Annotated in this window: 48 protein-coding genes and 2 tRNA genes (1 of these 50 only partly in view); 26 read left to right on the plus strand and 24 right to left on the minus strand. The window is 71.1% G+C overall.

The window, feature by feature from the left end:
* Nucleotides 1-65: 65 nt before the first annotated feature.
* From clpX to ACFWBB_RS01890, 5 genes are all read right to left on the minus strand, one after another.
* Complete coding sequence (gene clpX, locus ACFWBB_RS01870; protein WP_356249114.1) at nucleotides 66-1355, minus strand: ATP-dependent Clp protease ATP-binding subunit ClpX; 1290 nt, start codon at nucleotides 1353-1355, stop codon at nucleotides 66-68.
* A gap of 181 nt (nucleotides 1356-1536) precedes the next feature.
* Nucleotides 1537-2217, minus strand: a complete 681-nt coding sequence (locus ACFWBB_RS01875) for an ATP-dependent Clp protease proteolytic subunit (RefSeq protein ID WP_328481863.1) — start codon at nucleotides 2215-2217, stop codon at nucleotides 1537-1539.
* A 323-nt stretch (nucleotides 2218-2540) separates the two neighbouring features.
* Nucleotides 2541-3146 carry an ATP-dependent Clp protease proteolytic subunit gene (locus tag ACFWBB_RS01880; protein WP_385266029.1) on the minus strand — a complete coding sequence of 202 codons (606 nt, stop codon included), beginning with the start codon at nucleotides 3144-3146 and terminating at the stop codon, nucleotides 2541-2543.
* A 583-nt stretch (nucleotides 3147-3729) separates the two neighbouring features.
* Complete coding sequence (gene tig / locus ACFWBB_RS01885; RefSeq protein ID WP_385265582.1) at nucleotides 3730-5115, minus strand: trigger factor; 1386 nt, start codon at nucleotides 5113-5115, stop codon at nucleotides 3730-3732.
* Between the two features lie 403 nt (nucleotides 5116-5518).
* Nucleotides 5519-5595, minus strand: a tRNA-Pro gene (locus ACFWBB_RS01890).
* Between the two features lie 165 nt (nucleotides 5596-5760).
* On the opposite strand from ACFWBB_RS01890, the gene ACFWBB_RS01895 reads away from it, so the two are divergent.
* Nucleotides 5761-5831: transfer RNA gene (locus tag ACFWBB_RS01895), tRNA-Gly, on the plus strand.
* A gap of 92 nt (nucleotides 5832-5923) precedes the next feature.
* Here the strand turns inward: ACFWBB_RS01895 and ACFWBB_RS01900 are convergent.
* Nucleotides 5924-6118: a hypothetical protein gene (locus ACFWBB_RS01900; RefSeq protein WP_030779494.1), complete on the minus strand. Its 195-nt coding sequence runs from the start codon at nucleotides 6116-6118 to the stop codon at nucleotides 5924-5926.
* A 414-nt stretch (nucleotides 6119-6532) separates the two neighbouring features.
* Between ACFWBB_RS01900 and ACFWBB_RS01905 the strand changes: the two genes are divergently transcribed.
* On the plus strand, nucleotides 6533-7789 hold the full coding sequence (locus tag ACFWBB_RS01905; protein WP_385265585.1) for an acyltransferase family protein: 1257 nt from the start codon (nucleotides 6533-6535) through the stop codon (nucleotides 7787-7789).
* Here ACFWBB_RS01905 and ACFWBB_RS01910 read toward each other — a convergent pair.
* Both ACFWBB_RS01910 and ACFWBB_RS01915 read right to left on the minus strand, forming a co-directional pair.
* Nucleotides 7786-8250, minus strand: a complete 465-nt coding sequence (locus tag ACFWBB_RS01910) for an HD domain-containing protein (protein ID WP_385265588.1) — start codon at nucleotides 8248-8250, stop codon at nucleotides 7786-7788. The genes ACFWBB_RS01905 and ACFWBB_RS01910 overlap by 4 nt on opposite strands.
* A gap of 32 nt (nucleotides 8251-8282) precedes the next feature.
* A complete protein-coding gene (locus tag ACFWBB_RS01915) occupies nucleotides 8283-9467 on the minus strand; it encodes a PP2C family protein-serine/threonine phosphatase (RefSeq protein WP_385265590.1) in 1185 nt (394 codons plus the stop codon).
* A gap of 235 nt (nucleotides 9468-9702) precedes the next feature.
* Here ACFWBB_RS01915 and ACFWBB_RS01920 point away from each other — a divergent pair, with 235 nt between their 5' ends.
* A complete protein-coding gene (locus tag ACFWBB_RS01920; RefSeq protein ID WP_385266031.1) occupies nucleotides 9703-10938 on the plus strand; it encodes a GNAT family N-acetyltransferase in 1236 nt (411 codons plus the stop codon).
* Nucleotides 10939-11118: 180 nt separating this feature from the next.
* Here ACFWBB_RS01920 and ACFWBB_RS01925 read toward each other — a convergent pair whose 3' ends face one another.
* Both ACFWBB_RS01925 and ACFWBB_RS01930 read right to left on the minus strand, forming a co-directional pair.
* Complete coding sequence (locus ACFWBB_RS01925; protein WP_385265593.1) at nucleotides 11119-11925, minus strand: Fpg/Nei family DNA glycosylase; 807 nt, start codon at nucleotides 11923-11925, stop codon at nucleotides 11119-11121.
* A gap of 502 nt (nucleotides 11926-12427) precedes the next feature.
* Nucleotides 12428-12913, minus strand: a complete 486-nt coding sequence (locus tag ACFWBB_RS01930; protein ID WP_385265596.1) for a ribose-5-phosphate isomerase — start codon at nucleotides 12911-12913, stop codon at nucleotides 12428-12430.
* 215 nt (nucleotides 12914-13128) lie between these two features.
* Between ACFWBB_RS01930 and ACFWBB_RS01935 the strand changes: the two genes are divergently transcribed.
* Nucleotides 13129-14637: an amino acid permease gene (locus ACFWBB_RS01935; RefSeq protein WP_385265598.1), complete on the plus strand. Its 1509-nt coding sequence runs from the start codon at nucleotides 13129-13131 to the stop codon at nucleotides 14635-14637.
* Between the two features lie 64 nt (nucleotides 14638-14701).
* Here the strand turns inward: ACFWBB_RS01935 and ACFWBB_RS01940 are convergent, their stop codons facing one another.
* Nucleotides 14702-16798, minus strand: a complete 2097-nt coding sequence (locus ACFWBB_RS01940; RefSeq protein ID WP_385265601.1) for a protein kinase — start codon at nucleotides 16796-16798, stop codon at nucleotides 14702-14704.
* Between the two features lie 321 nt (nucleotides 16799-17119).
* Here ACFWBB_RS01940 and ACFWBB_RS01945 point away from each other — a divergent pair, with 321 nt between their 5' ends.
* Entirely contained in the window at nucleotides 17120-17842 is a 723-nt protein-coding gene (locus tag ACFWBB_RS01945; protein ID WP_385265605.1) for an LPXTG cell wall anchor domain-containing protein, read from the plus strand.
* Nucleotides 17843-17964: 122 nt separating this feature from the next.
* Here the strand turns inward: ACFWBB_RS01945 and ACFWBB_RS01950 are convergent, their stop codons facing one another.
* Nucleotides 17965-18582 carry a biotin transporter BioY gene (locus ACFWBB_RS01950; protein WP_385265608.1) on the minus strand — a complete coding sequence of 206 codons (618 nt, stop codon included), beginning with the start codon at nucleotides 18580-18582 and terminating at the stop codon, nucleotides 17965-17967.
* A 287-nt stretch (nucleotides 18583-18869) separates the two neighbouring features.
* On the opposite strand from ACFWBB_RS01950, the gene ACFWBB_RS01955 reads away from it, so the two are divergent.
* From ACFWBB_RS01955 to ACFWBB_RS02005, 11 genes are all read left to right on the plus strand, one after another.
* Nucleotides 18870-18962, plus strand: coding sequence for a putative leader peptide (locus tag ACFWBB_RS01955; RefSeq protein ID WP_359160048.1), 93 nt, complete (start codon nucleotides 18870-18872; stop codon nucleotides 18960-18962).
* An 85-nt stretch (nucleotides 18963-19047) separates the two neighbouring features.
* A complete protein-coding gene (locus ACFWBB_RS01960; RefSeq protein ID WP_385265610.1) occupies nucleotides 19048-20253 on the plus strand; it encodes an ROK family protein in 1206 nt (401 codons plus the stop codon).
* 327 nt (nucleotides 20254-20580) lie between these two features.
* Entirely contained in the window at nucleotides 20581-21648 is a 1068-nt protein-coding gene (locus ACFWBB_RS01965) for an ABC transporter substrate-binding protein (protein WP_385265613.1), read from the plus strand.
* A gap of 5 nt (nucleotides 21649-21653) precedes the next feature.
* Nucleotides 21654-22637 (plus strand): ABC transporter permease, encoded by a 984-nt coding sequence (locus ACFWBB_RS01970; protein WP_385265615.1) that lies wholly within the window; start codon nucleotides 21654-21656, stop codon nucleotides 22635-22637.
* Complete coding sequence (locus ACFWBB_RS01975; RefSeq protein ID WP_385265618.1) at nucleotides 22613-23350, plus strand: ABC transporter ATP-binding protein; 738 nt, start codon at nucleotides 22613-22615, stop codon at nucleotides 23348-23350. Before ACFWBB_RS01970 ends, ACFWBB_RS01975 begins: the two co-directional genes overlap by 25 nt.
* Complete coding sequence (locus ACFWBB_RS01980; protein WP_385265621.1) at nucleotides 23347-24705, plus strand: LLM class flavin-dependent oxidoreductase; 1359 nt, start codon at nucleotides 23347-23349, stop codon at nucleotides 24703-24705. The genes ACFWBB_RS01975 and ACFWBB_RS01980 overlap by 4 nt, the downstream gene beginning before the upstream one ends.
* A 21-nt stretch (nucleotides 24706-24726) precedes the next feature.
* Nucleotides 24727-25620, plus strand: a complete 894-nt coding sequence (locus ACFWBB_RS01985; RefSeq protein WP_385265623.1) for a TauD/TfdA dioxygenase family protein — start codon at nucleotides 24727-24729, stop codon at nucleotides 25618-25620.
* 333 nt (nucleotides 25621-25953) lie between these two features.
* Nucleotides 25954-26196 carry a hypothetical protein gene (locus tag ACFWBB_RS01990; RefSeq protein WP_385265626.1) on the plus strand — a complete coding sequence of 81 codons (243 nt, stop codon included), beginning with the start codon at nucleotides 25954-25956 and terminating at the stop codon, nucleotides 26194-26196.
* A gap of 119 nt (nucleotides 26197-26315) precedes the next feature.
* Nucleotides 26316-28514, plus strand: a complete 2199-nt coding sequence (locus ACFWBB_RS01995) for an MMPL family transporter (RefSeq protein ID WP_385265628.1) — start codon at nucleotides 26316-26318, stop codon at nucleotides 28512-28514.
* Between the two features lie 5 nt (nucleotides 28515-28519).
* Nucleotides 28520-29719, plus strand: a complete 1200-nt coding sequence (locus ACFWBB_RS02000; RefSeq protein WP_385265632.1) for a sensor histidine kinase — start codon at nucleotides 28520-28522, stop codon at nucleotides 29717-29719.
* Nucleotides 29716-30360, plus strand: a complete 645-nt coding sequence (locus ACFWBB_RS02005) for a response regulator (RefSeq protein WP_385265635.1) — start codon at nucleotides 29716-29718, stop codon at nucleotides 30358-30360. The genes ACFWBB_RS02000 and ACFWBB_RS02005 overlap by 4 nt, the downstream gene beginning before the upstream one ends.
* Before the next feature lie 291 nt (nucleotides 30361-30651).
* Here ACFWBB_RS02005 and ACFWBB_RS02010 read toward each other — a convergent pair whose 3' ends face one another.
* Nucleotides 30652-31296, minus strand: a complete 645-nt coding sequence (locus ACFWBB_RS02010) for a disulfide bond formation protein DsbA (RefSeq protein WP_385265637.1) — start codon at nucleotides 31294-31296, stop codon at nucleotides 30652-30654.
* A gap of 151 nt (nucleotides 31297-31447) precedes the next feature.
* Between ACFWBB_RS02010 and pepN (ACFWBB_RS02015) the strand changes: the two genes are divergently transcribed.
* Together pepN (ACFWBB_RS02015) and ACFWBB_RS02020 are read left to right on the plus strand one after the other, a co-directional pair.
* Nucleotides 31448-34102 carry an aminopeptidase N gene (pepN, locus tag ACFWBB_RS02015; protein ID WP_385265640.1) on the plus strand — a complete coding sequence of 885 codons (2655 nt, stop codon included), beginning with the start codon at nucleotides 31448-31450 and terminating at the stop codon, nucleotides 34100-34102.
* Nucleotides 34103-34309: 207 nt separating this feature from the next.
* Nucleotides 34310-35377 (plus strand): hypothetical protein, encoded by a 1068-nt coding sequence (locus tag ACFWBB_RS02020; RefSeq protein ID WP_385265642.1) that lies wholly within the window; start codon nucleotides 34310-34312, stop codon nucleotides 35375-35377.
* Nucleotides 35378-35531: 154 nt separating this feature from the next.
* Here ACFWBB_RS02020 and ACFWBB_RS02025 read toward each other — a convergent pair whose 3' ends face one another.
* On the minus strand, nucleotides 35532-35891 hold the full coding sequence (locus ACFWBB_RS02025) for a MerR family transcriptional regulator (protein ID WP_385265644.1): 360 nt from the start codon (nucleotides 35889-35891) through the stop codon (nucleotides 35532-35534).
* A 71-nt stretch (nucleotides 35892-35962) separates the two neighbouring features.
* Here ACFWBB_RS02025 and ACFWBB_RS02030 point away from each other — a divergent pair, with 71 nt between their 5' ends.
* Entirely contained in the window at nucleotides 35963-36454 is a 492-nt protein-coding gene (locus tag ACFWBB_RS02030) for a hypothetical protein (RefSeq protein WP_385265647.1), read from the plus strand.
* Nucleotides 36455-36645: 191 nt separating this feature from the next.
* Here the strand turns inward: ACFWBB_RS02030 and ACFWBB_RS02035 are convergent, their stop codons facing one another.
* Nucleotides 36646-37122: an NUDIX hydrolase gene (locus tag ACFWBB_RS02035; RefSeq protein ID WP_385265649.1), complete on the minus strand. Its 477-nt coding sequence runs from the start codon at nucleotides 37120-37122 to the stop codon at nucleotides 36646-36648.
* Between the two features lie 9 nt (nucleotides 37123-37131).
* Entirely contained in the window at nucleotides 37132-38115 is a 984-nt protein-coding gene (locus ACFWBB_RS02040) for a pyridoxamine 5'-phosphate oxidase family protein (RefSeq protein WP_385265651.1), read from the minus strand.
* A gap of 118 nt (nucleotides 38116-38233) precedes the next feature.
* Here ACFWBB_RS02040 and ACFWBB_RS02045 point away from each other — a divergent pair, with 118 nt between their 5' ends.
* Nucleotides 38234-38776, plus strand: a complete 543-nt coding sequence (locus tag ACFWBB_RS02045; RefSeq protein ID WP_385265654.1) for a CGNR zinc finger domain-containing protein — start codon at nucleotides 38234-38236, stop codon at nucleotides 38774-38776.
* 212 nt (nucleotides 38777-38988) lie between these two features.
* Nucleotides 38989-42297, plus strand: coding sequence for a S8 family serine peptidase (locus ACFWBB_RS02050; protein WP_385265656.1), 3309 nt, complete (start codon nucleotides 38989-38991; stop codon nucleotides 42295-42297).
* A gap of 132 nt (nucleotides 42298-42429) precedes the next feature.
* Here the strand turns inward: ACFWBB_RS02050 and ACFWBB_RS02055 are convergent, their stop codons facing one another.
* Nucleotides 42430-43398, minus strand: coding sequence for a hypothetical protein (locus ACFWBB_RS02055; protein WP_385265659.1), 969 nt, complete (start codon nucleotides 43396-43398; stop codon nucleotides 42430-42432).
* 1 nt (nucleotide 43399) lies between these two features.
* Nucleotides 43400-43936, minus strand: coding sequence for a sigma-70 family RNA polymerase sigma factor (locus ACFWBB_RS02060; RefSeq protein ID WP_385265661.1), 537 nt, complete (start codon nucleotides 43934-43936; stop codon nucleotides 43400-43402).
* A gap of 207 nt (nucleotides 43937-44143) precedes the next feature.
* Between ACFWBB_RS02060 and ACFWBB_RS02065 the strand changes: the two genes are divergently transcribed.
* Nucleotides 44144-45160, plus strand: coding sequence for an aspartate-semialdehyde dehydrogenase (locus ACFWBB_RS02065; protein WP_385265664.1), 1017 nt, complete (start codon nucleotides 44144-44146; stop codon nucleotides 45158-45160).
* A gap of 366 nt (nucleotides 45161-45526) precedes the next feature.
* Here ACFWBB_RS02065 and ACFWBB_RS02070 read toward each other — a convergent pair whose 3' ends face one another.
* Nucleotides 45527-46057 carry a DUF1203 domain-containing protein gene (locus tag ACFWBB_RS02070; protein ID WP_385265667.1) on the minus strand — a complete coding sequence of 177 codons (531 nt, stop codon included), beginning with the start codon at nucleotides 46055-46057 and terminating at the stop codon, nucleotides 45527-45529.
* A 171-nt stretch (nucleotides 46058-46228) separates the two neighbouring features.
* Here ACFWBB_RS02070 and pepN (ACFWBB_RS02075) point away from each other — a divergent pair, with 171 nt between their 5' ends.
* On the plus strand, nucleotides 46229-48796 hold the full coding sequence (pepN, locus tag ACFWBB_RS02075) for an aminopeptidase N (RefSeq protein ID WP_385265670.1): 2568 nt from the start codon (nucleotides 46229-46231) through the stop codon (nucleotides 48794-48796).
* Nucleotides 48797-48810: 14 nt separating this feature from the next.
* Here the strand turns inward: pepN (ACFWBB_RS02075) and ACFWBB_RS02080 are convergent, their stop codons facing one another.
* The gene (locus tag ACFWBB_RS02080) at nucleotides 48811-49785 is read right to left on the minus strand and encodes an EamA family transporter (protein WP_385265672.1); all 975 of its coding nucleotides are present in this window, start codon (nucleotides 49783-49785) and stop codon (nucleotides 48811-48813) included.
* Between the two features lie 168 nt (nucleotides 49786-49953).
* Here ACFWBB_RS02080 and ACFWBB_RS02085 point away from each other — a divergent pair, with 168 nt between their 5' ends.
* Nucleotides 49954-50475, plus strand: a complete 522-nt coding sequence (locus ACFWBB_RS02085) for a MarR family winged helix-turn-helix transcriptional regulator (protein WP_385265675.1) — start codon at nucleotides 49954-49956, stop codon at nucleotides 50473-50475.
* A gap of 245 nt (nucleotides 50476-50720) precedes the next feature.
* Here the strand turns inward: ACFWBB_RS02085 and ACFWBB_RS02090 are convergent, their stop codons facing one another.
* From ACFWBB_RS02090 to ACFWBB_RS02105, 4 genes are all read right to left on the minus strand, one after another.
* Entirely contained in the window at nucleotides 50721-51002 is a 282-nt protein-coding gene (locus ACFWBB_RS02090) for a hypothetical protein (protein ID WP_385265677.1), read from the minus strand.
* 135 nt (nucleotides 51003-51137) lie between these two features.
* Nucleotides 51138-53336, minus strand: a complete 2199-nt coding sequence (malQ, locus tag ACFWBB_RS02095) for a 4-alpha-glucanotransferase (protein WP_385265681.1) — start codon at nucleotides 53334-53336, stop codon at nucleotides 51138-51140.
* Nucleotides 53337-53543, minus strand: coding sequence for a hypothetical protein (locus ACFWBB_RS02100; RefSeq protein ID WP_385265684.1), 207 nt, complete (start codon nucleotides 53541-53543; stop codon nucleotides 53337-53339).
* A gap of 465 nt (nucleotides 53544-54008) precedes the next feature.
* A complete protein-coding gene (locus tag ACFWBB_RS02105; protein WP_328481826.1) occupies nucleotides 54009-54545 on the minus strand; it encodes an HNH endonuclease in 537 nt (178 codons plus the stop codon).
* Between the two features lie 323 nt (nucleotides 54546-54868).
* Between ACFWBB_RS02105 and ACFWBB_RS02110 the strand changes: the two genes are divergently transcribed.
* Complete coding sequence (locus ACFWBB_RS02110; protein WP_385265688.1) at nucleotides 54869-55972, plus strand: mechanosensitive ion channel family protein; 1104 nt, start codon at nucleotides 54869-54871, stop codon at nucleotides 55970-55972.
* Nucleotides 55973-56392: 420 nt separating this feature from the next.
* Nucleotides 56393-57384: the 5' portion of an ROK family transcriptional regulator gene (locus ACFWBB_RS02115; RefSeq protein WP_385265692.1), read on the plus strand. It continues 220 nt past the right edge of the window; only the first 992 of its 1212 coding nucleotides appear in the window; it begins with the start codon at nucleotides 56393-56395; the stop codon falls past the right edge of the window.

Consider the following 57384-nt stretch of genomic DNA (forward strand, 5'->3'; position numbering starts at 1 on the left):
CAGGGCGCCGGTCGATCGACCGGGGCCCTTCGCCGTGCTCGTCGTACTCGTCGCGCAGGTGCGGGTCAGGCTGTCTTCTGCTCGCCCGGGCCGCGACCGCCGCGCGCGTCGCGCGGGATCAGGGTCGGGTTGACGTTGGAGAGGACGACGTCCGCCGTGATGACCACACGGGCCACGTCCTTGCGGGACGGGACCTCGTACATGACCGCCTGGAGGACCTCCTCCATGATGGCGCGCAGGCCGCGCGCACCGGTCTGGCGGAGGATGGCCTGGTCGGCGATGGCCTCCAGGGCCTCACGCTCGAAGTCCAGCTCCACACCGTCGAGTTCGAAGAGCCGCTGGTACTGCTTCACCAGCGCGTTGCGCGGCTCGATCAGGATCTGCAGGAGCGCCTCGCGGTCCAGGTTGTGGACCGAGGTGATGACCGGCAGACGGCCGATGAACTCCGGGATCATGCCGAACTTGACCAGGTCCTCCGGCATGACGGCCTCGAACTGGTCCTTGGACTCCAGCTCGCGCTTCGAGCGGATCGTCGCGCCGAAGCCGATGCCCTTGGCGCCGGCCCGGGTCTCGATGATCTTCTCCAGACCGGAGAAGGCACCGCCCACGATGAACAGCACGTTCGTCGTGTCGATCTGGATGAACTCCTGGTGCGGGTGCTTGCGGCCGCCCTGCGGCGGGACCGAGGCGGTGGTGCCCTCCAGGATCTTCAGCAGGGCCTGCTGCACACCCTCGCCCGACACGTCGCGCGTGATGGAGGGGTTTTCGCTCTTCCTCGCGACCTTGTCGATCTCATCGATGTAGATGATCCCGGTCTCGGCCTTCTTGACGTCGTAGTCGGCCGCCTGGATCAGCTTCAGCAGGATGTTCTCGACGTCCTCGCCGACGTAACCCGCCTCGGTCAGCGCCGTGGCGTCGGCGATCGCGAACGGGACGTTCAGCATGCGCGCCAGGGTCTGCGCCAGCAGCGTCTTGCCCGAGCCGGTGGGGCCGAGCAGGAGGATGTTGGACTTCGCCAACTCGATGGCGTCCTCGCGGCTCTGGGCACCGCCGTTCTCACCGGCCTGGACGCGCTTGTAGTGGTTGTACACCGCGACAGACAGTGCCTTCTTGGCGGGCTCCTGGCCCACCACATAGCCCTCGAGGAACTCGTAGATCTCGCGCGGCTTGGGGAGTTCCTCCCAGCGGACCTCGCTCGTCTCCGCGAGCTCTTCCTCGATGATCTCGTTGCAGAGATCGATGCACTCGTCGCAGATGTACACACCGGGCCCTGCGATGAGCTTCTTGACCTGCTTCTGGCTCTTGCCGCAGAACGAGCACTTGAGCAGATCGCCGCCGTCACCGATGCGTGCCACGGTGTGCTTCCCCTTCGCCTGGGAGACGACTGGACGCTTACGAATCCAGCGGCTCCTGGTGCTGCCTTATCCCGACGGTACCTTGCCTGGCCCCCCGTTCGGGCCCCCCTTGGCACGGTTCACTGTGACGTGGACCGTGTCACACCGTGCCGAGGGGGCGCGAACGGGACGACCCCGTGCGTCAAACGAGCGAGTTGTTGTTCAGCTTGCGGGTGGAAATGATCTGGTCGACCAGGCCGTACGCCAGCGCGTCCTCGGCCGTGAGGATCTTGTCGCGCTCGATGTCCTCGCGGATCTTCTCGATCGGCGTGGTCGAGTGCTTGGCCAGCATGTCCTCCAGCTGCGCACGCATCCGGAGGATCTCGTTGGCGGCGATCTCCAGGTCGGAAACCTGACCGCGGCCGGTCTCGCTGTACGGCTGGTGGATCAGCACGCGCGCGTTCGGCAGCGCCATGCGCTTGCCCGGCGTACCGGCGGCGAGCAGGATCGCGGCGGCGGAGGCCGCCTGACCCATGCAGACCGTCTGGATGTCGGGCTTCACGAACTGCATCGTGTCGTAGATCGCGGTCAGCGCCGTGAAGGAGCCGCCGGGGCTGTTGATGTAGACCGAGATGTCCCGGTCGGGGTCCATCGACTCCAGGCACAGCAGCTGCGCCATGACGTCGTTGGCGGAGGCGTCGTCGATCTGAACGCCGAGGAAGATCACGCGCTCCTCGAAGAGCTTCGCGTACGGGTCGTACTCACGGACGCCCTGCGAGGTGCGCTCGACGAAGCGCGGGATGACGTAGCGGGATTCGGCGCGAGGGCCGGTGTACTCGGCCTCGGTGCGGGCGAAAAGGCCGCTGCCGGGGAAGTCGTTCACGGTGTCTCCTGGAAAGAGGACTGGGGCGGTGGGCTGGAGGGGCTGGGTGGGGCGCTGACGGCTTCCGAGGCCTCGGTGGGACCCGGGGGGCCTCAGGGGCCCTGGTGGGCTCCGAAGGGGCCCTCAGGGCTCCTGGAACTCCTTGGAACCCCTTGGCTCCCCCGAGCCTCCGAGAGGGCTCCGGGAAGTCCTGGGGTCTCCGACTCCGAGGGATCTCCCGGAAGTCCGGGAGACCGCGAGATCCGAGGGGGCTCCCGGACCCCGGGAGGGGCTCAGGAGGCTCCGCGGAGCATCCTTCGGGATCCCGCTGCCGTCAGTGGTCCTCAGGCCGCCCCGGTACCGCCGCCACCCGGCATGCCGGCGGCCGTCGGGATGACGTCGTCGATGAGGCCGTACTCCTTGGCCTCGAACGCGTCGAACCAGCGGTCGCGGTCGGAGTCGCGGGTGACCTGCTCGACGCTCTGCCCGGTGTGCTGGGAGGTCAGCTCGGCCATGCGCTTCTTGGTGTGCAGCAGCCGCTCGGCGTGAATCTTGATGTCGGAGGCCGAGCCCGCCAGACCCGCGGAGGGCTGGTGGATCAAAATCTCGGCGTTCGGCAGCGCGAAGCGCTTGCCGGGAGTGCCCGCGCTGAGCAGGAACTGCCCCATGGAGGCCGCGAGACCCATGGCGATGGTCACCACGTCGTTCTTGATGAACTGCATCGTGTCGTAGATCGCCATGCCGGCCGTGATCGAGCCGCCGGGGCTGTTGATGTACAGGTAGATGTCCTTGTCCGGATCGGCGGCAAGGAGCAGCAGCTGTGCAGTGATCTTGTTGGCGATGTCGTCGTCGACCGCCTGGCCGAGGAAGATGATCCGCTCGCCGAGCAGCCGGTTGTAGACCTGGTCGCCGAGGCCACCACCGATGGGGTCGCCGGCGGCTGTGGGCATCAGATTCGTCACGTATCCACCTGCTCGTCTTATCGACGGCGCCGGGCCGTCTCACGTGTACTGCCGGGGGCAACGGAGACTCCCCTGCCCTCGTACTCATGGACCCTAACGCGCGGGTCCCTCCGGAGAATCCCGGAGAGGAGGGTGTTCGCCGGGGGCGTAGACGCGGGGCTCTCGTGGGCGGGCGGCCGCGGACCGTCACGCACACGTACGTGGCCGGTCGCGCTCCGCGGTGGAACCGCACACCGATACCGGCCCTCGCCTCCTGGACGGGGCCGCCCTGCCGGGTCGCACTCGACACCGTCCCGCGCTCTCGGGCCCGGCCGTCCTGCCGGGCTACCTGACGACTGCCCCGCCGGTCGCCGTGCCGGTCGTCCCGCGGGGTCGTCCCGCCGGTCGCCGTGCCGGTCGTCCCGCGGGGTCGTCCCGCCGGTCGGCTTGCCGGTCGTTCCGCGGTCGCTTCTCCGGTCGTCCCGCCGGCCGTTCCGCGGTCGCCTCGCCGTATGGCAGAAGGGCCCCGGAGCGAATACCGCTCCGGGGCCCTCATGTCTGCGTCTCAGCGTCGGAGTCGACGCGAGGCCGTTCAGGCCTCGGTGTTCTCCTCGGCCTTCTCCTCGGAGGTCTCCGCCTCGGCAGCGGCCTCCTCGGTCTCTTCCTCGTCTTCCAGGTCGACGATCTCGCCGTTGGTGTCCTTCACCGTGGCGGACTCGACGACCGTGGCCAGAGCCTTGCCGCGAGCGACCTCGCCGACCAGGAGCGGAACCTGGCCGCCCTCGACGACCGCCTGGGCGAACTGGTCGGGAGACATGCCGGAGGAGGCGGCACGGCGCATGAGGTGCTCGGTGAGCTCCTCCTGGTTGACGTTCAGCTTCTCGCGCTTGACGAGCTCGTCGAGCACGAACTGGGTCTTGATGCCCTTGACCGCGGCCTCGCGGGTCTCGGTCTCGAACTCCTCGGCCGTCTTGCCCTGGATCTCCAGGTACTTGTCCAGTTCGAGGCCCATCTGGCCGAGCTGGTGGTGCTCGAGGTTGTGCTTGCGGGTGTTGACCTCGTCCTCGAGCAGCTTCTCGGGGACGGGCACCTCGACGAGCTCCAGCAGCTTCTCCAGGACGCGCTCCTGGGCCTGCGTGGCCTGGTCGTACTGCTTCATGTTCTCGAGGCGCTTGCGGCTGTCAGCCTTGAGCTCCTCGAGGGTGTCGAACTCGGAGGCGAGCTGCGCGAACTCGTCGTCCAGCTCGGGGAGCTCGCGGGCGGCGACCTGGGTGACCTTGACGGTGACCTCGGCCTCCTTGCCGGCCGCCGAGCCGCCCTTGAGCTCGGAGGTGAAGGTGGCCTCGGCCCCGGCCTCCAGGCCCTTGACGGCCTCGTCGATGCCTTCCAGCAGCTCGCCCGAGCCGATGGTGTAGGAGACGCCGCTCGCGACGCCGTCCTCGAGGATCTCGCCGTCGACCTTGGCCTCGAGGTCGACCGTCACGACGTCGCCGTCCTCGGCGGCGCGCTCGACCGGGGAGGTCGAGGCGAAGCGCTCGCGGAGCTGCTCGACGGACTTGTCGATGTCCTCCTCCGACACCTCGACGGCGTCGACCTCGACCTCGATGGAGGAGAAGTCCTCGGGGAGCTCAAGGGCGGGGCGGACGTCGACCTCGGCGGTGAAGTTCAGCGTCTCGCCGTCCTTCAGCTCCGTGATGTCGACCTCGGGCTGGCCGAGGACGTCGATCTCGGCCTCGTTGACCGCCTCCGTGTAGAACTTCGGCAGCGCGTCGTTGACGGCCTCCTCCAGCACGGCACCACGGCCGAAGCGCTGGTCGATCACCCGGGCGGGGATCTTGCCCTTACGGAAGCCCTTCACCGTGACCTGCTGGTTGATCTTCTTGTACGCCGCGTCGAGGCTGTCCTTGAGCTCCTCGAAGGGCACCTCAATGCTGAGCCGAACCCGAGTCGGGTTCAGGGTCTCCACGGCGCTCTTCACGGTTCGGTCTCCTTGGGGGCTGACTTCTTGGTTTCTGCAGAAGCCAGACCGGCTTCCGCGGATTCGCCGCCCGGAGGACCAACCAGAGGATGAGGCATACGGGCGTGCAGCTTGCATAGTAACGGCAGCGAGGACACGCCCCAAAGGCGATCAAGCGAGGTGACCGCGCGGATGGCCGTTGACGCCCGGCGATGGCCGTTCGGAGGCCGGTGCGGACCGGGTCCACGGCCGAAGATGTCCGGCGTCGAACGACGTCGGCCGGCGTCCGACGGGACGGCGGCCGAAGGTGTCCTGCACTGGACCGCGTCGGACGGGTCGGCGGCCGGTGATGTCCGGCGTCGACCCTCAGTGGGCCGTTGTCGTCCGGTACCGGCCGGACCGGCGACCGCTGCCTGCCGGTCGGTGGTCGGGGTGGCGGGATTTGAACCCACGGCCTTCCGCTCCCAAAGCGGACGCGCTACCAAGCTGCGCCACACCCCGTCTGGTGCGTCACGTAGGCTACATGGCCGCAGGCCACCTGACCGCCGCTTTCACCGAGCCGCGGGGCGGACCACGGCGGGGCGGGAAACGGAGTGTGCGCCAGAGGGCGCGGAACCGCTACGATGCCTGCAGTGCCGCGGTCGGCTGACCTGCGGCGCGTCGTGTGCGGGCGTAGCTCAATGGTAGAGCACTAGTCTTCCAAACTAGCTACGCGGGTTCGATTCCCGTCGCCCGCTCTGTGTGACCCGGGCCGGGTCGGAGATTTCTCCGACCCGGCCCTCGTCGTGTCCGGAGGCGCCCCGCCCGGACGCGCGGGGCAGGGCGGGACCTAGAAGCTAATCGAGTTGATGGTGTCCGCGAGGGAGTCGAGGAAGCGGTTGATCGACGGGGCCATGCCGGTCGAGGCGAGGAAGAAGCCGAACAGGATCGCGACTATCGCCGGGCCCGCCTTGATCGACCCTCCCCGGATCAGCACCACCAGGATGATCGCCAACAGCAGCACCACTGACAGTGAAATGGCCACAACTGATCACACACCCTCGGTCGGTCCGCACTCCCGAGACCATCGTGCCACCAACAGGGCCTCCCTATGCGGCCCGTGACACATCATCGCGCGTCGCCCTCCGGCCGGGGGCGCGCCGCACGGCAATTCGAGCACGTACCGCACAGGGAATTGGGACAGTTCGTTGCCGTGTCCACACAACGCCTGCGCAGGTAATTCGAATTATGGCCGCGAGTGCGTCATCCACAGGCACCCAACCGACGTTATGCACCTTTTCGTCGGGATGAATCGTGACATCAAGGCCAACCACAAAGTGTGACCGCCGGGCTCAGCAGCCGGTGCGGCGGGCCATGTCGTGGGGAATCCGTAGAGCCTTAACCAGTAATGACCTGGGGTGTTTTACGAATACGCACACGCGCCGCTAGGGTGCCTCGAATGTTCCACGCCGCCTCGTCTCTCGTTCCGAGCCCGTGCTCGGCCCAGAACCAGAACGATCAGCACGACCGGTCCGACCCGTCCGACCGGTCCGACCCGTCCGACCGGTCCGACCGGTCCGACCAGTCGAGGGACAGATCCGTCGGAGGGTCGTCCCCGCGGCCCGCCGCGAAGCGCGACGCGTTCTTCGACAACGCGAAGTACCTGGCGATCGTGCTGGTGGCGATGGGGCACACCTGGGAGCCGCTGAAGGGCGACAGCCGGGTGCTCACGGCGGCGTACGTGCTGGTGTACACGTTCCACATGCCGGCTTTCATCGTCATCTCCGGCTTCTTCTCCCGCAGTTTCGACGGGAGCCCCGGCAAGCTGAAGCGGCTGGTGACGGGCATCGTCGTGCCGTACATCGTCTTCGAGACCGCTTACCCGCTCCTGAAGACGTACGTCGGCGGCGCGCCCCAGGACATCAGCCTGCTCGACCCCTACTACCTGACCTGGTTCCTGTGCGCACTGTTCATCTGGCGGCTGACCACGCCCCTCTGGAAGCTGGTCCGTCATCCGGTACCGCTCGCGCTGGGCATCGCCATGCTGGCGTCCGCCACCCCGAACATCGGTGGTGATCTGGACCTTCCGCGCGTCCTTCAGTTCCTGCCGTTCTTCGTGCTGGGACTGAACCTGAAGGCGGAGCACTTCGCGCTGGTGCGCCGGCGCTCGATCCGGATCGCGGCGGTGCCGGTGTTCGCCTTCGCGCTGGCCTTCTCCTGGTGGGCGGTGCCGCGGATGAACAGCGGCTGGCTCTACCATCGCAACTCCGCGCAGGAGCTGGGCGTCCCGTGGTGGGTCGGTCCCGTCATGCAGCTCGCCCTGTTCGGCTGCTCCCTGCTGCTGACCGCCTGCTTCCTCTCCTGGGTGCCGGGGCGCACGATGTGGTTCACGGCGCTCGGCGCCGGCACGCTCTACGGCTATCTGACGCACGGCCTGCTGCTCAAGACCGCCGACTACCGCGGCTGGTTCGATCACCCCGCGCTGCACCGCCCGCTCGGGGAGATCGCCGTCACCGTGGCCGTGGCCGTGGCCGTCACCCTGCTGTGCACCAGGCCCGTTCGGCAGGTGCTGCGGTTCGTCGTGGAACCGAGGATGGACTGGGCCTTCAAGCGGGACGCCGCCGAGCTCGCCCGCGAGCGCGAGAAGGGTGAGCGCGAGAAGGGTGAGCGCGACGTGCGGGAACAGCGGGAGCAGCCGGCGGACGTCGCGGGCTAGACGCTCTCGTCCCGACGAGCGGTGGCGGTGAGGCCGAGGAGGGCGCGCATCCGTGCGTACTTCTCGGTCAGTCGGAGCCTGGTCGCCGCGTCCAGGGCCGCCAGGCGCGCCGGGTCCGCGTTGTGCGCCAGGTCGGCCTCCTTCACCAGCAGGGCGCCCGGCGTGGCCAGGATGCGCTCGGCGTACGCCTTCGGCGTCTCCCCCGCCCGCTTGGTGAGCGCCAGGACTACGGCCTTCGTACGGTCGCTCAGCGCGGCCTCGTGCAGCCAGGTCTCGGACAGGGCGTCGTCCTCGACGGCGTCGTGCAGCCAGGCGGCCGCGATCTGCTCGGCGTCGCCGCCACGCGCGCGTACGCCCTCCGCCACGGCCCGGAGGTGCTCGGCGTAGGGCCGGCCCGCCTTGTCGGTCTGTCCCTCGTGGGCGGCGCGGGCGAGGGTCTCGACCTCGGACAGGGTGAGCATGGCGGGTCCTCGCTCGGGAGTCTCGGGAGAGGTCAGGACAGAGGAATCGACTGGGCGGTCGGGCCCTCGCGGCAGACCAGCAGCAGGGCACGGTCGTCGTTGACGTCCTTCGCCACCGCCTCGATCAGGTGCCAGGCGGCGCCCTGGAAGCCGCCGGCCACATAGCGGTCGGCCTCGCCGGTGAGGCGGTCGATGCCCTCGACGATGTCCCGGTCGGATGTCTCCACCAGCCCGTCGGTGAACAGCATCAGCACGTCGCCGGGGCGCAGCGAGCCCTTCACCGGGTCGAACTGGGCGCCGTCGTACACCCCGAGGAGGGGGCCCTCGGCGGCCTTCTCCTCCCAGCGGCCGCTGCCCGCGCTGAGCTGGAGGCCCGGCGGGTGACCGGCGGAGTAGAGCTCGTAGTCGCCGGAGTCGAGGTCGAGGACGAGGTGGATGGAGGTCGCGAAGCCCTCGTCCCAGTCCTGGCGGAGCAGATAGCCGTTGGCGGCCGGGAGGAAGGCGTGCGGGGGCAGGGAGCCGAGCAGGCCACCGAAGGCGCCCGACAGCAGGAGCGCTCGCGAGCCGGCGTCCATGCCCTTGCCGGAGACGTCCGTGAGGACGACCTCCATGGTGCGGCCGCCGTTGGTCCGGGCCGCGACGACGAAGTCACCGGAGAACGACTGGCCCCCCGCCGGCCTCAGCGCCATCTCGCGGTGCCAGCCCTGCGGCAGGCCCGGCAGCTTGCTCTGCACCCGGATGCGCTCGCGCAGGTCGAAGAGCATGGTGCCGCCGCGCCGCCAGGGCACGCCGACCCGGCTGCGGAACTGGGCGATGAGCAGACCGAAGAAACCGCATGCGGCGACGACCAGGACCACACCCGGGGTGACTCTGGACGGGCCCTCCGTGTAGGGGCCCAGCCGCACCGACTCCACGATGAGCGCCGTTGCCGCCGCCGCGTACAGGCCGAGCAGGCTCGACGGGCGCAGCAGCAGCCCGCCGGCGACGATCGGCAGGACCAGCGCGGCCGGTGAGCACCACACCGAGTTGGCGAGTGTGGTGACGGCGATCAGCGGGACCGTGAGCAGCAGGAAGGCCAGCGCGATCCAGTCCGAACCGTCGCCGCGGAAGTAGTCCACGGCACTTCTGCGCAGGCCGGTGCGGACCCGGTGCAACAAGTGCTTCAACCGGGCCGTCAACGTCTCGGCTTCCGCGCGCCGCTGTCGTCCTACTGCCATTAGTTCGGGACCCTATCCATCGAACCCGCCGCTTGGCACGGGAGGTCCCACTTGTCCCCCCTCCGAGGCTCAACTTCACAGTGAACTTCACGGAAAGCGCTCGCGCCCCGAGGAGGGGAAAATTGCCTGGCCCGCCCCGCACCGGACTGCTAGGCATGAGTCCATGACGAGTGACGCGGCGGGCCGTTCGACCTCTTCCGCGGCCGGACGGCGAGAACAGCGGAAGGTGCGGGAGATGCGGGAGTTGCGGGAACCACGGGTGCTGCGACGGGACGAATGGGACGAGTGGTACGACACCTTCGTCCGTGCTTTCGGCGGGGTCCCGGAATCGGCCGAGGAACGGGAGCTCTTCCGGGCGCTCACCTCGCACGAGCGCTACCTGGGCGTGTGGGACGGCGAGAGCTGCGTGGCCACGGCGGGGGCGTACGACTTCCGGCTGACCGTGCCGGGCGGGGCCTCGGTGCCGGCTGCGGGCGTGACGATGGTCGGCGTGAGCGCGACCCACCGGCGGCGCGGGATGCTGACGTCGATGATGCGGCGGCAGCTGGACGATGTGCGGGCCTGGGGCGAGCCGCTCGCGATCCTCACCGCCTCCGAACCGGACATCTACGGACGGTTCGGGTACGCCGCGGCGTCCTTCGGGCTGCACGCGGAGATCGACACCAGTCGGGTACGGCTGTCCGTCCCGGCCGGCACGGACGACGTACGGCTGCGGTACGTCGACCCCGGCGCGGAACTCGAGGTGTGTGAGGCGGTGTACGCGCGGACCGTGCCCGCCCGGGCCGGGATGCTCGCGCGGCGGCCCGGCTGGGAGCGGCTGGGGCTGCTCGATCCGGAGAGCGAGCGGGGCGGGGCGTCGCCGCTCCAGTGCGTGCTCGCCGAGCGGAACGGGGAGGTCACCGGGTACGCCCGCTTCCGGGTACGGCCCGAGTGGCGCGACAGCGGACACAACGGGCAAGTGCTGCTCCAGGATCTGGCGGGGGTCGATCCGGTGTCGGAGGCGGCGCTGTGGCGGTTCCTGTTCGGGATCGACCTCACGACCTCGCTGAAGGTGCGCGGGCGGCCGGTGGACGAGTCGTGGCAGCATCTCGTCTCCGACATCCGGCGGTGCGAGCTGCGGGTGCGGGACTCGCTGTACGTGCGGCTGGTGGACGTGGGCGCGGCGCTCGAGGCGCGGACGTATCAGACGCCGGTGGACGTGGTGTTCGACGTCGAGGACGCCTTCTGCCCCTGGAACTCGGGGCGTTGGCGGCTGTCGGGGGACGCCAAGGGGGCGGTCTGCGGGCGTACGTCCGATGCTGCTGATCTCGCCATGTCCGTACGGGAGTTGGGGGCCGCCTACCTCGGGGGTGTCGGCCTTGCCTCGCTGGCGGGGGCCGGGCGGGTGCGGGAGCTCAGGAAGGGCGCGCTGGCGGAGGCCGCGGTGGGGTTCGGCGCGGCCACGGCTCCTTGGCTGCCGCACGGGTTCTGAGGGGGCCGAGGCGGGCGGGGCCGTCGGGGAGGCGCAGACGGTCGGGGACGTCGGGGAAGCCGAGGCGGTTGGGGAGGCCGAGGTGGCCGAGGCCGTCGGGGGGCTGGGGACGTGGGGGGCTGGGGACGCCGGGGAGCTGGGGTCCGGAGGGGGTGGGGTCCGGAGGGGGTGGGGTGCTGGTCAGTTCTTCTGGCAGGTCGGGCACCAGAAGAGGTTGCGGGCGGCGAGGTCGGCGGTGCGGATGGTGTCGCCGCAGAGGTGGCAGGGCTGGTGGGTACGCCGGTAGACGTACACCTCGCCGCCGTGGTCGTCGACACGGGGCGGGCGGCCCATCGCCTCCGGGGTGTGCTGCGGGTGGACCGTGTCGATGCGGTTGTTGCGGACGCCCTCCCGCATGAGGGCGACCAGGTCGGCCCAGATCGCGTCCCACTCGGCGGGGGTGATGTCCCTGCCCACGCGGTACGGGTCGATGCGGTGCCGGAAGAGGACTTCGGCCCGGTAGACGTTGCCGACGCCGGCGATGATCTTCTGGTCCATGAGGAGGGCGGCGATCGTCGTACGGCTGCGGGAGACGCGGGCGTACGCGGCTCGGGGGTCGGCGTCGGGCCGGAGGGGGTCGGGGCCGAGGCGGGCGTGTATCGCCTGCTTCTCGTCGTCCGTGATCAGGGCGCAGGTGGTGGGGCCGCGGAGGTCCACGTAGGCGGTGGGGTCGGCCAGGCGGAGGCGGACCGTGTCCGTGGGCGGTGGCGCGGGGGCGGGGCCGAAGGTGACCTTGCCGAAGAGGCCCAGGTGGATGTGGATCCACCGGCTGCCGGTGAAGCCGAGGAAGAGGTGTTTGCCGTGGGCCTCGGTACGGGTGAGGGGGGTGCCGGTGAGGAGGGTGGCGGCGGGGGTGAACTTGCCCTGCGGGCTGGTTACTTGGAGGGGGTGGTGGGTGAAGTGGGCATAGTCCCGCGCCAGGCGGTGAATTGTGTGGCCTTCTGGCACCGGTGTCTCCTCATCCCTGCCCACCAGCGACCCGACTCGGTCGACTGAGGGGTCGCCCTCGCCCGGGGCTTCGCCCCCCCCCGCCCGACGGGGGTTCCGTCCTCCACGGCCCGGCAGTGCCTCCCACCGAAGCCTTGCCTGCCCACCCATCCGACTCGGTCGGGTGAGACGTCACCCGCGCCAGGGCTTCGCCCACGCCCGGCGGGGTTCCGTCCCCCACGGCCCGGCGGGGGTTCTGTCCCCCGCGGCCCGGCGGGGGTTCTGTCCCTCGCGGCCCGGCGGGGGTTTCCGTCCCCCACGGCCCGGCGGGGGTTCCGTCCCTCGCGGCCCGGCGGGGCTTCCGTCCCCCGCGGCCCGGCGGGGCATCCCGCCGAAGCCTCGCCCACCAGCCCACCCGACTCGGTCGGGTGAGAGGTCGCCCCTCGCCGGGGCTTCGCCCCACGCGGGGGCGGAGTCCCCGCGCCCCCGGCGGGGCTACGTCCCCGCATCCCGGGTGGGGTGGTTACTGCTGGGGGTGGTGGGGCGGGATTTCGGGGAGGTCGCCCGTCGTCTCGTACGCGGACAGCATGTCGATGCGGCGGATGTGGCGCTCGTCCTCGGAGAACGGGGTGGCCAGGAAGGTCTCGACGAACTTCGTCGCCTCGTCCTGCGTGTGCATGCGGGAGCCGACCGCGACGACGTTGGCGTTGTTGTGCTGGCGGCCGAGGGACGCGGTCTCCTCGCTCCAGGCCAGGGCGGCACGGACGCCCTTCACCTTGTTCGCCGCGATCTGCTCGCCGTTGCCGGAGCCGCCGATCACGATGCCGAGGGACTCGGGGTCCGCGGCCGTCCGCTCCGCGGCGCGGAGGCAGAAGGGCGGGTAGTCGTCCTGGGCGTCGTAGATGTGGGGCCCGCAGTCGACCGGGTCGTGACCCGCCGCCTTGAGCCATTCGACGAGGTGGTTCTTGAGTTCGAAGCCGGCATGGTCCGAGCCGAGATACACGCGCATGCGTCGAGTGTGACACGAGCGCCGCGGGGTAGCAGCGCCGGGTGCCGCGTCCGAAAACTGTGAGCAATCCTACAGAACCTCAGGAAAACCTCAAGTAACGATCTGGAATCCAAGGTTCCCGAATTCATTCACCTCGGATTCACTGGACCGGCTCGTACGCCCCCCACACACGATCCACTTGATTCCCCTCACGCGGCGCAAAGGAAAACACCCTCATGACCTCGCAGCCGACCCTTACAAAGGCCGACGGCGGCCCCGGAGGTTCCCGAGAACCCGGTTCCGGTTCCGGTTCCGGAACCGGAACCGGAACCGGGCTTCAGGCCGGGCTGAAGAACCGCCATCTTTCGATGATCGCCATCGGCGGTGTCATCGGCGCCGGACTGTTCGTCGGTTCCAGTTCAGGCATCGCCACCGCCGGGCCGGGCATTCTGCTGTCCTACGCTCTCGTCGGCACGCTCGTGGTGCTCGTGATGCGGATGCTCGGCGAGATGTCCGCGGCCAATCCGACCTCCGGTTCCTTCTCCGCACACGCCGACCGGGCGCTCGGCCGCTGGGCCGGGTTCTCCATCGGCTGGCTGTACTGGTTCTTCTGGGTCGTCGTGCTCGCGGTGGAGGCCACCGCCGGGGCCAAGATCCTCGAAGGGTGGATGCCCGGCGTACCGCAGTGGGGGTGGGCGCTCATCGTGATGATGGTGCTGACCGCCACCAACCTCGTCTCCGTCGGGTCCTACGGCGAGTTCGAGTTCTGGTTCGCCGGGATCAAGGTCGTCGCGATCGGCGCCTTCATCATCGTCGGCGGGCTGGCCGTCTTCGGCGTGCTGCCCGGCGCCGACAGCGACAAGGCGGGGCTCGGCAACCTCACCGACCACGGCGGCTTCCTGCCCCACGGACCCGGTGCCATCCTCACCGGTGTGCTGCTCGTCGTCTTCTCCTTCATGGGCAGCGAGATCGCGACCCTCGCGGCCGGTGAGTCCGAGAACCCGCAGCGGGCCGTGACGAAGTCCACGAACAGCATCATCTGGCGGATCGGCGTCTTCTACCTCGGGTCGATCTTCGTCGTCGTCACCCTGCTGCCGTGGGACGACGCGTCCATCAAGGAGCAGGGCTCCTACGTGGCCGCCCTCGACTCCCTCGGGATCGCGCACGCCGGTCAGATCATGAACTTCATCGTGCTGACGTCGGTGCTGTCCTGCCTCAACTCCGGGCTCTACACGGCCTCCCGCATGGCCTTCTCGCTCGGTGAGCGCGGTGACGCGCCGAACGTCTTCGCCCGGACGACGAGTCGTGGTGTTCCGCTCGCGGCGATCGTCGCGTCGGTGACGTTCGGGTTCGTCGCCGTGTTCTTCAACTACAAGTTCCCGGACTCCGTCTTCCTCTTCCTCGTCAACTCCAGCGGCGCCGTGGCCCTGTTCGTCTGGCTCGTGATCTGCTTCTCGCAGCTGCGGATGCGGAGGATCATCCAGGCCGAGGCACCGGAGAAGCTGGTCGTGAAGATGTGGCTGTACCCGTATCTGACCTGGGCGACGGCCGCACTGATCGTCTTCGTGCTCGGGTACATGCTGACCGACACCGAGGGCGAGAGCAGCGGCCGGACGACCGTGCTGCTGTCACTGCTCGTCGCCGCCCTCGTGGTCGCCGTCGCCTTCCTGAAGGAGGGCCGGGTCAAGGCCAGGGCCAAGGCCCAGGCCCAGGTCGAGCCACAGGTCGAGGCACCGGTCGAGTAGATCTCGTAGGCCGGTGCAGAAGTGCAAGGGGTCCGCTTCGGCGGGCCCCTTTTTTCTCTCTCACTCACATCACCGTGAAGCTGTCCTTGACCTTCTCGTACGTCTTCAGGGCCGCCGCCTCGGCCTCGGGCTGGTACCAGGTGTTGACCTGGTACGACTTGCCGCTCTCGTTGAAGCCGAGGAGCCGGGCGTGCCAGGGAGTGCCCTCAAGGGTGAAGGTGTACTCCCAGACGACCGCCGGCCGGCCCCTGAACGTCGTCTCCTCCAGGCGGATCTTGCTGTAGTCCCTGCCCTGGTGGGCGTTCTGTTCGGAGGTCCGCCAGGTGTCCATCAGGTCGCCCCGGGCCAAGGAGGACTTGGCGACGAGTTCCTGGGAGCCGTCGGGTGACGTGTAGTGCACCTCCGCGCCCGTCTTCACGTCCCGCCGCCAGCCCTTGGGCGTCGCCCACGCGTAGCCGCCGGCCTCCTGGTGCGTGCCCGGGGGCAGGCTCGCCGGCCTGAAGGTCCCCTCGACGGTCGGCGACGCCGTGGCATTCGCGCCGGAGCCCGCACTCGAGCCGGAGCCGGAGCCGGAGCCCGTGCTCGAGTCAGAGCCTGCGTCGGAGCCGGCGCTCGCGGTGGTGACCGTGGACGGCTGCGGCGCGGAGCCGCCCGCCTGGTTGTCGCCGTCGTGCGAGCCGAGGGGTGACGCCAGCACGATCGCGAGGACCGTGCCCACGGCGACGACACCGACGGCGGCGACCGTGCTGGTACGGCGACCCGTCCACCCCCCGGCCCGTCCTGTCCGGCGTCCGGCATCCCCCCGCGCCGGGTGTCCGCTCGTACCGGAGTGGGCCAGCACAGCGGGACCGGGCAGCTCACCGCCGGGGGGCACACCCACTCGACGGGTCGGCGCGTCCGGGCTGGGCGCCTGGGCCGATCCGGCCTCCGAAGCGGCGGACAGGTCTGGGGTGACGTACGGGTCTGGAGTGACGTACGGATCAGGAGTGACGTACGGGTCCGCGGCGCCGTACGAGCCCGGGGCGGCGTACGCCTCCTCCGGGGTGGGGCTCCTTTCCGTCAGCGCCCGGGAACGGGCGAGTGAGATTCCGTAGCGTGGGAGTGGGTCCACCGGCGGGCCGGCGGACGGGGGTTCGGAGCCCGACTCCGAGCGCATCTCCGAAGCCGCTTCGGTCGAGGCTCCAGGAGACTCGTGGGGGTCCTGGAGGTCCTGGAGGCCCTGGAGGCCCTGGAGGCCCTGGAGGTCGTGCGCCCCGGCGCCGTCGGCTTGCGTCCCCTCAGCCGGGCCCAGCAGCCCCGCGCAGCCCGCGCCGACCACGCCGCCGCCCACGTCCCCTTCTCCTCCCCGGGGCACCGTCAGGGTCGGTGTGGGGGGCGGGAAGGCTATGGGGGCGAGGATCGATTCCAGGTGGGTGAGGGTGGGCCGGGCGGTGGGTTCCTTCTCCAGGAGGGCGGTGAGGATGTCGTACAACGGGCCCGCGTGGGGCGGGAGTCGGGGTTCCTCGTAGAGGACCGCGTGCAGGGTGGCCAGGGTGGTGTCCCGGGAGAAGGGGGAGTGGCCGGCCAGGGCGGCGCAGAGTGTCGCGCCCAGGGACCAGACGTCGGAGGGTGGGCCCTGCGGGTGGCCCGAGATGCGCTCGGGGGCCATGTAGTCCGGGGAACCGACCAGCATGCCGACCATGGTCAGCGCCTTCGTGTCCTGGATCGCGGCGATGCCGAAGTCGGTGAGGACGACCCGGTGGCCGCCGGTCTCCCGCGGGCCGGCGCTCCCCCTGCTTGCCGCGCCTTCCACCAGGACATTGCCCGGTTTGATGTCGCGGTGCAGCACTCCCCCCGCGTGCACCTGGCGCAGCGCCGTGACCAGGCCGAGGCCGATCCGGGCGGTTTCACGCGGGCCGAGCGGGCCTTCCTCGGCCATGATCCGCTCGAGGGAGCGGCCGGCCACCAACTCCATGACGATCCAGAGGCGTTCGCCCTCGTCAACGACGTCGTAGACGCGCACCACGTGGGGATGGTCGATCCGGGCGGTGGCCCTGGCCTCGCGCAGGGTGCGTTCGCGGCGGGTGCGGGTGTCCTCCGGGTCGAGGCCGTCGATACGCATCTCCTTGACGGCGACCTGTCGGTCGAGCACTTCGTCGGTGGCTCGCCACACCCGTCCCATTCCCCCCTGGCCGATACTCTCGACCAGCCGGTAGCGCCCCGTCACCAGTAACCCGGAGAAACCGCCACTCCCCCTGTTCCCCGCGCTCCCCGCATTCCCCGTGCCCCCCGGATTCTCCGACCTCACCGGGTTCTCCGCGTTTCCCGCACTTCCCGCGTCTCCCGTATTTCCCGTATTTCCCGGCAATCCGCTGCACCCCCTCCATTGCCCGGCCTTCGAAACACAATAGTCACACTTAGTGCCGTACCAGCATAGTGCGGAGAAATCTTGTGGTACCTCTTCAAGTACTGCGAATTCAGGCGCAGCCAAGGGGGGGCGAACATGAGTTCTCGTCGTGCGACGACCGTTGCCGGATCGCTGGTCGCAGCATCTTTCTCGGCGGTGTTGATCCTTTCCTGCCCCGCCGGGGCGGACGAGCAGGGGCCCGCGAGCAGCAAGGGGGGAAAGCCCGTCGACGAAGCACCCGCGGGCGTGAAGACGACGACGACACTGCCGGAGCGGATCTCGGTCGACAACAGTTCCGGGAAAACCGCGATCACCGCCACGGTGAAGAACGAGGGGACCAAGGAGAGCGGACGGATAAGGCTTCTCGTCGTGGGTTTCGACGGGCTCACGGTCAAAAGCGTTCAGGGGTGTGACGCCATCGCCAAGAAGGATCTCCCGGCAGGATCCAACAGCGGTTTCTCCTGCACCGTCGGCGATCTCCCGGCCGGGGCGTCGAAGTCCTACTCCGTCGACGCGACCTTCGATCTGGGCAAAACCGGGAAGATCTGTCTGCCCGTCCAGACGAGCGACGGGAAGAAGACGTTCTGGCAGCAGGGCCCCGTGCCGTTCGGTACGACGAACCCGTCGCCGAACGCGCCCGCCACCCCGCTGCTCCTCGGCACCGACAACACGCCCGTGGGGCCCGGTGGCGACGAACTGCCCAGGACCGGCGTCGGACGGGACGTGCTGCCGCTCGGCGCGGCCGGGGCCTCGCTGCTCGCGGTGGGCGCTGCCGGACTGTGGTGGTCCCGGCGGCGGCCGGAGCAGCGGACGAGCTGAGCCGGCCGCAACGCGGAAAGCGGTTCGCCGGGTCGGGTCGCGCAGTGCGACGACGACCCGGCGAACCGCTTCGTAAGCCCCTTGGGGCAGTAACTCCGGTGCTTCGTTTCTTCGTTGGTCCGTTACTCCGTTGCTCCGTCACCCTTGACGAGCTTCCAGGCCGTGGGCAGCAGCCCCATCGCCAGAACCGCCTTGACGGCGTCGCCGATCAGGAACGGCGTGAAGCCGGCGGCGATCGCGGCGGAGGCGGACATGTCGGCGGCGTAGGCCAGGTACGGGACGCCGACGAGGTAGATGATCGCCTCGCCCAGCAGCATCGTGACCGCCATGCGCGGCACGGAGCGGTCGGCGCCCCGGCGGGCCAGGGCGCCCACGGCGGCCGTCGCCAGGATCATGCCGAGGACGTATCCGAACGAGACGGAGACGCCGGAGCTGCCACCCGCGAACCACGGCACCCCGGCGAGACCGGCCAGCGCGTAGACGGCGAGCGCGGAGGCCCCGCGCCGGACGCCGAGGGTGGTGCCGACGAGCAGCGCGGCGAAGGTCTGGCCGGTCACCGGGACGGGGCTGCCGGGGACCGGGACCGCGATCTGGGCCGCGAGGCCGGTGAGCGCGGCACCGCCGAGCACGAGCGCGATGTCCCGGACACGGGTGGAGGCGCCCGCGCGGAGCGCAGGGGAGGGGAGAAGGTCGGCGAGAACCTTCGCGGGGCGAGCGGGGGCGACGGCGGCGGTGCTCATGGGGACTCCGCGGGACGGGAACGGACGGGACACGGCGACGCTATCCCAGGGGAATCGTGGTGATCACCGTCCGCGGTCGACAAACGGCCGGACAGGAGGTTGGTGGACTCCTGACAAACGGTGCGGGTTACACGCGGTACGAGGTGACCCCGGTCACTGAGGTGGAGTGGCCCGGGAAACGCGGGCGCCTTCGGCGGCCTCTGTAGGGTTCCACCAATCGAACAGCGGCCGTCTCGCCCGTCGGTCGCCATCTGGGCAGGGCTGGTCCCCTTTGCTAGCTTCGAGCCATGGTTGCCCAGGCCCAGGCCCTTAACTTCTCGTCGCGTCGCCATGTCGACCTGCGACGCGTGAGCGCGGCCGCCTGTCGCCCTCCGGTGTGAGGCGGGCGGAGCCGATCATCCGGCGCGTCACGCTCCACAGACGGCGCAGTGTCGGACCGGCTCCCGACTTCCGAGGAAGTTCCCCATGCCCCGTACCGCGGCTCCTCCCGCCCTGACCTCTCCCGTCACCCGGGTCGCCGACAGCGACCGGCGGCGCACCAGCGCCAGTGTGATCCTGCGCTCCGTGCTGGAACACGGGCCGGTCGCGCGCTCCACCATCGCCCGGCTGACCGGGCTGTCCCCCGCCTCCGTCACCGACCACTGCGCCCGGCTCACCGGGCTCGGGCTGATCCGGGAGGCGGCCGTGCCCCGGCGCAGCAACGGGGTCGGCCGCCCGCACGTGCCCGTGGACCTGGACGACTCGCGGTTCGTGGTGGGCGGGGTTCATGTGGCGGTGCCGTACACGACCGTCTCCCTGCTCGATCTGCGCGGCCGGGTGGTGGCGCGGCGGGAGTTGAAGCATCGCAGCGTCGAACCGGCCGAGGTGCTGTCGCGGGCGGCCGACGGGCTCGGCGCGCTGCTGGCGGAGGCCGTCGGCTGCCGGGCCCTCGGGGTGGGGGTCGCCGTGGGCGGCTGGGTGGACCGGGATTCGGGGACCGTCGTCGAGCATCCGCTGCTGGGCTGGCGGGACGTGCCGGTACGGGAGACGGTCGGCGCGCGCACCGGGCTGCCGGTCCAGGTGGACGGGCACGCGCGTGCGCTGGTCAACGCGGAGCGGTTGTTCGGACGGGCGCGCGGCAGCCTCAGCGTGCTGCACCTGTTCGTCGGGAACATGGTCGACGCGGCGTTCGCCACCCACGACGAGGTGCACCACGGGCCGCGTTCGCAGGCGGGCGCCATCGCGCATCTGCCGTTGGCCGGCGGCACGGAGCCCTGCGACTGCGGCCGGGTCGGCTGCCTCCAAGTGGAGCTCAGTGAGCGGACGTTGTGCCGGCGGGCTCGGCAGGCCGGGGTGATCGACGGGGTGAACCCGATGCATGTGATCGCCGCCGCGGAGGCCGGTGACCCGGTGGCCGCACGGCTGTTGCGGGAGCGGGCGCGGATGGTGGGCCGGGCGGCCGGGCTGCTGCTCGACGTGCTCAATCCGGAGCGGGTCGTCGTCACCGAGGTGGGTGTGCTGTACCGGGAGGACTGTCTCGCCGCGCTGCGGGACGAGGTCGGGGCGGAGCGTTCCGCCGCCGTCTCGCCGAGCAGCTTCCCCGACTCCGTGCTGGCCATGGCGGGCGGGGCGGTGGCGCTCGACGTGCTCTACCGGGATCCGCTGGCCTCGCCTCCCGGGCGTCCCACCTGAGCCGAGTTAATTCAGAAACTCCGAATGTTGACAGGCCCCGCACGTGGACAGGAACATCTATCTCATGAGCTGTCGCACCTTCTGTTGCTGACGCCCCGGCGCGCCGGGAGCGCGCCCTTCTCCTGCCTTTCTCCGTAGGAATTCCTCACGGATTCCCTGCGGATACCCACGGCTTCTGTGGTTCCCCGCACGAATTCCCTGTGTGAATTCCCTGTGACGAACCCTGCCGCAGCACAGCATCCCGCCGACGCCGTCCTCGTCTGTCTGCGTCGCCTCCGTCTGCCGTGTCCCTCTGCCCTTTCTCCGTGTTCCCCTGGGGGTTCTCCCGTGCCTGTTTCCCGTACGTCCGGTGTCGACCGGCGTCTCTTCCTCACCTCTCTGCTGGGCGCCGCCGCCGGTGTCGCCGGGCTCAGCGGTTGCGCCGAGAGCAGCGCCGCCACCGGCGGGAAGGGCGCCTCCACGGCCCCGCTCGCCGACAAGGTGCCCGCCGGCACCAGCCTGAAGATCGCCTCCTACCAGGGCGTGCAGCAGCTCCAGTTCAAGCTGGCGAAGCTGCCCGAACTGCCCTTCAAGGTGGGTGGTTGGCTGAACATCGGGGCCGGTCCCGACGTCATCAACGCGTTTCGCGCCAAGTCCCTGGACGTCGCCAACAACGCGGGTATTCCGCCGATCCAGGCGCATTACCAGGGCTTCGACGCGAAGATCGTCGCGATCAACATCACGCGTAAGCCGAACTACGTCTTCGCCACCAAGCCGGGCAGCGACATCCAAACCGTCGACGACTTCCGGGGAAAGAAGCTGGCCTTCTCCCAGGGACAGGCGCAGGGCGTCGTCCTGCTGCGGGCGCTGAAGGAGGCCGGGCTGAAGTACGACGACGTGAAACTGGTCCCGCTGACCAGCAACCAGTTCCTCACCGCCCTGCAGTCGGGCCAGGTGGACATCGCCCCGCTCGGCAACACCCAGTCGCCCGCCTACCTCAAGCAGTACGAGTCCAAGGGCGCCCGCGTCATCGCCACCGACGTCGTCGACCTGCTCAGTCTGCTGTGGGCGCCGGCGTCCGTGCTGAACGACAAGGCGAAGGCGGCCGCCGTCGCCGCGTACATCCCGCAGTGGGCGCAGGGCCTGGTGTGGAGCTACGAGAACCCGGACGCCTGGAACGAGGAGTTCTTCGTCAAGACGCAGAACCTGACTCTCGACCAGGCCAAGTCGATCACCGCACTCGCCAACAAGCCGCTGTTCCCGCCGAGTTGGGACGAGGCCATCAAGTGGGAACAGGAGACCGCGGATCTCCTCGCGGAGGGCGGCTTCGTGAAGAAGTTCGACGTCGCCTCGCTCTTCGACCACCGCTTCGAGGGCATCGCCGCCAAGTCCGTTGCAGCCGAGTACCGGAGTTGACCGCCATGACCACCAGTGCAAGCACGGACACCAGCACGAGCGAGCGCACGAGGACGGACACCAGCACGGGCGAGCGCAAGGGCACGGACACCAGCACGGACACGAGCACGAGCACCAGCGAGAGCGGGAGCACCAGCGCGACCGCGGCCACGGCGCCCGCCGTCGCCGACGCCGTGGCCGCCGAGGGCGGGGGCCGGGTCCGTCGCCGCCGGCGCCGCGGACTCGCTCCCGGCAAACCGTGGCCGGCCTCCCGGCTCGTCGGGCCCCTGCTGCTCATCGCCCTGTGGGCCGCCGCCTCGGCCGCCGGGCAGCTGGACACCGGGGCGATCCCGGCGCCCTGGACGGTGCTGAGGACCGGCGTCCACCTGTGGACCGACGGGACGCTGGCCACTGACGTCCTCACCTCGCTGGAGCGCGCCGCGTACGGCTTCGCGATCGGCCTGACCGCCGGGGTGGTGCTGGCGCTGGCGTCGGGGCTGACCCGGACCGGGGAGGCGCTGATCGACGGGAGTGTGCAGCTCAACCGGGCGATCCCGACCCTGGGTCTGATCCCGCTGTTCATCCTCTGGCTGGGCATCGGCGAGACCTTCAAGATCGCGATCATCGCCATCGTCGTCTACATCCCGATCTACCTCAACACGCATGCCGCGCTGTCCGGCATCGACAACCGGTTCGTCGAACTCGCCGAGGTGCAGGGCCTGTCGAAGGTCCAGTTCATCCGGCAGATCGTGATACCCGGCGCGCTGCCCGGATTCTTCGTGGGACTCCGGCTCGGGGTGACCGGCTCCTGGCTGGGACTGGTGGTCCTGGAGCAGATCAACGCCACCAGCGGCCTCGGCTACCTGATGTTCCAGGCCCAGAACTACGGCCAGTCGGACGTCATCCTGGTCGGCCTCCTCATCTACGGCGTCTTCGGTCTCATCTCCGACAGCGCGGTCCGTCTCATCGAACGGAGGGTGCTGTCGTGGCGCCGCACACTGAGCAGCTGACCCGCTCCGCCGCCGTCCAACTGCGCGGCCTGACGAGGTCTTTCGAGGATCGCACGGTACTCGACGGCATCGACCTGGACATTCCCGCCGGACAGTTCGTGGCGCTCCTCGGGCACAGCGGGTCCGGCAAGAGCACCCTGCTGCGGGCGGTCGCCCACCTCGACCACGAGGTCGCCGGAAGCGGGCAGCTCACGGCCCCGGAGCGGGTGTCGGTGGTCTTCCAGGACTCCCGGCTGCTGCCCTGGCGGCGGGTGCTGGACAACGTACTGCTGGGCCTGGACGGCAAGGAGGCGGACCAGAAGGGCCGCGAAGCCCTCGCCGAAGTGGGGCTGAAGGGCCGCGAACGGGCCTGGCCCAACGAGCTGTCCGGCGGTGAGGCGCAGCGTGCGGCGCTCGCCCGCTCACTGGTCCGCGAACCCGAACTCCTGCTCGCGGACGAGCCGTTCGGCGCCCTGGACGCACTCACCCGCATCAAGATGCACAGCCTGCTGCGCGAGTTGTGGGAGCGCCACCGGCCTTCCGTACTGCTCGTCACCCATGACGTGGACGAGGCGATCGTGCTCGCCGACCGGGTCCTCGTCCTCGACCACGGCCGTATCGGCCTCGACCTGACCATCGACCGCCCGCACCCGCGCTCGTACCGGGACCCGCTGCTCGGCGAGTACCGCGAACGGCTGCTCGCCGCCCTGGGCGTCACGGAGGACCACAAGTGACCACGGCTGACAACGGACGCCAGCTCCACCTCAACGCGTTCCTGATGAACACCGGCCACCACGAGGCGTCCTGGCGGCTCCCGGAGAGCGACCCGTACGCCCATGTGGAGCTGGACCACTACGTCCACCTGGCGCGGATCGCCGAACGCGGCACCTTCGACTCCCTCTTCCTCGCCGACGGGCCGCAGCTCTGGGGCAACATCGCCCAGCGGCCGGCCGGCGCCCTGGAGCCGCTCACCCTGCTCACCGCGCTGGCCACGGCCACCCGGCACATCGGCCTCATCGCCACCGCCTCCACCTCCTACAACTCGCCCTACAACCTGGCCCGCAAGTTCGCCTCCCTGGACATCATCAGCGGCGGCCGGGCGGGCTGGAACATCGTCACCACCGCCGGCGCCGAGGCAGCCCGCAACTTCGGTCTGGACGCCGAGCCCGCGCACGCCGAGCGGTACGCCCGCGCCGGCGAGTTCCTCGACGTGGCACTGAAGCTCTGGGACAGCTGGGAGGACGACGCGATCGTCGCCGACAAGGCGGCCGGCGTCTGGGGCGACGACGCGAAGGTCCACCCACCCCGGCACCAGGGGACGTACTTCAGCGTCGAGGGCGCCCTCAACGTCCCGCGGTCGCCGCAGGGTTACCCGCTGCTGGTGCAGGCGGGATCGAGCGAGGACGGCAAGACGTTCGCGGCCCGGTACGCGGAGGCGGTGTTCACCGCGCAGCAGACGCTCGCCGACGCGCAGGCGTTCTACGCCGACCTGAAGTCACGCACCCGGCAGGCCGGCCGGGATCCCGAGCACATCAAGGTGCTGCCCGGGATCGTCCCGGTGATCGGCTCGACGGAGGCCGAGGCCCGCGGATACGAGCAGGTCCTGGAGAACCACATCGTGCACACGCACGGGGTCCAGCGGCTGGAGCAGCTGCTCCAACTGGAGCCGGGCACGCTGGAGCTGGACTCGGAGCTGCCCGCCGATCTGCCGCCGGAGAGCGCGATCGAGGGCGCCAAGAGCCGCTACACCCTGGTGGTGGAGCTGGCCCGGCGCGAGCGCCTCACCGTGCGGCAGCTGATCGGGCGGCTGGGCGGCGGGCGCGGGCACCTCACCTTCGCGGGCACGCCCGAGCAGGTCGCCGACGCGATCGAGACCTGGTTCACCCAGGGCGCCGCCGACGGGTTCAACATCATGCCCGCGGTCCTGCCCTCCGGCCTGGACGCCTTCGTCGACCACGTCGTCCCGATCCTGCGCGCCCGCGGTCTGCTGCGCACCGAGTACGGCCCGCGCACCACGCTGCGCGAGAGGTACGGCCTTCCGCGCCCCGCCAACCAGTACGTGAACGCTCCCGCACCCGCCCTCGTCTGACCCGTCCGAAAGGCCTCTGCCATGAGCATCGAGATCCGCAAGGTCACCGCGAACATCGGCGCCCGGGTGTCCGGCGTCGACATCGCCAAGCCCCTCGACGAGGAGACCTACACAGCCCTGCGTGAGGCGCTCAACGTCCACAAGGCCCTGGTCTTCGACGACGTGGACCTGGACGACGAGGGCCAGCAGGCCTTCGTCCGCCACTTCGGCGACCTCACCACCGCGCACCCGACCGTGCCGGCCGTCGACGGCGCCCCGAACGTGCTGCCGGTCGACAGCGAGCGCGGCCGCGCCGCGAACCACTGGCACACGGACGTCACCTTCGTCCTCAACCCGCCGCAGGCCAGCACCCTGCGCAGCCTGGTCCTCCCGCCGTACGGCGGCGAGACCCTGATCACCAGCTCGGCGGCGGCCTACCGCCAGCTGCCCGAGCCGCTCAGGCGGCTCGCCGACACCCTGTGGGCCGAGCACACCAACGACTACGACTACGCGGTGCCGCAGGAGGCGGTCGACGAGGAGCAGGCCGCCGCCCGCGCCCAGTTCACCTCGATCAAGTACCGCACGGTCCACCCGGTGGTCCGCGTCCACCCGCTGACCGGCGAGCGGGGCCTGTTCATCGGCGGGTTCGCGCAGCGCATCGTGGGCCTGTCGGTGGCCGAGTCCCGCAAGATCCTCGACCTGCTCCAGTCGTACGTCACCCGGCCGGAGAACATCCTGCGCCACCGCTGGTCGGAGAACCAGCTGGTCCTGTTCGACAACCGCATCACGCAGCACTACGCGGTCGACAACTACGACGGCAAGCCCCGCCGCCTGCACCGGGTGACGGTCGCGGGCGACATCCCGGTCGGCATCGAGGGCAAGGAGAGCTACTCGATCGAGGGCGACGCGGCGCACTACACCTCCGTAGCTGCCTAGCAGGGCCGCGGCCTGAGCGGCCTGGCCCTCGCCCGCACTCGGACGGCCCCCACGTGGAGACATGTGGGGGCCTTCCTGTTGCCCGGAAGCGGCTTGTTGTTGCAAGCTGGCACCTGCAAGTGTTATGCAATAAAGAGGTGCAAGGGGGACCCGCGCCCGCGCCCTGAGCCGGCCGCGAAACGTCCTGCCTCGTGATCGTCTTCTCACCCTTCACGGCGGCGGGCGGAACGAAGGAGCGGCCCCGCGAGGACATGACTCGCGGGGCCGCTCCCGTGTGCGGGGGCGGGCGTGGGGGCTTCCCAAGGGCGGCCGTTCCGGGCGACAGTGGCCCGCATGGGTCTTCCGAAGAGGCGTTGCCCCAGCTGCGGGGACACCGACCAGCACTTCCGGCAGCTGCTCGGCGACGAGAGGGCCTTCGCCCTGAGGCAGGCGCAGGTGCGGATCCACCGGGCGGATCTCCACAAGTACCGGCGCTGCACCCGCGAAGGCTGCGTGCGGGTGCAGTCCTACTTCAACTGGAAGTCCGGCTTCGATCTGCCGGAGGAGTTCCGGACGCCTCCGGGGTCGGCCGCCTAGGCAGCGCCCAGGTCGGGGGCGGGGGGTAGCCCCCCTTCCCGGGTCGACCGATCGGTGGACGGCAAGTTCAACCGGGCACCTCTGTCCGCCAACTGTCCTGCCCAGCAAGGCTCTTGGACATGAACTCACTCACTGTGCGCATGGCGCGTTCCAGCGCGCGGCACCCCTGGCGGGCGATCGTCGGCTGGCTGGTGTTCGTGGAGCTGTGCCTGGCGGCCGGCGGTGCCGTCGGGATGAACAGCGCGAGGACGGCCGACTACCGGGTCGGTGAGGCAGGTCGGGCCGAGGCCATGGCGGCCGGCGGTCACCTGGAACGCAGATCCGCCGAGCAGGTGCTGATCTCCGCGCGGTCGGGCGCCCCCGGCGCCGAAGCGGCCGACGCCGCCGTGCGGGATCTCACCGCCCGGATGAGGCGGCTGCCCGAGGTCGCGGAGGTGGCCGCGCCGGTCCGCTCCGCCGACGGCCGGATCCTCATGGTCGAGGTGGCCCTCAGGGGCGAGGAGCGAGACGCCAAGGACAAGGTCGACGCCCTCACCGCGCAGACCTCGGCCGTCCAGCGGGCCCACCCGGAACTCCTGCTCCAGGAGACCGGCAGTCCCTCCATCAGCAAGGGGGTCGACGAACAGCGCGGTGACGACCTCGCCCTCTCCGAGAAGATCACCCTGCCGGTCACCCTGCTGACCCTGCTCGTCGTGTTCGGCTCGCTCACCATGGCCGCCGTGCCGCTGCTGCTCGCGCTGTCGTCGATCGCGGCGGCCGTCGGCCTGTCGATGGTGGCCTCGCACGTCTCCCCGGACACCGGGGTCGGCACCAACGTCATCCTGATGATCGGCCTCGCCGTCGGCGTCGACTACACGCTGTTCCATCTGAAGCGGGAGCGGGAGGAACGGGCCCGCGGCGGGGGACGGTTGAGCTCCGAGGCGCTGGTGGAGCTGGCGGCGGCCACCTCGGGCCGGGCGGTGGTGGTCTCCGGGTTCGCGGTCGTCGCCTCCACGGCCACGCTGTACCTGGCCTCGGACGTCATCTTCTCCTCGCTCGCCACCGGCACCGTCGTGGTCGTCCTGGTCGCGATGGCCAGCTCCCTGACGGCGCTCCCCGCGCTGCTGACGGTGCTGGGCAGGCGCGCGGAGCGCGGGGCCGCGCGCCGGGCGGCGCGGGGGAAGCCCGTCCGCCGTCCCCGCGGCGAGAGCGGCGGACGGGTCTGGACCGCGCTGCTGCGTCCCGCCGCCCGGCACCCCCTCGCCACCCTCGGTGTCTCCGTCCTCGCCCTGCTCGCACTCGTCGTCCCGCTGGCCGGACTGCACATCACGGAGATGAGCCGGGACACCCACTCCCGCGAGATCCCCGCGATGCGGGTCTACGACCGGCTGAACGAGGCCTTCCCGCAGCAGCGGGTCACCCACCAGGTGGTCGTGCGCGCCGACGCCACCCGGGCCGACGAGGTCACCGACGCGCTGGACGAGCTGGCCGGGCTGACCGACACCGACCCCCTGTTCACCGGCACGCACCGGCTCCGCACCTCCGCCGACCACCGGATCAGCACCCTCGAACTGCACGTGCCGTACCTGGGCGACTCCGACCAGGCCCATGCCTCCCTCGGCCACCTGCGCGACGACTACCTGCCCGCCACGGTCGGCCGGATCAGCGGCGCCGAGTACGGCGTGAGCGGTGACGTGGCCCGGTACACCGACTATCCGGCCCACCAGAACGGCAAACTGCCGCTCGTTCTGGGGGCGTTGCTGCTGGTGACCTTTCTGATGACGCTGTACGCGTTCCGCTCCGTCGCCCTCGCCCTGATCGGAGTCGTACTGAATCTGCTGTCGGCGGCGGCCGCGCTCGGGCTGCTGGTCCTCGTCTTCCAGCACACCTGGGCCGAAGGGCTGCTGGACTTCCACTCCACCGGCTCGATCGGGTCGCGCGTCCCGCTGTTCCTGTTCGTGATCCTCTTCGGGCTCTCCATGGACTACCAGGTGTTCGTCGTCAGCCGGATCAGGGAGGCCGTGCTCGCGGGGGCCGCGACCCGGCAGGCGGTGCTCGACGGGGTCCGCCGGTCGGCGAGCGTGGTGACCAGCGCGGCCGTCGTGATGACGACGGTCTTCGTGAGCTTCGTCTTCCTCCATATCATCGAGATGAAGCAGATCGGGTTCGTGCTCGCGGCGGCCGTCCTGCTGGACGCCTTCGTCGTGCGCATCCTGATCCTGCCGGCGGTGATGCTGCTGCTCGGCGAGCGGAGCTGGTGGCCGTCGCGCCCCGACCGGGGAACGGCGGGCGCGCGGGCCCAAGTGCCCCCCGAGCGGCCGGTGGTCGACGTACGTTGATCGGTATGACCGCTCTCGCCGGGACCTCCGCCGACGTCTTCTGGACCACCTCCCTGCGCCGCTGGAACGCGGTGTGCTGGGTGCTGTTCGCCGCGATGGCCGTCGGGATCGCGACGCTGGGCCGGCCCGGCGGGGCCATGTACGAGGCGCTCGGGCTGCTGGGCAGCGTGGTGCTCTGCTACGCGCTCCTCGACCGCTTCCCGGACAACCCCGTCGTACGGCCGCACGGCTATCTCTCGGTGCTGGTGCTCGCGCTCGGCGGGCTGGCGTATCTGCGCACCAGCTACGCGGCGCTGTTCATGGTGACGCTGCCGCACTACTGGATGTTCGGGCGGACCCCGAGGACGTCCATGGGGTTCCTCGGCCTCGCCACCGCCTCTACCCTGCTGGGCAGCTGGCTCCTGCAGGGCTGGTCGGCGGAGTTCCTCGGCGAGACGGCCGTGTCCACCCTCATCGTCGTCGCGGTGGGGGTGCTGATCGGACTGTGGGCGCACTCGGTGGTCGCGCAGAGCGCCGAACGGGCGCTGCTCATCGAGGAGTTGGAGCGAACCCAGGCGCGGCTCTCGGAGGCGCACCAGCGGCAGGGCGCGGCGGACGAGCGGGAGCGGCTGGCGCGCGAGATCCACGACACCCTCGCGCAGGGCTTCGCGTCGATCGTGGTGCTGGCGGAGGCGGCCCGGGCAGGCCTGGCGGCCGATCCGGCGCGCAGCGCCCAGCAGGTGCGGTCGATCGAGTCGACGGCCCGCGAGAACCTCGCGGAGGCAAGGGAGCTGGTGGGTTCGGGCGGGCAGCCGGGCGCGGTGGTGGCCGGTTCCGTGGTGCTGACCCTGCGGCGGGTCCTGGACCGTTTCGTCGAGGACACCGGGCTGACCGTGGAGGCCGGCCTGGCGGACCTCGACTGCGACCAGCGGACCCGGATCACGCTGCTGCGCTGCACCCAGGAGTCCCTGGCCAACGTGCGCAAGCACGCCCGGGCCTCCACGGTCGGCGTGGTGCTGGCCCGGCGCCCGTACGGGGTGGAGCTGGAGATCACCGACGACGGCGCCGGGTTCACGGTGGAGGAGTCGAGTGGCTTCGGGCTGGACGGGATGCGCAAGCGGGTGGCGGAACTGGGCGGACGGCTGACGGTGACCAGTTCGGTCGGGGACGGGACGCGGATCCTGGCGTCGATCCCGCTGGCCGGGGGCACGGAGGGAACGGCATGAGCGAGCGGACGTCGACACTGCGGGTCGTGGTGGTCGACGACCACACCGTGATGCGGGCCGGGGTGGTGGCCCTGCTGGCCGGGGAGGACGGTATCGAGATCGTCGGTGCGGCGGGCGACGGCCGCGCCGCGCTCGACCTCGTCGAACGGCACGACCCCGACGTGGCTCTGGTCGATCTGCGGATGCCCGTGCTCGACGGGGTCACGACGACGACCGAGATCGTCGCCCGTCATCCGCGCACCCGGGTGCTGATCCTGACGACGTACGACACGGACGCGGACATCGAGCGCGGGGTGGAGGCCGGTGCCATCGGCTATCTGCTGAAGGACACCACGCGTGAGCAGCTCGTCGACGCGATCCGCGCGGCGGCGCGCGGGGAGACGGTGCTCGCGCCCCGGGTGGCGGAGAAGCTGGTCGCCCGGCTGAGGCGGCCGGCCCAGGAGGCGCTGACCGCCCGGGAGACGGACGTCCTCGGCGCGGTCGCCGACGGGCTGACCAACGCCGAGATCGGCCGGCGTCTGGTGATCTCGGAGGCCACCGTGAAGACCCATCTGCTGCGCCTGTTCGCCAAGCTCGACGTGAACGACCGGACCCGGGCGGTGGTGGTGGCCATGGAGCGGGGGCTGCTGCGCCGGCCGTGACGCCTGCCGCAGGGCCGTGAAGCCCGGGGCGGGGCGCCGGCCGAAGGCCCGCATCCCGGCATCCCGGGCCACCGTGGCCGTGCGCGCGTCGTGGGCATCCGTGACGCGCGCATCACGGATGCCTGTCCTACGGCTTGCGGCCCGGGCCGCCGTGCCGGCCGACCGGGAGCGGAGGCGTCGCCGCGTCCGGGCGCACCATACAGATACGGGCCGAGTGCGGTACCGAGGTGTCGATCTCCGTCATGGGGTCCATGGTGCCCCGCGAGGGTGGCTCGCGGGGCACCACCGCCGTCACAGGTTGCTGAAGTCGGGGCCCTTGCTGCGGCTGCGCTTGATCTCGTAGAAGCCGGGGACCGAGGCGACCGCGAGGGTGCCGTCCCAGAGGCGGGCGGCCTCCTCGCCCTTCGGGGCGGGGGTGACCACGGGGCCGAAGAAGGCGATCTGCTCGCCGTCGGGGCCGGGGACGGCGATGACGGGAGTGCCGACGTCCTGGCCGACCTTCTCGATGCCCTCCTTGTGGGAGGCGCGCAGCTGGGCGTCGAACTCGAAGTCCGACTGCTCGGCGTACTCGATCAGGGACGCGGGCAGACCGACGTCGGCGAGCGCGCCCGCGATGGCTTCCACGGTCGGACCCTCGCCGTTGTTGTGGATGCGGGTGCCGAGCGCCGTGTAGAAGGGGCCGAGGATGTCGGCGCCGTGCAGCTGCCAGGCGGCGGCGACCACCCGCACCGGCTGCCAGGCCTTGACCTCGAGCAGCTCGCGGTACTCCGCGGGCAGCTCGTCGAGCTTGTCCTCGTTGAGGACGGCGAGGCTCATCAGATGCCAGCGGACCTCGATGTCACGGACCTTCTCCACTTCCAGCACCCACCGGGAGGTCATCCAGGCCCACGGGCACAGCGGGTCGAACCAGAAGTCGACGGGGGTCTTCTCGGACATGTGTCTCCTCAAGAGATCTTCAGAGATGAGCCTTTCTCCCCTGAACACCGCCGCCCGTGCCGCACATTCCCTGCTGCCCCGCGTCAGGAGCACGTGACAGGATCGCTGCTGTCCGAAAGCCCCATGTCCAACGCTCCGAGGGAGTACCGCCGTGCCCGGTGAGAACCTGTCCCGTGACGAGGCCCGGGAGCGGGCCGCCCTGCTGTCCGTCGACGGGTACGACGTGTCCCTCGACATCAGGTCGGCGGTGGGCGACCGGCCCGGCGACGAGCCCCGCACCTTCCGGTCGGTCACCACGATCCGCTTCCGCTGCAACGAGCCCGGCGCGTCCACTTTCGCGGACCTGATCGCGCCGGGCGTGACGTCCGTCACCCTCAACGGCCGCGACCTCGACCCCGGGGAGGTCTTCGACGGCGCCCGGATCCTGCTGGAGGAGCTGGCCGCGGAGAACGAGCTGGTCGTCGACGCCCAGTGCGCCTACTCCCGCACCGGTGAGGGCCTGCACCGCTTCGTCGACCCGGAGGACGGCGAGGTCTACCTGTACACGCAGTACGAGCCGGCCGACGCGCGCCGGGTGTTCGCGGGCTTCGAGCAGCCCGACCTCAAGGCGCCGTTCCGCTTCGAGGTGCGGGCGCCCGAGGAGTGGGTGGTGTGGAGCAACGGCCTCGGCGAGCGTGCCGACGGGGTGTGGCGCTTCGCGGAGACGAAGCCGATCTCGACGTACATCACCTGTGTGGTGGCCGGCCCGTACCACTACGTGACGGACACGTACACGCGCGACCTGGGTGACGGCACGACCCTGGAGATCCCGCTCGGCGCGATGTGCCGCAGGGGTCTGGCGCCCCACTTCGACTCCGCGGACGTCTTCCTCGTCACCAAGCAGGGCCTGGACTTCTTCCACGACCACTTCGACTACCCGTACCCGTTCGGCAAGTACGACCAGGCGTTCGTGCCCGAGTACAACCTCGGCGCGATGGAGAACCCGGGTCTGGTGACCTTCCGCGAGGAGTACATCTTCCGGGGCAAGGTGACGCAGGCGTCGTACGAGGCGCGGGCGAACGTCATCCTGCACGAGATGGCGCACATGTGGTTCGGCGACCTGGTCACCATGGAGTGGTGGGACGACCTGTGGCTGAAGGAGTCCTTCGCCGACTTCATGGGCACGTTCGCGAACGTCGGCGCGACCCGCTTCACCGACGCCTGGATCACCTTCGCCAACCGCCGCAAGGCGTGGGCCTACCGCGCGGACCAGCTGCCCTCCACCCACCCGATCACCGCCGACATCCGCGACCTCCAGGACGCGAAACTGAACTTCGACGGCATCACCTACGCCAAGGGCGCCTCCGTCCTGAAGCAGCTGGTGGCGTACGTCGGCCAGGACGCGTTCCTCGAGGGCGCGCGGCGCTACTTCAAGCGGCACGCGTACGGCAACACGCGCCTCGGCGACCTGTTGTCGGTGCTCGCGGAGACCAGCGGCCGGGACATGGGTGGCTGGGCGCGGTCCTGGCTCCAGACGGCGGGCGTGAACTCGCTGACCCCGCAGGTGCTGTTGGACCCGCAGGGCCGGATCGACGAGCTGGCCGTGCTCCAGGAGGCCGCCGAGGCGTACCCGGAACTGCGGCCGCACCGGGTCGCGATCGGCCTGTACCGCCGCGAGGACGGCGCTCTCGTGCGGTACGCGCGCGCCGAGACGGACGTCGACGGTCCGCGTACGGTCGTCACGGAGCTGGCCGGCGCCGAGGCCCCGGAACTGGTGCTGGTCAACGACGACGACCTGACGTACTGCAAGATCCGCTTCGACGAGACCTCGCTGGCCACGCTGCGCGAGCACCTGGGCTCGATGACCGACCCGCTGGCCCGTGCCCTGTGCTGGTCGGCGCTGTGGAACCTGACCCGGGACGCGCTGCTGCCCGCGTCCGGCTTCGTGGACCTGGTGACGCGCTTCGCGCACCGCGAGTCCGACATCGGCGTCCTTCAGATGCTGCACGCGTGGGTGGACTCGGCGCTGGTCCACTACGCGCCGCGGTCGTGGCGCCGGACGGGCGAGGAGCTGGTGGCCGGCGTCGCGCTGCGGGATCTGCGGGCGGCCGAGCCGGGCAGCGAGCACCAGCTGGCCTGGGCGCGCTTCTTCGCGACGGTGGCGTCCTCCGGGTCCGACTTCGAGCTGCTCAAGGGCTTGCTGGACGGCACCGCGGAGATCGACGGTCTGGTGGTGGACCAGGAGCTGCGCTGGGTGTTCCTGGAGCCGCTGGTCGTGCACGGGCTCGCCGACGAGAAGGCGCTGGCGGCCGAACTGGCCCGGGACGACACGGCGTCCGGCAAGCGGCACCAGGTCCGCTGTCTCGCGGCCCGTCCGTCGGCGGCGGTCAAGGCGCAGGCGTGGGCGCAGCTGACGGAGTCGGACTCGCTCTCCAACGCGCTGGTGGAGGCGACGATCGCGGGACTCGACCAGCCCTCGCAGCGGGAGCTGCTCGCGCCGTACGCGGAGAAGTACTTCGCGTCGATCGAGCGGATCTGGGCCGAGCGGTCGATCCAGATCGCGATGACCGTCGTCAAGGGCCTGTTCCCGTCGCTCCAGGACTCCCCGGCGACGCTGGAGGCGACGGACGCGTGGCTGACGGCGCACGAGTCGGCGGCCCCGGCGCTGCGACGGCTGGTGCTCGAGGCGCGCGACGACCTGGCACGGTCCCTGCGGGCACAGGCGAGCGGCCTGGAAGCGAGCGACGCGGAGGCGCGGGGCGCGGAGGCAGTCGGCCCGTGGACGAGCGACTCGGAGGCAGTTGGCTCGGAGGCCGGTACCGACTGAGATCTTTGGCCATGAATTCCGCCGACCGTCACCGTTACGGAATTCAGGCAATCCGACCCGTAACCCCTGGCGCCCCCATTCGGGACCAGGGGTTTTCGGTGCGCCATCGGCATCCGAACACCCGTCCTTTAGGGCGAGGTTGTCCCGGTTTGTCGACGGGCGTGTAACAGCGGTTAAGAGGCCGACCGGACGCGGAATCCAGGTTGCATGAACCACCACAACACCCCGCTCCCCCAGGTCCCCTCGGCGCCCCCCCGCCCCGTCCGCCACCTGTCGGAGGTACAGCGCCGCGTCACGACGGCGGGCCGACTCCGCGCACAGGGCGTCGCCTCGGCCGAGGCGAACGAGCGGTGCCGTCCCGGCGGCCCCTGGCAGCAGCTTCTCCCCGGCGTGTATCTGCTCCACCCGGGCCCACCGACCAGCGAGGAGCGGCTGCACGCGGTGCTCATGTACGCGGGCCGCGACACGGCGACGCCGCCGCCCGCGGTACCGGTCCAGCCGGGCTCGGGGGACCCGCACCGGCCGGTGTACAAGGAGGCGATGATCACCGGGCTGGCGGCCCTGAACCTGCACGGGCTCTCGTCCGCTCCCCCGCTCATGTCCATGGAGCACATCGACGTCCTGGTCCCGCGCCTGCGCAGGCTGCGCTCGACCGGCTGCGCCCACGTCGTCCGTGCGGCCACCCTGCCGGCCCCCGAGCAGGCGACCGGAGTCCCGGTGGCGCCGGTGCCGCGCGCACTGGCCGACGCGGTGGCACAGCTGACGGACGCGGGGGTGGTACGGCGGCTGCTGTCGGAGGCGGTACGCGGGAGGTACTGCGAACCGACGGCGGTGGTACGGGAGTTGAACAACGCCAAGCTGCTGAGCCGCCCGCACGTGGTGGACGCGGTGGACTCGCTGCTCGCGGAGGGCCGCGCGATCGCGGAGGAGCGCCTGTACACGATGGTCTGCGAGTACGGCCTCCCCGACCCGGTGTGGAACGCGGACCTGCGCCTGCCGGGCGGCCCCCACCTGGGCGGTCTTGACGCGTACTGGCCGGAGCAGGCGGTGGCGGTCGAACTGGACACCCGGGCGCCGAGGCAGGACGAGGACGCGCTCTGGTCGGAGTACGCCCGTAAGCGGGAGCATCTGGAGCGGCTCGGCATCACGGTCGTGCACATCACGCCGAAGAAGCTGAGGGACACGATGGAACAGCAGGCGGCGGTGGTCCGCACGGCACTGATGGCCTCGGGCGACCGGGCCCCGGCCGCGTATGTCGTGGTGCTGCCCCGGTAGTGACGGACCGGGGCGGGACCAGGAGAGGAAGCCGAGGAGAGGAGGGGCCGTCGGGTGTGACCCGACGGCCCCTCCTCGTGCCGTCACGGCGGGATGCCGTCATGCCGTCAACCGTCACGCTCTCATGCCGTCACGCTCTCATGCCGTCACGCCGTCACGCCGTCACCGTACGAAGGGGGCAGCCGGTGCCGACGCGGTCGGTGAGTTCGGCACGCAGGGCGGCGAGTTCGGCCATCCGGGCGTCGACGATCCGGATCTTCTGCTCGAAGAGGGCGGAGAGGGCGGCCGCGGAGTCGGGGGCCTCGCGCAGTTCCCCGCCGTGCCGGGCGATCTCCGCGAGGGTGAATCCCAGCGTCTGCGCGGTGCGGACGTAGGCCAGCCACTCCACCGTCTCCGGCGCGAAGTCGCGGTACCCGTTGGGCAGTCGGCGGCCCTCGACGAGGCCGACCCGCTCGTAGAAACGGATGGTGTCCCGGGTGGTGCCGGTACGGGCGGCCAGTTCTCCGATGCGCATGCGTGAGGCTCCGTCAGGTAGCGGTCCGGCGCTTGACCTTGGAGCGTAGTCCAGTGTTTAGCGTCGGCCTCATGACCACTTCCGCGTCCACTCCCCCTCACCCTCCCCTGCCTGTCCTCGATCCCGCCCGCCCGTCCTACCTCCGTGTCGTCCGCGCGAGCGCCTGGTACGACCTCGTCGTCACGGCCGGTTTCGCGACGCCGTGGACCTTCGCGCTGGTCCATGACGCGCTGTCGTCATGGAGCCGGGCGTGGGGGCTGGGCTCCTTCCCCGGACTCGACCCGGTGCAGACCCTGTTCGCGAACCTGATGGGATCGGTGGTGGTCGTCTGGGCGCTGCTGCGCCTGGTCGGGACGCTGCCGGTGCACGGCCTCTACGACGGCGCCGCGCGCGTCCTGTTCTCGGCCTGGCTGACGTACGCGGCGACCCACGGCGCCCCGGGGGTGCTGTGGCTGTTCCTGGCGGCCGAGGCGGCGTTCGGCGTGGCACAGCTGGCGCCGTGGCTGCGGCGGGGAGGACGCCCCGCCCCCGCCGCGTTCCTCAGTCGCCTCCCGACGAGGTGACCGTCACGTCGGCTCCCGCGTACCCCCGGTCGGTCAGGGCCACGTAGGAGGCGATCATCCGCGTCCGGCCGAAGCGTTCGCGGCTCGCGGCTCGCGGCGAGGGTTGGGGTGGACGCGGAACGAGTCGCCGCAGCCTCCGTCCAGGCCACTGCGGTCGGGGACGTGGGGCGAATCATCCCGCAGGGTGCGGCTCACATCTTCGGGGCCGCCGGTGGTGGCACGAACACCCGTCCGTCCACCGGCCGTTCGCGCCACAGCTTCAGCGCGACGTCGACCAGCCGGACCCTGGTGAGGGCGGACACCGCGTCCAGGTCGTGCCAGGCGGCCAGATCGGTGGAGCCGTTGACCTCGTTACGCAGCTCGCCCCCGACGACCCGGCCCTCGTAGACGATGCGGACGCCGTGGTGGTCCACGGGGCCGCGCAGGCGCTCGCGGCGCGAGGTGTGGTGGGCGGAGTCGATGCCGAGGAGGCCGGTCACCTCGACGCGGTAGCCGGTCTCCTCGTCCAGTTCGCGCACGACGGTGTCGAGGGGATCCTCGCCGTGCTCCATTCCACCGCCGGGCAGCACCCACTCGCGCGTGCCGTCGGGGGCCGGTGAACGGGCGAGCAGGAGCTGTCCTTCACGGACGCAGACGGCATAGGCCGCCACCCTCAACTTCTGGCGCATGGAGGGACGCTAGCGGGTCGGGTCCGGGTTCGCAGGGGAGTATTCCGGCGCGGACCAGCGCAGCGGGAGCGCGGAGGGGGTGTCGACCGCCTCCGCGACGGTGAACAGGACCGTACGTTCCCCGTCGGGGGCGAACCGCGTGCGGGCCTCGCCGGTGAGCTGGAGGGTGCGGCCCGTCGTCCAGTCGAGGAACAGCAGGCCGGCGCGGGGGTCGGCGGCGAGGTTGCCCAGGGTGAGGAACATGGAGTTGCCGGGGTAGTCGCGCCAGGCGAGCGTGCGCGGTGAGGTGACGTGCACGAAGCCGGGGCCGCCACCGCGGTGACCGACTTCGGCGCCGGTGCCGCCGGGATGGACGGTGGCGAGGAAGAAGGTGTCGGATGCGGTGACGAAGTCGCGCTGCCCGGCGGTCAGTTCAGCGCCGCGCCGGGGGCTGCCGGGCGTGCGGTCGACCGTCTCGTAGGCCGCCCTGCGTTGCAGGTACCTGGGACAGTTGGCGAACACCCGGTCGGTCTCGACGGCGAACCCGCGCGGGGTGGGCCGCAGCCGGCCGTTCAGGCGCAAGCGGCGACGCGTGCGCGGATCGAGGACGATCGTGCCGACGGGAGTCCCGGGGGTGCCCAAAGCGGTAGCGAGAGGGTCGGCCGAAAGCGGCCCGTCCGCACCGGCCGACACGCGCGAGGCCTCCACACCCCCCGAGTCCTCCACACCCCCCGGGGCACCCGCACCGCCCGACGTGCGAGAGGCGCCCGTGGCGACCGAGATCCGCCGGGGTCCGGTGGCCCGGACGAAGCCGGGGGCCCCGGTGAACGCCGACGCCCACACCCTGCCGTCCACCGGGTCGGCGGCACCCAGGACCAGCAGCGGCTGGAGCTCCAGGAATGCGGCGACGACCGGCCTGATGCCCTCACCGATCGCCCGGCCCATGTGATCGGCGAGGTCGCGGACCCCGACGCGGTCCTGCACCGCACGTGAGCCGGAGTGGTAGACGCCCATGATCGACCGTCCTCTCGGACGAGCTGCGGATATAACCTTTCTCATTGAAGTTAAAGGTTAGAGACGCACCTGTCAACCGGTCACGTACTCTTAGGCGGTTAGGACGAAAGGAGTCCCGATGTCCGTCACCGCCGCCCCCGACCCCCGACCCCTCACCGGGGAGCCCCTCGCGCTCGACCTGCTCAACACGCGGTGGACGCAGGAGGGGACCGTGCGGGATCTCCTGCGGGACACCGACGGGCTGGCCGTGTGGCTCGCCGCGAACGGGCTGGGCGAACGGTTCACGGCCGACACGGCGACCCTGCGGCACACCCTCCAGGCGCGCGACGCGCTCAAGGCGGCGATGGACGGCCCGGCGGACATCGCCGGCGTCGACGCCGTGCTCGGACAGGGGCGGATCCGGCCCACCCTCACCAATGAAGGGCCCGGCGAGCGGGCCGAGTTCAGGGACGACGCCTGGGGGCCGGGCTGGCTGGCCGCCCGGAACTACCTGGAGTTGCTCTCCACCGCCCCCGACCGGATCCGCGCCTGCGCGCAGGAGACCTGCGTGCTGCACTTCTTCGACACCTCGCGCAACGGCACCCGCCGCTGGTGCTCCATGGCGGCCTGCGGCAACCGCGCGAAGGCCTCCCGGCACTACGCCCGCGCCAAGGACGTCTGACCCGAAACCCGCACAACCGGCGGACAGCCCTCACACAGGGGGCTCGTAGAGGGTTTTCCCCATACATGCATCTCGATTCGGTCAACTCTCCCCAAACAGCTGTCCCTTAGGTAAAGCTTTGCGGTCATCCGGGATCGCATTCCGGACGACCGTGATCAGGCAGGAACGGCCTGGTCACGTGGTGCTCGTTCCTTTACCTACAAGGGATGCCGATGACCCTCACCCCCCAGCGTGAACCGATATCGGGCGCGAGACGTGTGGTCCGGATAGCCGTGGCCGCGGGCCTGGTGGCCGCGCTGTCCGCGGCCGGACCGATACCCATGGCCTTCTCCGCCGACGCCGGCCAGGCCGCGGCCGACCCGGGCGCGAAGTCCGCCCACGACAAGCTCGGCTCCGACGACGCCGACCTCCTCGCCGAGGCCAAGGCCGCCGGCGACAAGAACGTCACGCTGATGGTCGCGACCGCCCCCGGCCAGACCGAGCAGGTCGCCAAGGAGCTGGACGCGGTCAAGGGCGGCTCCGTGGGCCAGTCCTACGACAAGGTCGGCTACGTCCGCGCCACCGTCCCGACGGGCCGGGCCGACTCCGCGATCGCCGCCGCCGCCAAGCTGTCCTCGGTGCACGCCATCGACCTGCGGCAGGACATCGCCCTCGACGACCCGACGCCGAGCGCGGACACCGCGAAGGGCGCCAAGTCCGCCGCGAAGACGAAGACCTACGCCGCGCCGGACAAGAGCACCCCCGCCGAGAACCCGTACAACCCGTCCTTCGAGACGGGCGCCGTCGACTTCGTGAAGAAGAACCCGAAGGCGGACGGCCGCGGTGTCACCATCGGCATCCTCGACTCCGGTGTGGACCTCTCGCACCCCGCGCTGCAGAAGACCACCACCGGCGAGCGCAAGATCGTCGACTGGGTGACGTCCACCGACCCGATCCTCGACAGCGACGCCTCCTGGCGCCCGATGACGACCTCCGTGACCGGGCCCGGCTTCACCTTCGGCGGCCGGACCTGGACGTCGAAGCCCGGCTCGTACCAGGTCAGCCTCTTCCGCGAGTCCGCCACCGCGGGCGGTGACGCCAAGGGCGACGTCAACCGCGACGGCGACACCACCGACGTGTGGGGCGTCCTGTACGACGCGGCCGCCGGCACGGTCACCGTCGATGTGAACAACAACGGCGACTTCACCGACGACACCGCGATGAAGCCGTACAAGGACGGCTACCAGATCGGGTACTTCGGCACCGACAACCCGGCGACCGACGTCGCCGAGCGGCAGCCGTTCGTCGTGCAGATCCGCAAGGACGTGCCGATGGACCCGTACGGCGGCGACTGGGTCGGCAAGAAGGCCGACTTCGCCAACATCGGCCTCATCGCCAGCGAGCACGGCACGCACGTCGCCGGCATCACCGCCGCGAACGGACTGTTCGGCGGCAAGATGAACGGCGCCGCGCCCGGCGCGAAGATCGTCTCCTCCCGCGCCTGCGTCTTCGGCCCGGGCTGCACCAACGTCGCCCTCACCGAGGGCATGATCGACCTGGTCGCCAACCGCGGCGTCGACATCGTCAACATGTCGATCGGCGGGCTGCCGGGTCTGAACGACGGCAACAACGCGCGCGCCGAGCTGTACACGCGCCTCATCGACACCTACGGCGTCCAGCTGGTCATCTCGGCCGGCAACGAGGGCCCCGGCGCCAACACCATCGGCGACCCCGGTCTGGCCGACAAGGTGATCTCGGTCGGCGCGGCCATCTCCAAGGAGACCTGGGCCGCCAACTACGGCTCCCAGGTGGAGAAGAAGTACGCGCTGCTGCCCTTCTCCTCGCGCGGCCCGCGTGAGGACGGCGGGTTCACGCCGACGCTCGTCGCCCCCGGCGCCGCGATCAACACCACCCAGACCTGGCTGCCGGGCGCCCCGGTCGCCGAGTCCGGCTACACCCTGCCGGCCGGCTACTCCATGCTCCAGGGCACCTCGATGGCCTCCCCGCAGGCCGCGGGCGCCTCGGCGCTGCTGATCTCGGCCGCCAAGCAGGCGAAGGTCGCGCTCACCCCGGCGATCCTGCGCACGGCGCTGACCTCGACCGCGGACCACATCAAGGGTCTGCAGGCGTACGAGGAGGGCGCGGGCGCCATCGACATCGTGGACGCCTGGAAGTCCATCAAGAAGGGCGCCACCGCCCACGACTACACGGTCAAGGCGCCGGTCGACACCGCGCTCGACTCCGCGCTGAAGACGCCGGGCTTCGGCACCGGCATCTACGACCGTGAGGGCGGCCTGAAGGCCGGCCAGAAGAAGACGTACGACGTCACCATCACCCGTACGTCCGGCGCCGACAAGGCGATCCGCCACAAGCTGCACCTCGAGAACAACGCGGCCCACACCTTCAAGATCCTCGGCGCGGACGAGGTCGACCTGCCGCTGAACAAGCCGGTCACCGTCAAGATCCAGGCCAGGCCGAAGGCCGCGGGCATCGCCAGCGCGATCCTCGAGGTCGACGACCCGAAGACCGAGGGTCTCGACAAGCAGGTCCTGAACACGGTCGTCGTCTCGACGCCGGTGAACTACACGTTCCACGCGGCGGACACCGTGCAGCGCAACAGCTCGCGGTCCTACTTCCTGACCGTGCCCGAGGGCGCCAAGGCGTTCGAGGTCGCGATCGGCGGGCTGAAGGACAAGAGCCAGACCCGGTTCATCTCGATCCACCCCTACGGCGTCGGGGTCGAGGACAGCTCCACGATCTACTGCTACAACAACTACCTCGACGGCAACGGCTGCAAGCCCGACGCCCGTTCGTACCAGGACCCGCAGGCCGGGGTCTGGGAGATCGAGGTCGAGTCGCGCCGCACCTCGCCGCTGCTCGACAACCCGTACACGCTGGACGCGACCGTCTACGGCGCGGCCTTCGACCCGGCGACCGTGACCGTGCCCGAGGCGAAGGTCGGCACCCCGGCCCCCGTCTCCTGGAAGGTCACGAACAACTTCGCCGCGATCGACGGCAAGCTGGCCGGCGGCCCGCTCGGCTCGTCCAAGTCGGACCGTCCGACCATCGCCAACGGCGAGACCCGGACCACCACGGTCGAGGTCCCGGCCGGCGCCAAGTCGCTCGACGTGTCCATCGGCAACGTCTCCGACGCCTCCGCCGACCTGGACCTGACGGTCTTCGACGCGGCCGGCACCCAGGTCGCCCAGCAGGCCGACGGTGACTCGGAGGAGGCGGTCTCCATCCCGTCGCCCGCCGCCGGCACGTACACCATCAAGGTCGCGGGCTACTCGGTCCCGGCCGGTACGACGGCGTACGACTACCTGGACGTGTTCTTCTCGTCCGCGCTCGGCACCGTGAACGTCGACGGGTCGACGCCGGTGAAGCTCGGCACGGGTGCCTCGGCGTCGGTCTCCGCGACCGTCACCGCCGCGGCCGCCGCGCCCGCGGGCCGGGCCTTCTTCGGCCAGGTCCAGCTGGTGAACGCGCGGGGCACCGTCGCGGGCATCGGCAACGTGGCGATCGAGAAGGTCACCCCGTAACCGGCACTGGTTGAACCGGTCGACCGGTAGCGGTCGACAGGGGGCGGGCGTCCACAGGGCGCCCGCCCTTCGCCGTTCCACGGCCGCCCGCCCACGCACCCCGCATCCCCGGTCGCCGCGGGGACCTGCGGGCTACTCGCAGGTGACGCCCTCCGTCTCGGGCAGGGCCCTGGTGAGCGCCTCGCGTTCCGGGGCGATGTCGGGCTCGCCGACCGCCCAGACGTCGGGGGTGGTGGACCCCTTCGCGAGGGCGACCAGGACGTGGTCGCCCTCGCGCAGCAGCGGGTCCATGTCCTCCTCCATCTCGAAGGCGACCTCGGGACCGCTCCCGGCCGGCCGGTAGGAGCGGGTGACATGCAGGGCGACCCGCTCCCGGGTGGTGCCGGGCACCCGCCCGACGGCGGTGACATCCCCCTCGACGACGAGCCGGGCGCAGGCCAGATAGCCGGGGTCGCCGAGCATGCTCGCGCCGCCGCCCGCCGACGCCTCGGCCTTCTCGTCGGACCCGGCGCCGCTGTCCGCGCTCCTGCCCGACTCGACACCGGCCACCTGGCCGACCTGAAGGACCACCCAGCCGCCCCCGAGCACCAGCGCACCGGCGGCGGCCACGCCGGCGACACGCAGGGCGAGGGGGCGGATCCGGCGCGGTGGGCGCGACCGCCGCGGCGGAGTGGGCGCGGCGGCGGGTTCCCCGGCCCGCGCCCGATCGCGCACCGGCTCGCTCAGGACGTCCGCGATGACGCCGAGCTGCTCGCGCAGGAGCGCCACGTCGGCGGTCGCCGAGCGGTGGGCGGCCAGGTAGGCGGAATCGGCGCGGGCTTCCTCGGAGAGGCCGGCGAGGGGCACGTCGAGGACGGCGGCCATCAACGCGTCCATACCGTCGTGACCCTCCTGTCCGCCCTGACCCTCGTACTCGTCGTGGTTCTCGTGGTCGTCGCAGCCCTCGTGCTCGTCGCGGCCCTCGTGCTCGTCTTGGCTGCCGTGCTCGTCGTGGCTGCCGTAGTGGTCGTGGCTGCCGGACTTCTCGTGGCTCTCGCGGCTCTCGTCGTGCGGTTCGTTCTCGTGTCCGGGTTCAGGTCCCGGTCCAGGTCGGGCGGTCACGTCACACCACCTCGTCTTCGTGCAGGCGAGCGCGCAGGGCCCGGACCGCCGTGTGCAGGCGGCTCTTGACCGTGCCCTCCGGAACGCCCAGTTCCCGGGCGATCGAGCGCACCGGCAGGTCGGCGTAGAAGCGCAGGACGAGCACCTGGCGCTGGGCGTCGGGCAGGTCGTCCAGGCCCTGCGCGACGGCGAGGGAGAGCACGCTGGTGTCCTCGCCCGAGGGGTGCTCGTGCTGGCGCAGCGAGGCCAGCCGCTCCCCCAGCCGCTCCTGGCGGCGCTTGGCGCGGTGCCAGTCCATGGCGAGGTTGGAGGCGACGACCGCCGCCCACGCGGAGACGTCGCGCGGCGTCTCGTACCCCTTCGCCGCGCGCTCCAGCAGCCGCAGACGTACCTGCTGCACCCCGTCCGGCAGGTCGGCCTGCGGCACCCCGCCCAGCGCGAGCACCGCCCGCACCCGGCGTTCCTGCGCCGCGTCCAGCGGGTCGTCGCCGTGTCCGGCCCCGTCCCCCTGGGCGCGCCGGGCCCTTCTGCGCAGCACAGCACCCCTCCCTACCGCGTTTCCTCTACGACGCGGTGGGGCGCGGAAACGTTCGGCTCGACCGTGGGGAATCCTTCGGAGGCGTACGTCACACCCGTGGGCGTCCCAGTCCTCGGGCATGGTGGGCAAAGAATTGGACAGGTGGGCCGGGGTCGGCCGCATCATGGAAAAGTCCGCAAAGAGCCGTGAACAGCGCAAGGAGTCACCGTGAGGGTCGGAATCGTCGGAGCCACCGGTCAGGTCGGCACGGTCATGCGCAGGATCCTCAAGGAGCGTGACTTCCCCGTCACGGAGCTGCGGCTGTTCGCGTCGGCCCGTTCGGTGGGGACGGTCCTGGACGGCGTGACGGTGGAGGACGCGGCGACGGCCGACTACACGGGCCTCGACATCGTCCTGTTCTCCGCCGGCGGCGCGACCTCAAAGGCACTGGCCGAGAAGGTCGCCGCGCAGGGCGCGGTCGTGATCGACAACTCGTCGGCGTGGCGCAAGGACCCCGAGGTCCCCCTGGTCGTCTCCGAGGTGAACCCGCACGCGATCGTGGACCGCCCCAAGGGCATCATCGCCAACCCGAACTGCACGACGATGGCCGCGATGCCGGTCCTGAAGCCGCTGGACGCGGAGGCCGGTCTGGAGGCGCTGGTCGTCGCGACGTACCAGGCGGTGTCCGGCTCGGGCGTGGCGGGCGTGGCGGAGCTGCACGGCCAGGCGCAGAAGGTCGTGGCCGAGGCGGACCGGCTGACGCACGACGGTGAGGCGGTCGAGTACCCGGAGCCGCAGGTCTACAAGCGCCCCATCGCCTTCAACGTGATCCCCCTCGCGGGTTCGATCGTCGAGGACGGTCTGAACGAGACCGACGAGGAGCAGAAGCTCCGCAACGAGTCCCGCAAGATCCTGGAGATCCCCGGGCTGAAGGTCTCCGGCACCTGCGTCCGCGTCCCGGTCTTCTCCGGCCACTCCCTCCAGGTGAACGCCCGTTTCGCGCGCCCGATCAGTGTCGAGCGGGCGACGGAGCTGCTGGGCGGCGCCCCGGGCGTGGCCCTCTCCGACATCCCGACCCCGCTCCAGGCGGCCGGCAAGGACCCGTCGTTCGTGGGCCGCATCCGCCAGGACGAGACCGTGGAACACGGCCTCGCACTGTTCATCTCCAACGACAACCTCCGTAAGGGCGCGGCCCTGAACGCGGTACAGATCGCGGAGCTGGTGGCGGCCGAGCTGAAGAGCTGACGCCCGGCGTTCCGGAGCGGCGGTGAGGGGCGGGTGCGCAAGGCGCCCGCCCCTCACCCGTGTCCGGGCCGTGCAAGGCCGGTGCCGGGCTGGGGCCGAGCCGAAGCCGGCGGAGCCCGAGCCGGGGCGGGGCACAGCCGGGCCGCGCCGGTTCCGGGCCAGGCCGCCGCGCCGGTTCCCGGCCCGGGTGGAACCGGTTCCCGGCCCGGGTGGAACCGGTTCCCGGCCCGGGTGGAACCGGTTCCCGGCCCGGGTGGAACCAGTTCCCGGCCCGGGTGGAACCAGTTCCCGGCCCGGGTGGAACCAGTTCCCGGCCCGGGTGGAACCAGTTCCCGGCCCGGGTGGAACCGGTTCCCGGCCGGGTGGTCAGTCTCGGCGCACCTCGTACAGGAAGCAGCCGTATTCGACGGCCCGGACGTGGACGAGCGCGACCTCGGGGTCGGTGAACGCCCCGGCGAAGGCCGTGTCGAACCCGTCGGGGTCCTCGACGAGCCGGCCGCCCAGGATGTGCCCGGCGGCGGAGTAGCGCCGCACGATGCGCCGGTCGTTGGTGAACGGCAGGCCTTCCCCGGCCGGGCCCCGGCACACGCGCGCGTGGACGAAGACCGGGCCCTGCTCGTCGTACGGGCCGGGATCGGCGCCGGTCCCGGCCGCCCAGCGGCGCAGCGGGGCGTAGGAGACGAGCGCGATCAACTCGCCGGGCTCGCTGTGGCGCAGACAGCAGCGCAGCGGGGCGCCCCCCTCCTCGTCGGTCACGGGGACGGGCGGGCGCCCCGCGTCGTCGGCGCGGCGCAGCTCGTCGAGAACCTCCGGCGGGATGGGCCGCGCGGTGTGGGTGCCCGGCGGAACGCGGCGGGCGGTGCGGGTGACCGAGTGGGTGTCTGCCTGGGTCGTCATATGTCGAGCCTCGCGCTCACGGCCCGGGCCCACCGGCGGAATCCGGACGTCGCGCTCCCGCCGCCGCGGCGGGCAACGGGGTGGACCGCGGCCTGCCCGGAAGGTCGTCGCCTCGGGCAGGTGTCCCGTGGAAGGATGGCGCAACCGACACATATCCGAGGAGATGACCGCGTGCCTGGCACAAACCTGACTCGCGAAGAGGCGCAGCAGCGGGCGAAGCTGCTCACCGTTGACTCGTACGAGATCGATCTCGACCTCTCCGGCGCGCAGGAAGGAGGCACCTACCGGTCCGTGACGACGGTGCGCTTCGACGTCGCCGAGGGTGGCGCCGAGTCCTTCATCGACCTGGTGGCCCCGACCGTCCACGAAGTCACGCTGAACGGGGACACCCTCGACGCGGCGGAGCTCTTCAAGGACTCCAGGATCGCGCTCCCGGGGCTGCTCGAGGGCCGTAACGTCCTACGGGTCGCGGCGGACTGCGCCTACACCAACACCGGTGAGGGACTGCACCGGTTCGTCGACCCGGTCGACGAACAGGCCTACCTGTACACGCAGTTCGAGGTGCCGGACGCCCGCCGCGTCTTCGCGTCCTTCGAGCAGCCGGACCTCAAGGCCACCTTCCGGTTCACCGTGAAGGCGCCGACCGGCTGGACCGTCATCTCCAACTCCCCGACACCGGAGCCCAAGGACGACGTCTGGGCCTTCGAACCGACCCCGCGGATCTCCAGTTACATCACCGCGCTCATCGTCGGGCCGTACCACAGCGTCCACAGCGTGTACGAGAAGGACGGCCAGTCGGTGCCCCTCGGCATCTACTGCCGGCCCTCCCTCGCCGAGTACCTCGACTCGGACGCGATCTTCGAGGTCACGCGGCAGGGCTTCGACTGGTTCCAGGAGAAGTTCGACTACGCGTACCCGTTCGAGAAGTACGACCAGCTGTTCGTGCCGGAGTTCAACGCGGGCGCGATGGAGAACGCGGGCGCGGTCACCATCCGCGACCAGTACGTGTTCCGGTCGAAGGTGACCGACGCCGCGTACGAGCTCCGCGCGGAGACGATTCTGCACGAGCTGGCGCACATGTGGTTCGGCGACCTGGTCACCATGGAGTGGTGGAACGACCTGTGGCTGAACGAGTCGTTCGCCACGTACACCTCCATCGCCTGCCAGGCGTACCACCCCCAGTCGCGCTGGCCGCACTCGTGGACCACGTTCGCCAACTCCATGAAGACCTGGGCGTACCGGCAGGACCAGCTGCCGTCCACCCACCCGATCATGGCCGAGATCGGCGACCTGGACGACGTCCTCGTCAACTTCGACGGCATCACCTACGCCAAGGGCGCCTCCGTCCTGAAGCAGCTCGTGGCGTACGTCGGCATGGACGAGTTCTTCGCGGGAGTGCAGGCCTACTTCAAGCGGCACGCGTTCGGCAACACCCGCCTGTCCGACCTGCTCGGCGCGCTGGAGGAGACCTCCGGCCGTGACCTCGGCACCTGGTCCCAGAAGTGGCTCCAGACCGCCGGTATCAACGTGCTCCGTCCCGAGATCGAGACGGACGCCGACGGTGTCATCACGTCCTTCGCGATCCGCCAGGAGGCCCCGGCACTCCCGGCCGGCGCCAAGGGCGAGCCGACCCTGCGTCCGCACCGCATCGCCGTCGGCCTGTACGAACTCGACGACGACAGCGGCAAGCTGGTGCGCGTCGAGCGCGTGGAGCTGGACATCGACGGCGAGCTGACGGCCGTACCGCAGCTGGCCGGCAAGCGCCGTCCGGACGTCGTCCTGCTCAACGACGACGACCTGTCGTACGCCAAGGTCCGCCTCGACGAGCAGTCGCTCGCCTTCGTCACCGAGCATCTCGGCGACTTCGAGTCGTCCCTGCCGCGCGCCCTGTGCTGGGCGTCGGCCTGGGACATGACCCGGGACGGCGAACTGCCCACCCGCGACTACCTGTCCCTGGTGCTGTCCGGCATCGGCAAGGAGTCCGACATCGGTGTGGTCCAGTCGCTGCACCGCCAGGTCAAGCTCGCCATCGACCTGTACGCCGCCCCGGCCACCCGCGAGGCCCTGCTGACCCGCTGGACGGACGCCACGCTGGCGCATCTGCGGTCCGCGGCTGCGGGCAGCGACCACCAGCTGGCGTGGGCGCGCGCGTTCGCGGCCACCGCCCGTACGCCGGAGCAGATCGACCTCCTGGAGTCGCTGCTCGACGGCGGCCAGACCATCGAGGGCCTGGCCGTCGACACCGAGCTGCGCTGGGCGTTCGTGCAGCGGCTGGTGGCCGTGGGGACCTTCGACGAGGCGGACATCGCCGCCGAGTACGAGCGGGACAGGACGGCCGCGGGCGAGCGGCACGCGGCGACCGCGCGGGCCGCCCGGCCGTCCCCGGAGGCCAAGGCGGAGGCGTGGGCGTCGGTCGTGGACTCCGACGAGCTGCCGAACGCCGTGCAGGAGGCGGTCATCGGCGGCTTCGTCCAGACCGACCAGCGTGAGCTGCTCGCGCCGTACACCGACCGGTACTTCGACGTCGTCAAGAGCATCTGGGACTCCCGTTCGCACGAGATCGCCCAGCAGATCGCGGTCGGCCTCTACCCGGCGATCCAGGTCTCCCGGGAGACCCTGGACAAGACGGACGCCTGGCTGGCCGCTGCCGAGCCGAACGCGGCCCTGCGCCGCCTCGTCTCCGAGGCCCGCTCGGGCGTGGACCGCGCGCTGAAGGCCCAGGCGGCGGACGCGCAGTAGTCGGAGCGGTTCCGCTACTTCGCGCAGTCGGCGTGATCCGCGCGATCAGCCGGTCGCGCAGGCGCGTGCGTCGTATCGGTACGACGGTGAGGGCGTCCGGTGTCATGCCGGGCGCCCTTGCCCGTTCCCCCGCGCTGGCCCGTTCCCCCGCGCTGGCCCGCCACCGTCGCCCCGAAGGCCAGCGCCATGCCCGTCAACTGCACCGGCGTCAGCGCCTGGCCGAGGGCGGCCCAGCCGACGACGGCCGCGGTCAGCGGGGACAGCGGGCCGAGGAAGGTGACCTGGGTGGCGGTGAGCCGGCCGATGCCGCGGAACCAGAGCCAGTACGAGACCGCCGTGTTCGCCAGGGCGAGGTAGAGATAACCGCCGACCGCGCGGCCGTCCAGGGCGGGCGGGGCGCCCTCGACGAGGAAGGCTAGCGGGGCGATGAGCAGGCCGCCCGCGGTGAGCTGCCAGCCGGCGAGGACGAGCGGACCGACACCGTCCGGGCGGCCCCACCTCTTCGTGAGGACCGTGCCGGCCGACATCGAGGCGGCGGAGGCCAGCGCCGCGAGTACGCCGAGCGTGTCGAGCGCCCCGGCCGCCTTCAGCACCACCAGGCTGACGCCGAACGCGGCCACGACCCCGGCCAGAACCGTCCGGGCGGTCGGCCGCTGTCCCAGCAGCAGCGCCGAGAGACCCACGACGAACAGCGGACCGACCGAGCCGACGACCGCCGCCATGCCACCGGGCAGCCGGTAGGCGGAGAGGAAGAGGAGCGGGAAGAAGGCGCCGATGTTCAGCGCGCCGAGCACCGCGGCCTTCCCCCACCAGACGCCGCGCGGCAGGACCCGGCCGAGGGCGAGCAGCAGCAGCCCGGCGGGCAGTGCTCGCATCATGCCGGTGAACAGTGGGCGGTCGGCGGGGAGGAACTCGGTGGTGACGGCGTAGGTGGTGCCCCAGGAGACCGGGGCGAGAGCGGTGAGCAGGACGGTCGTGGGCCTCTTCATGAGAAGTAGCTTAGCGTTAAGCTACTTACCGTCAACCCACTTAGCGATGATCCGCTTGGTCTGGATCCGCTTAGTGCTGATCTGCTTGATTCGGATCCGCTTGGCACTGATCCGCTTAGCGACGGGTCACTTTCTCGTGGGTGACCGGACCCAGGGGATACTCGTGCAATGAACAGCCCGCAGCCCCCGCGCAAGGACCCCGTCGACGCGATCATCGAGCAGTGGGCGACGGTCCGGCCCGACCTGGACACCGGCGCCATGGAGGTGTTCGGCCGGATCTCCCGGCTCTCGCGCGCGATGGGAGACCGGATGGAGAAGGCCTACGCGGCCCTCGGCATCGGACGGGGCGAATTCGACGTCCTCGCCACCCTGCGCCGCTCCGGCGAGCCCTACACCCTCTCGCCACGCCGGCTGTCGGCGACGCTCATGCTCACCACCGGCGGCATGACCGGCCGTCTGGACAAGCTGGAACGGGCCGCGCTGCTGCACCGCTCCCCCGACCCGCACGACCGCAGGGGCCTCCAGGTGACGCTGACCGAGAAGGGTCTTGAGCTGGTCGACCGGGCGGTCGGCGCGGGTCTCGCCGCCCAGACCGAGGCCCTGACCGCCGCCCTGGACACCGAACGGGCCGACCAACTCGCCCAGCTGTTGCGCGAGTTGCTGGTGGCCACGGAGACACCGGGAAGCTGACCCGGGCCGGTCGCGGGCCGCCGGGGGCTCGGGCGCGCGCCAGTCACACCGCCGGAAAACGTGTCGAGGGCGTCGGCCCCGTCAGGTACGGCAATGCGCGTACGCGACAGGGCTGACGCCCTCGGGCCCGGTCGAAACCGGGCCGGGAGTCAGTTGACCCGGGACTCAGGTGACCCGGGAGTCAAGGGACCCGGGAGCCGGGAATCACGGGAGTCAGGGGACTCCGGACCCGGGAGGCCCTAGGTTCAGGCCTTGGCCTTCGCCTGACCCCTGACGGAGATGTTGGAGCTGGTGGTGTCGCCCCTGTCCTTCGACTTGTCCAGGACCCACACCAGTCCGGCGATCAGCGCGAACAGTGCGAGGGGGGCCACCACGTAGAGGCCCAGCGTCTCGACGACGCTCAGACCCGGGCCGGGGTCGTCACCGTCGTCGCGGGTCAGCGCGAGCGCGGGGGACGACATGAGCAGCATCATCAGCGTCGTACCGGCGGCCAGGGCGCCGGCGCGCAGGGCGTTCTTCTTGTCCACGGTGCCCAAGTTAGCGAACGGTGCCGGGGAGCGCGCGCCCGGGGTGCCGTATGAGGCGGGGGAGGCGGTACGGCCGCCCCCGGGACTGCCGTCCCCGAGCCCTCCTCTCCCCCGCTCCCCTCCTCCGCAACGGCGTCAGACCTCTTCCCCGGCGGGGGTGCTCCCGGACGGGTCGGCAGCACCTTCCCCGCCGGACGGGCCGGGAGCACCCCCACCGCGCGCGCCGGACGGGCCGGGAGCACCTTCCGCGCCGGGCGCGCCGGACGGGCTGCCCTGGTCGCGCAGTACCTCGACCAGGGCCCGCAGCCTCGGTGAGGCCGCCAGCTCCTCCAGGGTCACCGGGCGGCCCTCCGTGTCCGCGATCGGCAGTCGCCAGTTCGGGTACTGGTCCCAGGTGCCGGGGAGGTTCTGCGGGCGTCGGTCCCCGACGCCGTCCGGGAGCCAGACGCCGATCATGCGGGCGGGGGTGCCCAGCAGGAAGCGGTGGACGGCCTGGATCTCGGCCTCCTCCGAGGAGCGGTCGCTGCCGCCGCCGGTGCCTGCCAGCAGTCCGAGGCGGGTGAGCAGGCCCAGCCACTCCGCCGTGTCGTTGGCCGCCTCGGCGCGCTCCTCCTCCACCGGCCGGGTCAACAGGCCCAGCCGGTCGCGGAGTTCGACGTGCTCGCCGGTCAGGCGGGCGGCGGTGGACGGCAGGTCGTGAGTGGTGGCGGTGGCCAGGCAGTCGGCGCGCCAGCGCTCGGGGGACAGGGGACGGCCGTCGCCCTCCCAGTCCCGTTCGAACCACAGGACGGACGTGCCGAGCACCCCCCGTTCACGCAGCGTCTCGCGCACGCCCGGCTCCACGGTGCCGAGGTCCTCGCCGATCACCACCGAACCGGCCCGCGAGGCCTCCAGCACCAGGACGGCGAGCATGGCCTCGGCGTCGTAACGGACGTACGCGCCCTCTGTCGGCGGCTCGCCCTGCGGGACCCACCAGAGGCGGAACAGACCCATGACGTGGTCGATGCGCAGGGCGCCGGCATAACGGAAGAGCGCCTTCAGCAGCCGCCGGTAGGGGGCGTAGCCGGAGGCGGCCAGCCGGTCCGGGCGCCAGGGCGGCAGACCCCAGTCCTGGCCGCGGGCGTTGAAGGCGTCCGGCGGTGCGCCCACCGACATGCCGGCGGCGAAGTACTCCTGCTGCGCCCACGCGTCGGCGCCCTCGGGATGCACGCCGACCGCCAGGTCGTGCACGATCCCGATCGGCATGCCCGCCTCCCGCGCGGCGCGCTGGGCGGCGGTGAGCTGGGTGTCGGTGAGCCAGGCGAGGCGGGAGTGGAAGTCGACGCGGTCCATCAGCTCGCCCCGGGCGCGGGTGGTCTCGGCGGAGCGCGGGTCCTGGAGTCCGGCGGGCCACTGCCGCCACTGCGACCCGTGCACCTCGGCGAGCGCGCACCAGGTGGCGTGGTCCTCGAGGGCCTGGCCCTGCTCGGCGAGGAAGTCGCAGTAGGCGGCGCGGCGGCCGGGCCCGAGCGGTACCCGGGCGACCAGCTCCAGAGCCTCCCGCTTCAGCTCCCACACGGCGTCCCGGTCGATCAGCTCGCCCTTTTCCAGGACGGCCCCGCGCAGTCGCCCGGCGCGTTCGAGCAGCGCTTGACGTGGCCCGTCGCCGTGGACGTACGCGAACTCGGGGACGTCCTCGACCCGCAGGTGCACCGGGTCCGGGAAGCGGCGCGAGGAGGGCCGGTACGGGGAGGGGTCGGTCGGGGCGCCGGGCACGGCCGCGTGCAACGGGTTGACCTGTACGAACCCGGCCCCGAGCGCCCGCCCCGCCCAGGCGGTCAGCTCGCCCAGGTCACCGAGGTCGCCCATGCCCCAGGAGCGCCGGGAGAGGAGGGAGTACAGCTGGACCAGGAGTCCGTACGAGCGTCCCGCGGGCGTGGGCAGGCGGGGCGGGGCGACGACGAGGTGGGCGCGGCCGGTCCGCCCGTCGGGCGCGGTGGCCGTCAGCCGATGCACTCCGAGCGGGAGCCGCTCGACGGAGTCGCGACGCTGGCCCTGCTCGGTCCGTACGTGCAGGACCGTGCCCTCGGGGAGGCCGGCGAGCGGCTCGCAGGGGCTCCCGCGCCAGCACACCACCGTCGGCGGCAGGAGCCGCTCGCGCAGTTCCCCTTCCCGGGCGGCGAGCGCGGCCCGCACGGCCTCCGGGGTGCCCGCGTCGACACCGAGGGCGGCCAGGGCGCGGGTGACGGCGGCGGCCGAGGCCGTGACCGTGCGGTCCGGGGAGGGCTGGTAGGAGGTGGCGACGCCGTGCAACGCGGCGAGCCGGGCGAGCTCCTCTCCGGGCGGTACGGTCATCTAGGGCCTCGTGGAGTCGGAGTCCGCGACGGCGAGCGGCGGCTCGCTGGTCAGGGGCTCGGCGTCGGGCAGCGGAGGTTCGCTGGTCAGCGGGGGTTCGGCGCAGGTGCCCTCGGCGCTGAAGGCGCACAGGCGGGGATCGGCGAGATCGACTTGGGTCGGGGCGGACGTCTCCGCCGGGCGTTTGGACCGGGCCGGCGCGATCACGGTGGCCTCCTCATCGGATACGACATCGGATACCGCAGCCCTACCCAGCCGACGCGAGGACAGACGTCCCGACCACCCCCCAACCTGCCACAACCGCCCGCCCCCCGCGCGCCCCCGCGCGCGACGCGAGCCGCACGGGCAGGCTCGTGCGGGGCCCCCACCCTCACACCCACCAAGATCAACCAGCCTAATACGGGCCACCCCGTTATCTTTTTCGCGGTCCTGCAAGGGGGCCGCTGGCCTCCGGGCCCGGCATGGCTGTTGCCCCCTGCCGATCGGACGATGTCTGCGGCATCCAGGCCACGGCCTGCCGGTACGCGGCGGTGCCCGCCGGTGCCCCGTCCAGGGCCACGCGTCCCTTCTACGGGCGAGCGGCCGTCCACCGCCGGAACCGACAAGCTGTCGGGGACCTGTACGGCGCGGTCGGCCCCCGACAGCAGGCGGCAAAAAGACCCGGTCGGTCGGCTATGCGGAGATGCCGTCGATCCGGGCCAGGGCGTCGTCCGCGCCGAACGGCTGCAAGTACGGCAGCCAGCGCGGGTCCCTGTGTCCGGTGCCGATGATGCGCCAGGCGAGACCGGAGGGGGGAGCGGGTTTGTGGCGCAGCCGCCAGCCGATCTCGACGAGGTGCCGGTCGGCCTTGACATGGTTGCAGCGACGGCAGGACGCCACGACGTTGTCCCACACGTGTTTGCCGCCACGGCTGCGCGGGACGACGTGGTCGACGCTGGTTGCGACGCCACCGCAGTACATGCACCGGCCCCCGTCACGGGCGAACAGTGCCCGGCGGGTCAGCGGAACGGGCCCCCGGTAGGGGACCCGGACGAATCGCTTGAGCCGGACCACGCTGGGTGCGGAAACCGTGACGGTGGCGCTGTGCATGAAGGCGCCGGATTCCTCGAGGGAGACTGCCTTGTTCTCCAGAACGAGGACGAGCGCGCGGCGGAGCGGTACGACGCCGAGCGGCTCGTACGACGCGTTGAGGACCAGGACATGCGGCACGGATGCCTCCTTGGGCGTCGGCGGCGCGTGGCTCGCGCCGGGACGATCTGTGGTCAGTCTCCCCTCTTGGCTGGTGGACGCGCCACCATGTCCCGGTAACGGGCTGGGAGTGTTTTCGACCACACCCTCCTTCTCCCCCGGATCATGGCCGGTTCAAGCGCAGGTGAGGACGGTCTCTCCTTCACGGAACTGGCCGAACCACACACAATGCCCCGTTAGTGTGGTGGTTCTGCCCGTCCGGTTACCTGTCCGTGACCCAGCAGCGCGTGTCGTCCTTGACCGCCGCACGGAACGGAGCAGAGCAGCACCTGGAGGTACCTGCCGTGTCCTTGCCCGCCGTCCTACTGGCCGCCGACGTGTCGCCGTCGCCGACTCCCTCGGAGTCGCCGACCGCGGTGACCGTCCCGTCCCTCCAGGACGCCCAGGAGAGCGCGACGAACGCGGCCAGCTGGGTCGAGCAGAACTGGTCGACCTGGCTGGCGATCGGTCTGAGAGTCCTGCTGATCCTGGTGATCGCGGTGGTGCTGAGAGTGGCGGTGCAGCGGTCGATCACCAAGCTGATCGACCGGATGAACCGCACCGTCTCCTCGGTCGACGGCACGGCGCTGGGCGGGCTGCTGGTCAACAATGAGCGGCGGCGTCAGCGCTCGCAGGCGATCGGCTCGGTGCTGCGTTCGGTGGCGAGTTTCCTGATCCTCGGCACGGCCGCCCTGATGGTGCTGGGCACCTTCGAGATCAATCTCGCCCCGCTGCTGGCCTCCGCCGGTGTCGCGGGCGTGGCCATCGGTTTCGGCGCGCGCAACCTGGTCACGGACTTCCTCTCCGGCGTGTTCATGATCCTGGAGGACCAGTACGGCGTCGGCGACCAGATCGACGCGGGCGTGGCCACCGGCGAGGTCATAGAGGTGGGACTGCGGGTGACGAAGCTGCGCGGTGCCAACGGTGAGATCTGGTACGTCCGCAACGGTGAGGTCAAGCGGATCGGCAACCTCTCGCAGGGCTGGGCGACGGCCGGCGTCGACGTGACCGTCAAGGCGTCCGAGGACCTCCACCTGGTCAAGGCCACCCTGGACGAGGTCGCCGAGAAGATGAGCAAGGAAGAGCCCTGGAACGAGCTCCTGTGGAGCCCGATCGAGGTGCTCGGCCTGGACAGCGTGCTGCTCGACTCGATGGTCGTGCGCGTCTCCGCGAAGACGATGCCCGGCAAGGCCCTCGGCGTCGAGCGGGAGCTGCGCTGGCGCGTCAAGCGCGCCTTCGACGCGGCCGACATCCGCATCGTGGGCGGCGCGACCGCCCCCGTCACGGAGGATCCGGCCGATCCGACGGCCGCCGTCGCTGCGCCGTCGGTGTTCTCCAACGCGGACTCGCCGCAGGTGGCGGCGGCGGCCCCGATCACCCAGCCGCGGGCGGCGACCCCGGCGAAGTAGCGGTACGCCTCAATGCCGGAAGGCCGCACCCAGGTGCGGCCTTCCGGCATTTCACGGCCATTCACGGCCAACCACGGCCTCACCGGCTCTCCCTGGCCGTCCGGCCAATCACGACCTCACCGGCTCTCCCTGGCCGTCCGGCCAATCACGACCTCACCGGCTCCCCCTGGCCGTCCGCGTTTCCCGGCGTCCGGCGTTTCCCGGCGTCCGGCGTTTCCCGGGCCGTGCCGAGCGTTCCGCCCGCGAAGTAACGACTCTGTTGCCTCGGGGGCATTTCCCCTTTCACGCCTTGACGTCCCCTTCGTGACGGGTTTACGTTCCTGCCAGCCGATAGGAAACTTTCCTAACAGTGACCGGATGTGGACTTGCGTCCGGCAGCACTGAGAAACTGGGCAGTTCAGAAAGGCAGGTGTCGACCCCATGGCAGGAACCGCCGGTACGCCGGGCACCCCGCGCGTCCTGCGCGCCATGAACGACCGCGCCGCCCTCGACCTCCTGCTGGCGCACGGCCCCCTGTCCCGCACCCGCATCGGCAAGCTCACCGGCCTGTCGAAGCCCACCGCGTCACAGCTGCTGGCCCGTCTGGAGGCGGCGGGGCTGGTTCTCGCGACCGGCACCACCGAGGGGCGTCCCGGCCCCAACGCCCAGCTGTACGAGGTCAATCCGGCCGCCGCGTACGCCGCGGGGCTCGACGTCACCCCCGAACGCGTCCTCGCCGCCGTCGCCGACGCGACCGGCCGGACGGTGGGCACGTTCGAGGTGCCCACGCCCGGCAGGAAGACCACCGGGGCCGTCGTACGGCAGGTCACCGACGCCCTCGACGGCGCGGTGAAGGCCGCGGGCCTCACCCGGGACGACGTACGGCGGCTCGTCGTCGCCACCCCCGGTGCCTTCGACCCCACCACCGGCCGCCTGCGCTACGCCTCCCACCTGCCCGGCTGGCACTCCCCCGCACTGCTCGACGACCTCGCCGCAGCCCTGCCGATGCCGGTCGAGTACGAGAACGACGTCAATCTCGCCGCCGTCGCCGAGCAGCGTCTGGGCGCGGCCCGCGGCCACGAGGACTTCGTCCTGCTGTGGAGCGAAGGCGGTCTCGGCGCCGCCCTCGTCCTCGGCGGCCGACTGCACCGCGGCTGGACCGGCGGCGCCGGAGAGGTGGGTTTCCTGCCGGTTCCGGGCGCGCCCCTGGTCCGTCAGGTGACCAAGGCCAACAGTGGCGGCTACCAGGAACTGGCGGGCTCACAGGCCATCCCCCAGCTGGCCCGGGAACTCGGCATCGGCAACATCCCGTCCGGGCCGTACGCCGAGGTCGCCGCCGCACTCGTCGAGCGGGCCGCCGCCGAGGACACCGTCCTGAACCGGCTGCTGCTCCAGACGTACGCGACCCGGCTCGCGACCGGTCTCGCCTCGCT

Source organism: Streptomyces sp. NPDC060000, from assembly GCF_042737375.1.
Lineage (GTDB): Bacteria > Actinomycetota > Actinomycetes > Streptomycetales > Streptomycetaceae > Streptomyces.

Coding starts and splice junctions, on each gene's coding strand:
- ACFWBB_RS01880 (WP_385266029.1), bottom strand. CDS start 3,146: ATGCCCACAGCCGCCGGCGACCCCATCGGTGGTGGCCTCGGCGACCAG.
- ACFWBB_RS01905 (WP_385265585.1), top strand. CDS start 6,533: ATGTTCCACGCCGCCTCGTCTCTCGTTCCGAGCCCGTGCTCGGCCCAG.
- ACFWBB_RS01910 (WP_385265588.1), bottom strand. CDS start 8,250: ATGCTCACCCTGTCCGAGGTCGAGACCCTCGCCCGCGCCGCCCACGAG.
- ACFWBB_RS01915 (WP_385265590.1), bottom strand. CDS start 9,467: ATGGCAGTAGGACGACAGCGGCGCGCGGAAGCCGAGACGTTGACGGCC.
- ACFWBB_RS01920 (WP_385266031.1), top strand. CDS start 9,703: ATGCGGGAGTTGCGGGAACCACGGGTGCTGCGACGGGACGAATGGGAC.
- ACFWBB_RS01930 (WP_385265596.1), bottom strand. CDS start 12,913: ATGCGCGTGTATCTCGGCTCGGACCATGCCGGCTTCGAACTCAAGAAC.
- ACFWBB_RS01935 (WP_385265598.1), top strand. CDS start 13,129: ATGACCTCGCAGCCGACCCTTACAAAGGCCGACGGCGGCCCCGGAGGT.
- ACFWBB_RS01940 (WP_385265601.1), bottom strand. CDS start 16,798: ATGGGACGGGTGTGGCGAGCCACCGACGAAGTGCTCGACCGACAGGTC.
- ACFWBB_RS01945 (WP_385265605.1), top strand. CDS start 17,120: ATGAGTTCTCGTCGTGCGACGACCGTTGCCGGATCGCTGGTCGCAGCA.
- ACFWBB_RS01950 (WP_385265608.1), bottom strand. CDS start 18,582: ATGAGCACCGCCGCCGTCGCCCCCGCTCGCCCCGCGAAGGTTCTCGCC.
- ACFWBB_RS01955 (WP_359160048.1), top strand. CDS start 18,870: ATGGTTGCCCAGGCCCAGGCCCTTAACTTCTCGTCGCGTCGCCATGTC.
- ACFWBB_RS01960 (WP_385265610.1), top strand. CDS start 19,048: ATGCCCCGTACCGCGGCTCCTCCCGCCCTGACCTCTCCCGTCACCCGG.
- ACFWBB_RS01970 (WP_385265615.1), top strand. CDS start 21,654: ATGACCACCAGTGCAAGCACGGACACCAGCACGAGCGAGCGCACGAGG.
- ACFWBB_RS01985 (WP_385265623.1), top strand. CDS start 24,727: ATGAGCATCGAGATCCGCAAGGTCACCGCGAACATCGGCGCCCGGGTG.
- ACFWBB_RS01990 (WP_385265626.1), top strand. CDS start 25,954: ATGGGTCTTCCGAAGAGGCGTTGCCCCAGCTGCGGGGACACCGACCAG.
- ACFWBB_RS01995 (WP_385265628.1), top strand. CDS start 26,316: ATGAACTCACTCACTGTGCGCATGGCGCGTTCCAGCGCGCGGCACCCC.
- ACFWBB_RS02000 (WP_385265632.1), top strand. CDS start 28,520: ATGACCGCTCTCGCCGGGACCTCCGCCGACGTCTTCTGGACCACCTCC.
- ACFWBB_RS02005 (WP_385265635.1), top strand. CDS start 29,716: ATGAGCGAGCGGACGTCGACACTGCGGGTCGTGGTGGTCGACGACCAC.
- ACFWBB_RS02010 (WP_385265637.1), bottom strand. CDS start 31,296: ATGTCCGAGAAGACCCCCGTCGACTTCTGGTTCGACCCGCTGTGCCCG.
- ACFWBB_RS02020 (WP_385265642.1), top strand. CDS start 34,310: ATGAACCACCACAACACCCCGCTCCCCCAGGTCCCCTCGGCGCCCCCC.
- ACFWBB_RS02025 (WP_385265644.1), bottom strand. CDS start 35,891: ATGCGCATCGGAGAACTGGCCGCCCGTACCGGCACCACCCGGGACACC.
- ACFWBB_RS02030 (WP_385265647.1), top strand. CDS start 35,963: ATGACCACTTCCGCGTCCACTCCCCCTCACCCTCCCCTGCCTGTCCTC.
- ACFWBB_RS02035 (WP_385265649.1), bottom strand. CDS start 37,122: ATGCGCCAGAAGTTGAGGGTGGCGGCCTATGCCGTCTGCGTCCGTGAA.
- ACFWBB_RS02040 (WP_385265651.1), bottom strand. CDS start 38,115: ATGGGCGTCTACCACTCCGGCTCACGTGCGGTGCAGGACCGCGTCGGG.
- ACFWBB_RS02045 (WP_385265654.1), top strand. CDS start 38,234: ATGTCCGTCACCGCCGCCCCCGACCCCCGACCCCTCACCGGGGAGCCC.
- ACFWBB_RS02050 (WP_385265656.1), top strand. CDS start 38,989: ATGACCCTCACCCCCCAGCGTGAACCGATATCGGGCGCGAGACGTGTG.
- ACFWBB_RS02070 (WP_385265667.1), bottom strand. CDS start 46,057: ATGACGACCCAGGCAGACACCCACTCGGTCACCCGCACCGCCCGCCGC.
- ACFWBB_RS02080 (WP_385265672.1), bottom strand. CDS start 49,785: ATGAAGAGGCCCACGACCGTCCTGCTCACCGCTCTCGCCCCGGTCTCC.
- ACFWBB_RS02085 (WP_385265675.1), top strand. CDS start 49,954: ATGAACAGCCCGCAGCCCCCGCGCAAGGACCCCGTCGACGCGATCATC.
- malQ (WP_385265681.1), bottom strand. CDS start 53,336: ATGACCGTACCGCCCGGAGAGGAGCTCGCCCGGCTCGCCGCGTTGCAC.